The 56,104-nt window shown below is 67.7% G+C and carries 53 protein-coding genes and 2 pseudogenes (1 of these 55 cut by a window edge); 27 read left to right on the top strand and 28 right to left on the bottom strand.

Features of this window, described 5'->3' with window-relative positions; translation table 11 throughout:
* From HMH01_RS16805 to groL, 3 genes are all read right to left on the bottom strand, one after another.
* Positions 1–292 carry the 5' portion of a pseudouridine synthase gene (locus HMH01_RS16805; RefSeq protein ID WP_171326960.1) on the bottom strand. Its footprint begins 335 nt before the window's first position, so only the first 292 of its 627 coding nucleotides appear in the window; it begins with the start codon at positions 290–292; its stop codon lies off the left edge, out of view.
* Entirely contained in the window at positions 292–459 is a 168-nt protein-coding gene (locus tag HMH01_RS16800) for a hypothetical protein (RefSeq protein WP_171326959.1), read from the bottom strand. Before HMH01_RS16800 ends, HMH01_RS16805 begins: the two co-directional genes overlap by 1 nt.
* Before the next feature lie 69 nt (positions 460–528).
* Positions 529–2,136, bottom strand: a complete 1,608-nt coding sequence (gene groL, locus HMH01_RS16795; protein ID WP_171326958.1) for a chaperonin GroEL — start codon at positions 2,134–2,136, stop codon at positions 529–531.
* A 482-nt stretch (positions 2,137–2,618) separates the two neighbouring features.
* On the opposite strand from groL, the gene HMH01_RS16790 reads away from it, so the two are divergent.
* The 10 genes from HMH01_RS16790 to HMH01_RS16745 all read left to right on the top strand — a co-directional run bounded on the left by HMH01_RS16790 (position 2,619) and on the right by HMH01_RS16745 (position 12,834).
* Positions 2,619–3,860: a cysteine desulfurase-like protein gene (locus HMH01_RS16790; RefSeq protein WP_171326957.1), complete on the top strand. Its 1,242-nt coding sequence runs from the start codon at positions 2,619–2,621 to the stop codon at positions 3,858–3,860.
* Between the two features lie 35 nt (positions 3,861–3,895).
* The gene (locus HMH01_RS16785; protein WP_171326956.1) at positions 3,896–4,915 is read left to right on the top strand and encodes an amino acid ABC transporter substrate-binding protein; all 1,020 of its coding nucleotides are present in this window, start codon (positions 3,896–3,898) and stop codon (positions 4,913–4,915) included.
* A gap of 98 nt (positions 4,916–5,013) precedes the next feature.
* Positions 5,014–6,207: an amino acid ABC transporter permease gene (locus tag HMH01_RS16780; RefSeq protein WP_343035386.1), complete on the top strand. Its 1,194-nt coding sequence runs from the start codon at positions 5,014–5,016 to the stop codon at positions 6,205–6,207.
* A 7-nt stretch (positions 6,208–6,214) separates the two neighbouring features.
* A complete protein-coding gene (locus HMH01_RS16775; protein WP_171326955.1) occupies positions 6,215–7,318 on the top strand; it encodes an amino acid ABC transporter permease in 1,104 nt (367 codons plus the stop codon).
* A gap of 47 nt (positions 7,319–7,365) precedes the next feature.
* Positions 7,366–8,112, top strand: coding sequence for an amino acid ABC transporter ATP-binding protein (locus HMH01_RS16770; RefSeq protein ID WP_216366911.1), 747 nt, complete (start codon positions 7,366–7,368; stop codon positions 8,110–8,112).
* 49 nt (positions 8,113–8,161) lie between these two features.
* Positions 8,162–9,052 (top strand): MurR/RpiR family transcriptional regulator, encoded by an 891-nt coding sequence (locus HMH01_RS16765; RefSeq protein ID WP_171326953.1) that lies wholly within the window; start codon positions 8,162–8,164, stop codon positions 9,050–9,052.
* A 14-nt stretch (positions 9,053–9,066) separates the two neighbouring features.
* The gene (gene hydA, locus HMH01_RS16760) at positions 9,067–10,467 is read left to right on the top strand and encodes a dihydropyrimidinase (RefSeq protein WP_171326952.1); all 1,401 of its coding nucleotides are present in this window, start codon (positions 9,067–9,069) and stop codon (positions 10,465–10,467) included.
* A 304-nt stretch (positions 10,468–10,771) separates the two neighbouring features.
* Positions 10,772–11,056: a sll1863 family stress response protein gene (locus HMH01_RS16755; RefSeq protein WP_171326951.1), complete on the top strand. Its 285-nt coding sequence runs from the start codon at positions 10,772–10,774 to the stop codon at positions 11,054–11,056.
* 542 nt (positions 11,057–11,598) lie between these two features.
* Entirely contained in the window at positions 11,599–11,835 is a 237-nt protein-coding gene (locus tag HMH01_RS16750) for a hypothetical protein (RefSeq protein ID WP_171326950.1), read from the top strand.
* Between the two features lie 255 nt (positions 11,836–12,090).
* The gene (locus tag HMH01_RS16745; protein WP_171326949.1) at positions 12,091–12,834 is read left to right on the top strand and encodes a response regulator; all 744 of its coding nucleotides are present in this window, start codon (positions 12,091–12,093) and stop codon (positions 12,832–12,834) included.
* Here the strand turns inward: HMH01_RS16745 and HMH01_RS16740 are convergent.
* From HMH01_RS16740 to HMH01_RS16730, 3 genes are all read right to left on the bottom strand, one after another.
* Positions 12,807–13,412 carry a hypothetical protein gene (locus HMH01_RS16740; protein ID WP_171326948.1) on the bottom strand — a complete coding sequence of 202 codons (606 nt, stop codon included), beginning with the start codon at positions 13,410–13,412 and terminating at the stop codon, positions 12,807–12,809. The two genes, HMH01_RS16745 and HMH01_RS16740, sit on opposite strands and share 28 nt — an antisense overlap.
* A gap of 69 nt (positions 13,413–13,481) precedes the next feature.
* Positions 13,482–14,846: a TadE/TadG family type IV pilus assembly protein gene (locus HMH01_RS16735; protein ID WP_171326947.1), complete on the bottom strand. Its 1,365-nt coding sequence runs from the start codon at positions 14,844–14,846 to the stop codon at positions 13,482–13,484.
* A 1-nt stretch (position 14,847) separates the two neighbouring features.
* Positions 14,848–15,240: a TadE/TadG family type IV pilus assembly protein gene (locus HMH01_RS16730; RefSeq protein WP_171326946.1), complete on the bottom strand. Its 393-nt coding sequence runs from the start codon at positions 15,238–15,240 to the stop codon at positions 14,848–14,850.
* Positions 15,241–15,643: 403 nt separating this feature from the next.
* Here HMH01_RS16730 and HMH01_RS16725 point away from each other — a divergent pair, with 403 nt between their 5' ends.
* Together HMH01_RS16725 and HMH01_RS16720 are read left to right on the top strand one after the other, a co-directional pair.
* On the top strand, positions 15,644–16,642 hold the full coding sequence (locus HMH01_RS16725) for an ABC transporter substrate-binding protein (protein WP_171326945.1): 999 nt from the start codon (positions 15,644–15,646) through the stop codon (positions 16,640–16,642).
* Positions 16,639–19,989, top strand: coding sequence for a PAS domain S-box protein (locus tag HMH01_RS16720; protein ID WP_171326944.1), 3,351 nt, complete (start codon positions 16,639–16,641; stop codon positions 19,987–19,989). The genes HMH01_RS16725 and HMH01_RS16720 overlap by 4 nt, the downstream gene beginning before the upstream one ends.
* 73 nt (positions 19,990–20,062) lie before the next feature.
* Here the strand turns inward: HMH01_RS16720 and HMH01_RS16715 are convergent, their stop codons facing one another.
* From HMH01_RS16715 to HMH01_RS16705, 3 genes and pseudogenes are all read right to left on the bottom strand, one after another.
* Entirely contained in the window at positions 20,063–21,181 is a 1,119-nt protein-coding gene (locus HMH01_RS16715; RefSeq protein ID WP_171326943.1) for an acetate/propionate family kinase, read from the bottom strand.
* Entirely contained in the window at positions 21,181–22,167 is a 987-nt protein-coding gene (locus HMH01_RS16710) for a YeiH family protein (protein WP_171326942.1), read from the bottom strand. The genes HMH01_RS16715 and HMH01_RS16710 overlap by 1 nt, the downstream gene beginning before the upstream one ends.
* Before the next feature lie 48 nt (positions 22,168–22,215).
* Positions 22,216–23,202 (bottom strand): annotated as a pseudogene (locus HMH01_RS16705) (thiamine pyrophosphate-dependent enzyme); the annotation flags it as partial.
* Here HMH01_RS16705 and HMH01_RS16700 point away from each other — a divergent pair.
* From HMH01_RS16700 to HMH01_RS16690, 3 genes and pseudogenes are all read left to right on the top strand, one after another.
* Positions 23,122–23,427: pseudogene (locus HMH01_RS16700) on the top strand (TRAP transporter large permease subunit); the annotation flags it as partial. The pseudogenes HMH01_RS16705 and HMH01_RS16700 sit on opposite strands and share 81 nt — an antisense overlap.
* An 11-nt stretch (positions 23,428–23,438) precedes the next feature.
* The gene (locus HMH01_RS16695) at positions 23,439–24,224 is read left to right on the top strand and encodes an IclR family transcriptional regulator domain-containing protein (protein WP_171326941.1); all 786 of its coding nucleotides are present in this window, start codon (positions 23,439–23,441) and stop codon (positions 24,222–24,224) included.
* Between the two features lie 81 nt (positions 24,225–24,305).
* A complete protein-coding gene (locus HMH01_RS16690) occupies positions 24,306–25,013 on the top strand; it encodes a sulfite exporter TauE/SafE family protein (RefSeq protein ID WP_171326940.1) in 708 nt (235 codons plus the stop codon).
* 49 nt (positions 25,014–25,062) lie between these two features.
* On the opposite strand, the gene HMH01_RS16685 is transcribed toward HMH01_RS16690, so the two are convergent.
* A complete protein-coding gene (locus tag HMH01_RS16685) occupies positions 25,063–25,554 on the bottom strand; it encodes a pyridoxamine 5'-phosphate oxidase family protein (RefSeq protein ID WP_343035385.1) in 492 nt (163 codons plus the stop codon).
* A gap of 251 nt (positions 25,555–25,805) precedes the next feature.
* Between HMH01_RS16685 and HMH01_RS16680 the strand changes: the two genes are divergently transcribed.
* Positions 25,806–26,702, top strand: a complete 897-nt coding sequence (locus tag HMH01_RS16680; protein WP_425483631.1) for a methyltransferase family protein — start codon at positions 25,806–25,808, stop codon at positions 26,700–26,702.
* Entirely contained in the window at positions 26,699–27,088 is a 390-nt protein-coding gene (locus HMH01_RS16675; protein ID WP_171326939.1) for a DUF4149 domain-containing protein, read from the top strand. Before HMH01_RS16680 ends, HMH01_RS16675 begins: the two co-directional genes overlap by 4 nt.
* A gap of 100 nt (positions 27,089–27,188) precedes the next feature.
* On the opposite strand, the gene HMH01_RS16670 is transcribed toward HMH01_RS16675, so the two are convergent.
* From HMH01_RS16670 to HMH01_RS16660, 3 genes are read right to left on the bottom strand one after another with little or no spacing between them, the layout of a single operon-like run.
* Complete coding sequence (locus tag HMH01_RS16670) at positions 27,189–27,347, bottom strand: hypothetical protein (RefSeq protein WP_171326938.1); 159 nt, start codon at positions 27,345–27,347, stop codon at positions 27,189–27,191.
* A 25-nt stretch (positions 27,348–27,372) separates the two neighbouring features.
* Positions 27,373–28,695 (bottom strand): vWA domain-containing protein, encoded by a 1,323-nt coding sequence (locus HMH01_RS16665; protein ID WP_171326937.1) that lies wholly within the window; start codon positions 28,693–28,695, stop codon positions 27,373–27,375.
* Positions 28,682–29,479 (bottom strand): MerR family transcriptional regulator, encoded by a 798-nt coding sequence (locus HMH01_RS16660; protein WP_171326936.1) that lies wholly within the window; start codon positions 29,477–29,479, stop codon positions 28,682–28,684. Before HMH01_RS16660 ends, HMH01_RS16665 begins: the two co-directional genes overlap by 14 nt.
* Positions 29,480–29,704: 225 nt before the next feature.
* Between HMH01_RS16660 and HMH01_RS16655 the strand changes: the two genes are divergently transcribed.
* Positions 29,705–31,138 (top strand): mannose-1-phosphate guanylyltransferase/mannose-6-phosphate isomerase, encoded by a 1,434-nt coding sequence (locus HMH01_RS16655; protein ID WP_171326935.1) that lies wholly within the window; start codon positions 29,705–29,707, stop codon positions 31,136–31,138.
* 37 nt (positions 31,139–31,175) lie between these two features.
* Here HMH01_RS16655 and HMH01_RS16650 read toward each other — a convergent pair whose 3' ends face one another.
* The 15 genes from HMH01_RS16650 to HMH01_RS16580 all read right to left on the bottom strand — a co-directional run bounded on the left by HMH01_RS16650 (position 31,176) and on the right by HMH01_RS16580 (position 46,754).
* Positions 31,176–32,150 (bottom strand): quinone oxidoreductase family protein, encoded by a 975-nt coding sequence (locus HMH01_RS16650; RefSeq protein ID WP_171326934.1) that lies wholly within the window; start codon positions 32,148–32,150, stop codon positions 31,176–31,178.
* 23 nt (positions 32,151–32,173) lie between these two features.
* Positions 32,174–32,923 (bottom strand): DUF1028 domain-containing protein, encoded by a 750-nt coding sequence (locus tag HMH01_RS16645; protein WP_171326933.1) that lies wholly within the window; start codon positions 32,921–32,923, stop codon positions 32,174–32,176.
* Between the two features lie 9 nt (positions 32,924–32,932).
* A complete protein-coding gene (locus tag HMH01_RS16640; protein WP_171326932.1) occupies positions 32,933–34,726 on the bottom strand; it encodes a gamma-glutamyltransferase family protein in 1,794 nt (597 codons plus the stop codon).
* A gap of 63 nt (positions 34,727–34,789) precedes the next feature.
* Entirely contained in the window at positions 34,790–35,668 is an 879-nt protein-coding gene (locus tag HMH01_RS16635) for an ABC transporter permease (RefSeq protein WP_171326931.1), read from the bottom strand.
* Positions 35,665–36,609, bottom strand: a complete 945-nt coding sequence (locus HMH01_RS16630; protein ID WP_171326930.1) for an ABC transporter permease — start codon at positions 36,607–36,609, stop codon at positions 35,665–35,667. The genes HMH01_RS16635 and HMH01_RS16630 overlap by 4 nt, the downstream gene beginning before the upstream one ends.
* Before the next feature lie 60 nt (positions 36,610–36,669).
* Positions 36,670–38,181 carry an ABC transporter substrate-binding protein gene (locus HMH01_RS16625; RefSeq protein ID WP_171326929.1) on the bottom strand — a complete coding sequence of 504 codons (1,512 nt, stop codon included), beginning with the start codon at positions 38,179–38,181 and terminating at the stop codon, positions 36,670–36,672.
* Positions 38,181–39,281, bottom strand: a complete 1,101-nt coding sequence (locus HMH01_RS16620; protein WP_171326928.1) for an ABC transporter ATP-binding protein — start codon at positions 39,279–39,281, stop codon at positions 38,181–38,183. The genes HMH01_RS16625 and HMH01_RS16620 overlap by 1 nt, the downstream gene beginning before the upstream one ends.
* Positions 39,278–40,279 carry an ABC transporter ATP-binding protein gene (locus tag HMH01_RS16615; RefSeq protein ID WP_171326927.1) on the bottom strand — a complete coding sequence of 334 codons (1,002 nt, stop codon included), beginning with the start codon at positions 40,277–40,279 and terminating at the stop codon, positions 39,278–39,280. The genes HMH01_RS16620 and HMH01_RS16615 overlap by 4 nt, the downstream gene beginning before the upstream one ends.
* Entirely contained in the window at positions 40,276–40,992 is a 717-nt protein-coding gene (locus tag HMH01_RS16610; RefSeq protein WP_216366910.1) for a FadR/GntR family transcriptional regulator, read from the bottom strand. Before HMH01_RS16610 ends, HMH01_RS16615 begins: the two co-directional genes overlap by 4 nt.
* Positions 40,993–41,185: 193 nt before the next feature.
* Positions 41,186–41,719 (bottom strand): NADPH-dependent FMN reductase, encoded by a 534-nt coding sequence (locus HMH01_RS16605; protein WP_171326925.1) that lies wholly within the window; start codon positions 41,717–41,719, stop codon positions 41,186–41,188.
* A 27-nt stretch (positions 41,720–41,746) separates the two neighbouring features.
* Positions 41,747–43,060, bottom strand: coding sequence for a TRAP transporter large permease (locus tag HMH01_RS16600; RefSeq protein WP_171326924.1), 1,314 nt, complete (start codon positions 43,058–43,060; stop codon positions 41,747–41,749).
* Positions 43,057–43,623, bottom strand: a complete 567-nt coding sequence (locus HMH01_RS16595) for a TRAP transporter small permease subunit (RefSeq protein ID WP_171326923.1) — start codon at positions 43,621–43,623, stop codon at positions 43,057–43,059. The genes HMH01_RS16600 and HMH01_RS16595 overlap by 4 nt, the downstream gene beginning before the upstream one ends.
* A gap of 15 nt (positions 43,624–43,638) precedes the next feature.
* Entirely contained in the window at positions 43,639–44,718 is a 1,080-nt protein-coding gene (locus tag HMH01_RS16590) for a C4-dicarboxylate TRAP transporter substrate-binding protein (protein WP_171326922.1), read from the bottom strand.
* Between the two features lie 77 nt (positions 44,719–44,795).
* Positions 44,796–45,941: a CaiB/BaiF CoA transferase family protein gene (locus HMH01_RS16585; protein ID WP_171326921.1), complete on the bottom strand. Its 1,146-nt coding sequence runs from the start codon at positions 45,939–45,941 to the stop codon at positions 44,796–44,798.
* Between the two features lie 12 nt (positions 45,942–45,953).
* Positions 45,954–46,754: a citryl-CoA lyase gene (locus tag HMH01_RS16580; protein ID WP_171326920.1), complete on the bottom strand. Its 801-nt coding sequence runs from the start codon at positions 46,752–46,754 to the stop codon at positions 45,954–45,956.
* A gap of 146 nt (positions 46,755–46,900) precedes the next feature.
* Here HMH01_RS16580 and HMH01_RS16575 point away from each other — a divergent pair, with 146 nt between their 5' ends.
* From HMH01_RS16575 to HMH01_RS16535, 9 genes are all read left to right on the top strand, one after another.
* A complete protein-coding gene (locus HMH01_RS16575) occupies positions 46,901–47,764 on the top strand; it encodes a dioxygenase family protein (protein WP_171326919.1) in 864 nt (287 codons plus the stop codon).
* Positions 47,765–47,790: 26 nt separating this feature from the next.
* Positions 47,791–48,591, top strand: a complete 801-nt coding sequence (locus HMH01_RS16570) for an IclR family transcriptional regulator domain-containing protein (RefSeq protein ID WP_171326918.1) — start codon at positions 47,791–47,793, stop codon at positions 48,589–48,591.
* Positions 48,592–48,649: 58 nt separating this feature from the next.
* The gene (locus HMH01_RS16565; RefSeq protein ID WP_171326917.1) at positions 48,650–50,164 is read left to right on the top strand and encodes an amidohydrolase family protein; all 1,515 of its coding nucleotides are present in this window, start codon (positions 48,650–48,652) and stop codon (positions 50,162–50,164) included.
* A 614-nt stretch (positions 50,165–50,778) separates the two neighbouring features.
* Positions 50,779–51,150, top strand: coding sequence for an OsmC family protein (locus HMH01_RS16560; protein WP_171326916.1), 372 nt, complete (start codon positions 50,779–50,781; stop codon positions 51,148–51,150).
* 33 nt (positions 51,151–51,183) lie between these two features.
* Complete coding sequence (locus tag HMH01_RS16555; RefSeq protein WP_171326915.1) at positions 51,184–52,260, top strand: C4-dicarboxylate TRAP transporter substrate-binding protein; 1,077 nt, start codon at positions 51,184–51,186, stop codon at positions 52,258–52,260.
* 14 nt (positions 52,261–52,274) lie between these two features.
* Positions 52,275–52,868 (top strand): TRAP transporter small permease subunit, encoded by a 594-nt coding sequence (locus HMH01_RS16550; protein ID WP_171326914.1) that lies wholly within the window; start codon positions 52,275–52,277, stop codon positions 52,866–52,868.
* Positions 52,865–54,208: a TRAP transporter large permease gene (locus HMH01_RS16545; RefSeq protein ID WP_171326913.1), complete on the top strand. Its 1,344-nt coding sequence runs from the start codon at positions 52,865–52,867 to the stop codon at positions 54,206–54,208. Before HMH01_RS16550 ends, HMH01_RS16545 begins: the two co-directional genes overlap by 4 nt.
* A gap of 127 nt (positions 54,209–54,335) precedes the next feature.
* Entirely contained in the window at positions 54,336–55,205 is an 870-nt protein-coding gene (locus HMH01_RS16540) for an NAD(P)-dependent oxidoreductase (protein ID WP_171326912.1), read from the top strand.
* Complete coding sequence (locus HMH01_RS16535; protein ID WP_171326911.1) at positions 55,202–55,939, top strand: ThuA domain-containing protein; 738 nt, start codon at positions 55,202–55,204, stop codon at positions 55,937–55,939. The genes HMH01_RS16540 and HMH01_RS16535 overlap by 4 nt, the downstream gene beginning before the upstream one ends.
* The last annotated feature ends 165 nt before the right edge of the window (positions 55,940–56,104 follow it).

Below are 56,104 nucleotides of genomic sequence, written 5' to 3'. Positions count from 1 at the left end.
CGTCCTCGGATGGGTCGCCTTCGACCTGAACCAGGTAGGTCTTCGGAAGCTTGAAGCGCGGCTCGGCGATCCGCGCCTGTAGCGGGCCGTCGTCGGTCAGCAGAAGCAGCCCCTCGCTGTCCTTGTCGAGACGCCCCGCCGGATACACCCCGGGGCAGTCGATCCATCCGCCGAGAGTGTCCTTCCGATCCGGCGATGCGCCCGCGCTGAACTGCGACACCACGCCGAACGGCTTGTTGAAAAGGATCAGCCGCGAACCTCCGGGGCGCGCCCCGGATCGACTGCCCCGCATCAGGTTCTGCCCCCGGGCCGCTGGTTGCGGATCGGGGCGACAAGCTTCTCGATCTCTTCGTCGGTTTTCCCGCGCAGATCGGGCACCAGGTTGCGAAAGTCGGTGGGCGAGGCATCGGGGCGCGCGATCAGGACCCTTTCGATCAGGTTCTTCAATTGCTGTTTCACAGGTGGCCTCATCGGATCGTGGGATGCGGGGATGGCGGATGCGGGCGGAGGCAACGGCATTCCGTCGCCTCACGCCGCTTGATCGGTCTCGCCTTCCGGCGCTGCATCGGCGATCGCGACCTGCGCCGTGATCATCGCACCCGCCACCGAGCAGGCATTCTCCAGCGCGGTCCGCACGACCTTGACCGGGTCGATGATGCCACGCTCGAGCAGATCGTCGTAATCGCCCCGCGCGGCGTCGAACCCCCAGGCTTCCGTATCGGCATCGCGCACCTTCCCGATCACGAAGGTCCCGTCGAACCCCGCATTGTCCGCGATCCGGATCAGCGGCGCGTTCAACGCCCTGCGAACAAGCGCGACGCCCGCCTTCTCGTCCGCGTTCTCGCCGCCTGGATCGTCCAGAACCCGGCCAGCGCGCACCAGGGCGACCCCGCCGCCGACGGTGATCCCCTCCTCAACGGCAGCGCGGGTGGCGTTCAGGGCATCTTCGACACGATCCCGCCGCTCGCGCAGCTCGGATTCCGTGGTGCCGCCCACGCGAAGGATCGCGACACCGCCGGCCAGCTTGGCCAGACGCTCGCGAAGCGCCTCGCGCGCGCGCCCGGACGCGGCGACGTCCGCCTCTCGCCGCAACCGGGCGATGCGCGCCCGGATATCGTCCGCATCGCCGGCACCGCCGACCAGCGTGGTGCGCTCGCGCGTGATCTCGACACGGGCGGCGCGGCCCAGCGTCTCAATCCCGGCCGCATCCAGCGTCATCCCCAGATCGCGGCTCACGACGCGCCCGCCCGTGACGATGGCGATATCCTCCAGCATGGCCTTGCGGCGGTCGCCGAAACCGGGCGCCTTGACCGCCGCAACCTTCAGCCCGCCCCGCAGCCTGTTCACGACCAGCGTGGACAGCGCCTCGCCCTCCACATCGTCGGCGACGATAAGCAGCGGGCGCGCGGACCGGTTCACCGCCTCGAGGATGGGAACGAGCGGCTGGAGCGACGACAGCTTGCCGTCGTGAAGCAGGATGAATGCATCCTCGAATGTGACCGTCGACCGCTCGGGGTCGGTCACGAAATGCGGGCTGAGATAACCGTTGTCGAAACGCAGGCCCTCGACCAGCTCGGTGACGGTGGCAAGCCCGGGGTTTTCCTGCACCGTGATGACGCCGTCGCGTCCGACCCGTTCCATCGCTTCGGCGATCTGCGTGCCGATCCCGGCCTCGCCATTCGCGGACACGGTGCCGACATGCGCGATGTCCTCCTGCCCGGTCACCGGACGCGCAGCCCCCCGAAGCGCCGCCACGACCGCGGCGGCGGCCCGGTCGATGCCGCGCTTGACGTCCATCGGGTTCGCGCCGCCGGCGACCAGCTTCACGCCTTCATGGGCGATGGCCTGCGCCAGTACGGTTGCGGTGCTGGTGCCGTCGCCGGCCTCGCTGTTGGTGCGGGCGGCGACTTCCCTGACCATCTGCGCGCCCATGTTCTCGAAGCGGTCTTCAATCTCGAAGCTGCGTGCGACCGTGTCACCGTCCTTGGTGATGTGCGGCGTCGCGGAGCCGTTCTCGAGGGCGACGTTCCGTCCCCTGGGGCCAAGCGTCACGCCGACGGCCCGGGCCAACAGATCGACACCGGCCAGCATGCGGTTGCGCGCCTCGATGTCGAATGAAAATTCCTTCGCTGTCATGCCGAACTCCTTTCCGTGTTTCGGATAGGCGGCAAGCAGAACCTGGCAATACTCGATCGGGTGTCTGGACCCCTCCAGTGTCGACTTGCAGCAATCGTGCGACGGCCAGACGCGGGCAAGCTGTAGACGCAACGTTTCCCGCGCGGGCCGTTCGATGGTGCGGACCTGCTCCGTCCGTCAGGTCCATCATGGTCTTGCCGGGGCTAACTAGTCGGCCCGCTCGCACAGGTCAACCGCCGGGCACATGCGCCGGGATCAGCGCGCCCTCGTCCACTTCCGGACAGGCAACGCGAATCAACCCTGTCCCCGGCACGGGCCATCTGACGCGTGCCGCCCCGCGCCGGCGCCGTTCGCCCCCCTGCCCTGCCCAAGACACGGACGCGGCGGGTATGCCCGAATTTCGTGCAAAAATAAAAAATCTATTACATCTTTACAGGAATGAAAAATCTGTTTCAATGTCGCCAGGAAAACCCGGAGGCCAGATGACCCAGATCGACATCACGCATGTTCGCAACCAGTTTCCCGCGCTGCGCGACAGCGAAGCGCTGCTCGACAATGCTGGTGGCTCGCAGGTGGCAAAGCCGGTTGCCGACCGGATCAACGAGTTCCTGTTCTCGACCAATGTCCAGCTCGGCGCGACCTATGCAGCCTCTGCCGCGGCTTCGGCCAAGGTCGCCGAGGGGCGCGCCGCTCTTGCCACCCTGATGAACGCGGACCGCCCCGAAGAGATCGTGATGGGCGCCACCGCCACCCAGCTTTTCGATCAGCTGGCCCGCGCGCTGGTCCAGAAATGGCAGCCCGGGGACGAGGTCGTCGTCACCAATTTCGACCACGAGGCGAATATCGGCCCGTGGCGCCGGCTCGCCGATCAGGGGATCGTCGTGAAGACCTGGGAACTGCCCGAGGGCAGCCACCGGCCCGGCCCCGAAAGCCTTGCGCCGCTGCTGGGGCCCAGGACCCGGCTGGTCGCCATGACGCATTGTTCCAACATCTTCGGCAGCATCAACGACGTGCGGGCGGTCGCCGATCTCGTGCACGAAAAGGGCGCGATGCTCTGCGTGGACGGCGTGGCCTACGCGCCGCACCGGGCCATCGACGTAAAGGCGCTGGACGCGGATTTCTACGGGTTCTCGGTCTACAAGACCTACGGGCCGCACCATGCCGCGCTGTATGGCAAGTACGACCTGCTGCTGAACCACGCGGGAAACATCAACCACTACTTCTACGGCGAGGACAAGGTTCCCAACAAGCTTGAGCCGGGCAACCCCAACTACGAACTCGCCTATTCCTGCTGCGGCGTGATCGACTACCTGGAGGGCCTGGCGGCGGCGCATGGCGTGAACGCCAAGGGCCGCGCCGCGGTCGAGGCGGCATACGACATCATTGCCGATCACGAGGCGGTCCTGGCCGAACGCCTGTTGTCCTATCTGCGCGGGCGTGACGACGTGACCATCGTCGGCGATCCGTCATCCGATCGTGACGCGCGCGTGCCGACGGTCTCTTTCGTCATCGCGGGGCGCAATTCCCGCGATGTGGTCGAAGCGGTCGATCCCTCGGGCATCGGCATCCGCTTCGGCGACTTCCATTCCAGGCGCCTCGTCGAAGCGCTGGATCTGGGCGACCCCGACGGGGTCATCCGTGTCTCTGCCGTGCACTACAACACGCTGGACGAAATCGACCGTCTCATCGAGCGGCTCGAAAGCCTGCGCAGACAGGCAGCCTGACTGAAACGACCCCACAACCAACAAGGGAACATCCGATGAAACATACTTCTCTTCTGAGCACGGTCGCCGTGATGACCGTCATCGCATGCGGCGCGGTTTCCGCGCAGACGATCGATGAGGTGCGTCAGCGCGGCCATCTGAACTGCGGTGTGTCGCCCGGCGTGAGCGGCTTCTCGAACCCGGACGACAACGGCAACTGGGCCGGCTTCGACGTCGAGGTGTGCCGCGCCGTTGCCGCCGCCGTGCTCGAGGATGCGGACGCCGTGCGCTACACGCCGCTGTCGAACACCGAACGCTTCACCGCGCTTCAGTCGGGCGAGATCGACATGCTTTCGCGCACCACGACCCGGACGCTGAACCGCGACACCGCGCTGGGTCTGAATTTCGCCCCGGTTATGTTCTACGACGGCCAGGGCTTCATGGTGCGCGAAGCCATGGGCGTCTCCAGCGTGATGGAACTCGACGGCGCGACGGTCTGCGTTTCGGCCGGATCCACCACCGAACTGAACCTTGCCGACTATTTCGAGGCCAACGGCCTGAGCTACCAGCCCGTGCGCTTCGATCGTGCCGACGAGGTTCTGGCGGCCTATGATGCGGGGCGTTGCGACGTCTACACCTCCGACCGTTCGGGGCTTGCCGCGCGGCGGCTGGTCATGAACGACCCGTCCGAGCACGTCATGCTGCCCGAAACCATCTCGAAGGAGCCGCTGGCCCCGGCCGTGCGCCACGGCGACGACCAGTGGTTCGATATCGTGACCTGGACCGTTTACGCCCTGATCCAGGCCGAAGAGTTCGGCATCACGCAGGCGAATGTCGACGAGATGGCCGCGTCCGAGGATCCCAACATCTCGCGCATGCTGGGCGGCGAGGGTTCTCCCGTCGGCGAATGGGTCGGCCTGGACAACAACTGGGTCTACCGCGCCATCGCGGCGGTCGGCAATTACGGCGAGATCTTCGATCGCCATGTCGGCCCCGAGACACCGCTGCAGATCGAGCGTGGCATGAACGCCCTCTACGCGGATGGCGGGCTGCACTACGCGATGCCGTTCAAGTGACCTGAGCTCTCTCCCCCCGCGGCGCCAGGCGCCGCGGGGGGAACCCCCAACGCCTTTCCGAATGCCCGTCCGGAGCCTTCCGACAGAGGAGTCCTCCCGTGCCAGTTTCGCGCGATCCCGACCCCATGCAGCCCCCCCGCCAGCCTTTCTGGACCCGCTCCCGCATCCGTTCGGCGATCATCCAGGTGGGCTTCGTGGCGCTTCTGGCCTTTTTCGTGCATTTCCTGCTGTCGAACACGATGACGAACCTTGCCCGGCAGGGCATCGCGTCCGGCTTCGGCTTTCTCGAGAACCGGGCCGGCTTCGACATCGCGATCAGCTTTCTCGATTTCGGCCGCAACGACACCTACATGCGCGCCTTCTGGACGGCGGTCGTGAACACGCTGGTGCTGTCGGTGCTTGGCATCGCGCTCGCCACGGTGATCGGCTTCATGATCGGGCTGGCGCGCGTGTCGCCCAACTGGCTGATATCGCGCCTGGCGGCGGTCTACATCGAGACGTTCCGCAACATTCCGCTGCTGTTGCAGCTGTTCTTCTGGTATTTCGCCATCCTGCGGCCGCTGCCGGGGCCGCGTGACAGCCTCGATCTTGCGGGCATCGTGTTCCTGAGCAACCGGGGCTTGTACCTGCCCAAGCCATTGCTCGACGCCGGCGCGCAGCTGGGCCTCGCGGCCCTCGGCCTCGGGCTTGTCATCGCGCTGGTGATGGCCAGGCGCGCGCGGCGGTACCGGGCGGCCACGGGCCAGCCCCGGCGCGTGGCGCACTGGTGGTTCCTGGGCCTCGTGGTGCTTCCCTCGTCGGTCTGGCTGGCCACCGGCGCCCGGCTGGACATGTCGATGCCCGAATTGCAGGGCTTCAACTTCCGCGGCGGCATGGTGGTCCTGCCCGAGATGCTGGCAGCCATTCTCGGCCTGTCGATCTATATCGCCGCCGCCGTGGGAGAGATCGTGCGCGCGGGCATCCAGGGCATCGACCACGGCCAGACCGAGGCGGCGCAGGCGATGGGTCATACGCGGGGACAGATCATGCGCTATGTCGTGATCCCGCAGGCCATGCGGATCATCATCCCGCCGCTGACCACGCAATACCAGTCGCTGGCCAAGAACACCTCTCTGGCGTCGGCCATCGCCTTTCCGGAAATCATCTCGATCATCGCCGGCACCACGATGACCCAGACGGGACAGGCCGTGGAAACCATCGCACTGGCCATGCTTTTCTACCTGACCGTGAGCCTTTTCATCGCGGCGGTGATGAACTTCTTCAACTGGCGCGTCACGCGGCTCTCGTTCTGAGGATCCAATGGCCGAAGCAACACGACCCATCCCGACCAACGCCCCCCGCGCCGTTGCCGGCCCGCTTGACTGGGTCCGGCGCAACCTGTTCCCCGACTGGCGGCAGGGGCTGCTGACCATCGTGGTGTCATGGCTCCTGCTGCGCGCTGTGCCGCCGCTTTTCGACTGGCTGATCCTCGAAGCGGCATGGACCGGAACGCGCGAGGATTGCGTCGCGGCGGGCGGTGCCTGCTGGGCCTTCGTCGGGGCGCGCTGGGGCCAGTTCATCTACGGTTTCTATCCGCCCGAACACCGCTGGCGCGTGGACCTCACCATGCTTGCGCTCGTGGCGTCGATCGCCGTCCTGTTCCTGCCACGGGTGGCCCACAAGGGATGGATCATCACCGGCGCCTTCCTGGTCCTGCCCGTGGTCGCCTATGTGCTGCTGCATGGCGGGCTGCTCGGCCTCGAGGTGGTGCCGACGGACCGCTGGGGCGGCTTCATGCTGACGCTCGTGGTTGCGGTCGCGGGCATGATGGGGGCGCTGCCGCTGGGCATACTGCTGGCCCTGGGCCGGCGATCGAAGATGCCCGCGATCCGCATATTCTGCGTCTCCTTCATCGAGATCTTTCGCGCGGTCCCGCTGATCACCGTGCTTTTCATGGCCTCGGTCATGCTGCCGCTGTTCCTGCCGCAGGGGTTCGCGATGGACAAGCTGCTGCGCGCCCTGCTCGGGGTGGCCCTGTTCAACGCCGCGCTGATGGCCGAGGTGGTCCGCGGCGGGCTTCAGGCCATCCCGCGCGGCCAGTTCGAAGCCGCCACGGCCGCGGGAATGGGCTACTGGAAGATGATGGTCTTCATCATCCTGCCGCAGGCGCTGCGCACGGTCATTCCCGGGCTGGTGAACACCTATGTCGCGATCATCAAGGACACCACGCTGGTTCTGATCATCGGGCTGTTCGACCTGCTGGGTATCGTGCAGGCGGGCATATCGTCCAGCGCCTGGCTTGCGCCTTCGGTCACGACCACGGGCTATGTTTTCGCGGGGCTTGGCTTCTGGCTGCTCTGTTTCGGCCTGTCGCGCTATTCCATGCATCTCGAACGCAAGCTGAACACCGGGCGCCGAAGATGAACGCACGGCCTCACCTTCCCCAACTCCAGCCGAATGGGCATGAAACCATGAGCCAAGCCGAGGACATCATCCGGATCGACCAACTCAACAAGTGGTATGGCGACTTCCATGCGCTGCGAAACATCAATCTCAGCGTGAAGCCCGGTGAAAAGATCGTCATCTGCGGCCCGTCGGGATCGGGCAAGTCCACGCTGATCCGCTGCATCAACCAGCTTGAGACCCACCAGATGGGCCGCATCGAGATCGAGGGACAGGAAATCCACGCCGAGATGAAGAACATCGAGGCCCTTCGCGCGCGGATCGGGATGGTGTTCCAGAGCTTCAACCTCTACCCGCACCTGTCGGTGCTCGACAATCTGACGCTTGCCCAGATCTGGGTGCACCGTGTCCCCCGCAAGGAAGCAGAGGAACGCGCGCACCACTATCTGGCGCGGGTCCACATTCCGGATCAGGCGCAGAAGTTCCCCGGCCAGCTTTCGGGCGGCCAGCAGCAACGTGTCGCCATCGCCCGGGCGCTGTGCACGAAACCGCAGATCATGCTGTTCGACGAACCGACATCGGCGCTCGATCCCGAGATGATCAAGGAGGTGCTGGACGTGATGATCGAACTCGCCCATGAAGGCATGACGATGGTCTGCGTCACCCACGAGATGGGCTTCGCGCGCAAGGTCGGGAACCGCATCATCTTCATGGATGCCGGCGCGATCGTCGAAGAGGCCACCCCCGAGGAGTTTTTCCGCAATCCCCAGACCGAGCGCGGTAGAACCTTCCTGTCCCAGGTACTGGAGCATTGATGCAGCAGGGTTCACGCCGCGCCGGCAGCGCCCGTCCGGAGCAATCGGAATGACTGTCAGCCCGCACAACACCGGGTCCATGAAGAAGCCTCGCACGACCGAGGAATTCAGGGACCGCCTTGTCGGTGAGCGTCATCTCTTCACCAACAGGATGCTCGAGGCCGGCGCCTGGGTGCTGGACAACCAGAGGGTCGTGGCGCTGGAAACGCTTGCGGTGATGGCCAAGACCTCGCAGCTCAACCCGTCGATCTTCGTCCGGCTGGCAAAGGCGATGGGGTTCGACGGCTTTTCCGACATGCAGCGGCTGTTCCGGGAACCGCTTCACAACGCCTACCCCGCCTCGCTGTCGGAACGCATCTCGCACAGCCAGGGGAACGAGCTGGTCGCCGACCCGTCCGACATCACCGCCATGGGACAGTCCTTCTGCCGCGCCAACAGCGCGTCGCTGGCGCATCTGGGCAGCCGGCTTGCGGAATTGCCACTCGACGAGGCGATGGAGATCATTCTCGCCGCGCGCACCGTGCATGTGATCGGCCTGGACCGCTCGTTTCCCGTGGCGTCCTATCTTTCCTACGCCCTGCGGCGCGCGCGCTGCCAGGCAATCCAGATCAGCGGCACCGGCAGCACGCCCGGCGACCAGATCGACGTGATGCAGCCTGGCGACCTGCTGATTTCCATAAGTTTCCCGCCCTATGCGCTTGCGACCATAGAGGCGACGGCCCAAGCCCGCGCGGCGAACATCCCGGTGCTTGCGATCACCGACACGCCGGTCAGCCCGATTACCGAAGCGGCCGCGCTGGTCCTGTCCGTGGACGATGCGGAACTGCACGGCTTCCGGTCCCTGACCGCCGTGATGAGCCTCGTGCAGACGCTGGCCATCGGGCTGGCCTACCGGCGCAGCGGCGCCGGGGAACTCGATCTCGATCTCATCAACGCCTAAGGAACACTCTGCCCATGTCCCATGATCTTGTCATCGCGAACGGAACCGTCGCCACGGCCTCTGACACGTTCCGGGCCGATATCGGTATCCGCGACGGCAGGATCGCGCAGATCGGTGGCGACATGGGACAGGCAGGACGCGTGATCGACGCGACCGGCCGCTACGTCCTGCCGGGCGGGATCGACAGCCATGTCCATATCGCGCAGCCTTCGGGTCCCGGGATCGAGATGGCCGATGATTTCGACAGCGCCACCCGCTCGGCCGCCTTCGGGGGCAACACCATGGTTATGCCCTTCTGCCTGCAGGAACGCGGGCAGTCGCTGACGGCGGCGTTCCGCGACTATCTCGCCCTGTGCGAGAACAGCGCCCATGTCGACCTTGGCTTTCACCTGATCGTAACCGATCCGACGCCGGTCGTGCTTGGCCAGGAACTTCCCTCGCTGATCGAACAGGGGCATACATCGGTCAAGGTATTCATGACCTACGAGGCGTTGCGGATGGACGACGCCGGCATCCTGTCCACCATGGACGTCGCCCGGCGTCACGGCGCCAAGGTGCTGGTCCATTGCGAGAACGAGGATGTGATCGCCTTCCTCGCCCGCCGCGCGGACGAGGCCGGCAATCGCGACCCGCGGGCCCATGCCACGACCCGACCCGTCGCCGCCGAGCGCGAGGCGACGCACCGCGCGCTGACGCTTGCGGAAGTGGTGGATGTCCCGATTGTCATCGTGCACGTCTCAAACGGGGCGGCCATGGAAGAGATCGCCCGGGCCAGGATGCGCGGTGTCAACATCACCGCCGAGACTTGTCCGCAGTACCTGATGCTCGAAGCGCAGGATCTGTCGCGGGAAAACTGGGAAGGCGCCAAATACGTCTGCTCTCCGCCGCCGCGCGATCGAACCGAGCAGGAAAACTGCTGGCGGGGCCTGGAAAACGGGTTGTTCGACCTGTTCTCGTCGGATCACTGCCCGTTCCGCTATGCCAGCGACAGGGGCAAGCGCAATCCGGACGGCCTGCGCAGCTTCCGTCACATCCCGAACGGCATTCCGGGGGTAGAGACGCGGCTGCCGATCCTGTTCTCGGAAGGCGTGATGAAAGGACGGATCGACCTTCAGCGTTTCGTCGCGCTGACGGCCACGAACCATGCCCGGGCCTATGGTCTCTATCCGCGCAAGGGGACGATCGCGATCGGATCCGACGCCGACATAGCGATCTGGAACCCGGAAACGCGCCGCACGATACGCCACGCGGATCTGCACGACGGCGCCGACTATACGCCCTACGAAGGGATGGAGGTGCAGGGCTGGCCCGAAACCCTGATCCTGCGGGGGCGGCCGGTGATCGAGTCCGGTCGGATGACGGCCAAGGCGCAGGGCACGGTGATCCACAGGCGTCCCGGCGGCGCCGGGCTCTGACACCCGGCAAGGCCGGTCATCGTGCGACACGCCGCCTGCTGAACTTCACTAAGATGGGGCCAGCCATGCGCCCGGGGTGTTTCGGTCATTGCAGGATCAGCGGCACCGTATCGCGGCTGTCCCGGTGCCTCGGGGAGTCGATTGCCCCCTCTCGCGCGGGGAACGGCGCCACGTCGTCAGGGACGGCGTCAGGATCCTCGATGGTGTCCTTCCCCTCGTCACGCCTTGACCCGCCTCCCGTGCGGATTTCAGTTCCGGGCCTGTTTGTGACACACTGGCCCTGCAAACAGGAGGAGGGAAAACAATGGACCGCGACGCATATGTCGAGAAGATGAAGGCCAGGCTGGAAGAGTGGAACGCCGAGATCGACAAGCTCCAGGCGCAGGCCAGGGCTGCCGAGGCCGAGACCAAGGCCAATTTCGAAAAGCAGCTCGTGGAAATGCGCAAGCAGCGCGACGAGGCCCAGGCCAAGATGAAGGAAGCGCAGGCCGCCAGCGATGCCGCCTGGGACGACATGCGCAAGGGCATGGAAAGCGCCTGGGAAAACATCTCGAACTCGTTCCAGAAAGCCTGGAAACGGTTCCGCTAGCCGCGTCCCGCATGACGTGAGCCCACTCCGGACGCAGGCCGGGCGCCCGGAAAGGCGGATGATGGCCATCGGCGGCCCTGGCGCCGGCGATGAAGGCGCATCCGTCGAACCCCTGCACCGCGCGGGTTTCGTTCGGCGCCCGATCGCCGGATCCCGACCCGCTGATCTTTCGACCCGCTCATCTTTCTAGGGCCGATCATCACGGGGTCGTTCAGGGTGCGCCCGGCATCCCGCATCATCCCTGCCAGAACTGGTGTCCGGCGCGACCGCCGGACCCGGGCATCCGGAAGCCCGGCCCATGACTATCCGCAGCGGTCATCGGGGGCGCCAGCCACGGGGTCGGGCCCGCGCGGCGATTCCCGATCCGGCAGATGCGTGCACGAAATCTGCACGCTCTGTCACGAATACTGCAAAATTCGGCACCGTTCGCTGAAACGCGCTCGAAACGCGGGCGCGACAGTTCCCTTGCGAAACGGACATCGATCTGCCGAACGGGCGGTGGCGCCACTCCGGCAGGAGGTCCCCAACGGGAGGGTTTTCGGATGGCCTACATCCACTCTGACGAAGTTCACGCGGCTGCTCTGGCCAGTCGGTCGGCAGCTTCCTTGCGGGCGCGCCTTGCCACAGCGACAGCGGCCCTTTCCCGGCGTGTCCGCACGATCGATCGTCGCGATGCGGTGCGGCTCGCGATCGGGACCGCGATCCACTACGCGCTCGGCATCGGCTTCGCGATCTGGGTCATCCAGTTTGTCAATGGAAACATGAACATCATGAACTGAGCGGCCCTGCTGGCCCCTTGCATGAGCGGGCCGCGTCCTTTTGCGGATGCGGCCCGCCCGGTCACCGCCAACCCGCTGCGGCGGTGCTTTCGACCCGGCAGTATTGCGCCAATTCGACGGCCACTTGCAACGAAGTGTTGACAGTCGACGATCTTCCTGAAACCGTGGCGAGTGGTATTAGGGGGTAGCTCAGTCATTGGCGGCCAAGGCACATCCGGTGCCCGGCGCTTCGTATTCCGTCAAGAGTGGATTGCCGTGTCTGACAGGCCCAGGATACTTGCCTTCGACGACGAAGTGCAGATTACGACGCTGCTGAGGGATACCCTCAGCCTGGACGGCGCAGAGGTGCTCGTGGCCAACACCGCCGCGGAGTTTCACCGCCTCCACGGCTCGAGCCCGGTCGACATCTACATCCTCGACCTGATCACGCCGGACGGGAACGGGCTGAACCTGGTGCGCGAGCTGCGCACCCGCGAGGACGCCGGCATCATCATCCTGACCGGCCAGAGCAGCGAGGTGGATGTCGTGCTCGGGCTGGAGCTTGGCGCCGACGACTACATCCCCAAGCCGTTTCGCCCCCGCGAACTGCGCGCGCGTGTCGCGAGCGTCTATCGCCGTGTCGCCGGCAAGCGCGCGGAACAGTCCGCGCCACAGGCGACAGAACCGGCTCTTCCCGACGCGCCCGGCGACAGCATCAACCTGGGCGACTGGTCGATCGATGTCGCCGCGCGCAAGGTCCGCCACGCGGCTGGCGAAAGGCTGGAGCTGACCACGTCGGAATTCGACGTGCTCGTCTATCTCGCCCGCAACGCCGGGCGGGTCGTGACCCGCAACCAGATCATCGACGCCATCCGCAGCGAGAACTGGGCCGCCTATGACCGGCTGATCGACGGGTTCGTGTCGCGGATCCGGCGCAAGATGCTGGTCATCGATCCGGACCGTCCGCTGATCCGGACGATCCGGGGCGTGGGTTACTGCCTGTCGCTGGACCCTGACTGACCGGCCGCCTGCGGCCAGATCGCCAGCGCCTCGACCAGCGGCTCTATCGCGGCGATGTCCCCGGTTCCGCGGACCTGCACCTGCACGCCGCTCCGCATCTGAAGCGACAGCGCAACGTCGCCGGGACCGCTGCGATCCTCGAAGATGCGTCCCGACACGATCCGTACCGGCCCCGACGGCGGGGCCCAGGCGGCATCCCGCGGCAGGCGCGACAGCGCGATGAGAAAGCGGCCGCGCGGTCCCTCGTACAATGCTGCCGCGGCATCGACGGGCGCCGGGGCGCCGGCGTCCGCAAGCGAGGGGAACCCGTTCGCCACCGCCGAGACCGCCTCCAGGCCGACATAATCCGTGCGCCGCCACTGGCCGAAGGCGCTGGGCATCGCAAAGATCATCTGCTCTCCGGTGGTGTAGGCGGACAGGTGGTCCTGGCGGACGCCTGCCGATGCGCTTCCCGTGTCGGTCTGCCTGAGGATGCCGAGCAGCGTTCCACCCAGCACGACCAGGCCCAGGCTCAGCAGAAGCACCGGCACCTGCCGCGCGCCGGGGTCTGCGCGCCGTGTCATCGTGTTGCTCGCCATCGGTGTCTCTCCCTCTGCTGGTCTCGGTCCGGGACCGGACGGGTTGCGCGCCGCCGGGGCGCGGGCGTTTCAGTTCACGATGCGGAAATAGTCGGCCATGTAGGGCGGGTCGTCGGGATGCGGGCACAGCGCGAAGCCGCCGCTGGCGGTCATCTTGGCCTTGCCCAGCGCCTGGATGGCGATGCCGGTGATGCCTTCGGGTGCGGCCGCGATCTGCACCTCTCCGCGCGCGACGATCTGCGCCTCGTGGAAATAGGCGGTCGAGGGGAAGCTCACGCTGCCCATGCTCATCAGCACCACGCCGCCCCCCGGGGCACAGCCGTCCGGCCGCCCGATGGTGGCCCCGGAATTCCCGCTGATGCTGGAGGAACCGGAGTTCGAGGTGATGATGATGGAATCGGCGATCAGCGCGCCGGACGAGATCTGCACCGCGCAATTGGTCACGATCACCGTGTACTCGACCACGTCGCCGGACTCGATCTTGATCATCTTGTTCGACGAAGAGTCCGCAAGGCTGTCGCCTATCTTGCCGCAGGCGACGATATGGACGTTGTTCGTTCCCAGATAGGTCGCGTCGAAATTCCGCTGCTCGACGTTCTTCACAAGTCCGAAGCCGTTCGCGATGTAGTCGGGCTGGTCGGGCGAGCGGATGTCCTGCAGCGACGTGAACAGCCGTTCCACCTGGTTGACCATGCGCGGAAACATCGTCGTCGTGGAAAGCGCCTCGCTCAGGCCGACATTCGACGTCCACCCCCCCATGGGCAGGCTGAGCATCGAGAAGTCCGGCATCGAGACGCTGACACCTTCCTCAAAGGTGTTCCCGCTGCTCATGGCGACACCCATTTCCCCATGCAGGCAGAAAGGCGGCCGCAGCAGGTTGTTCGACGTGATCTCGGCCGTCTCTGCGCTGATGATCCCGTCGCGGGTGCAGCGCGGCAGGAACTTCTGGGAAATCGCGCTGGCCCCCACATCCCACTGGTCCAGCACCCCGAGCTTCAGCAGAAGCGTGGGGACGGCGTTCGACCCGGCGCCGGTCCGCAGCGCCCTGACCCGCACCGCGTCCGGAAACTCTGTATCCGGCGTGAAGCTGCGTGACGCATGGTCCCAGGTTCCGATATCCACATTCTCCGCGGTGACCACATCGCCATAGACCGCGGGATCCAGGTGCAGCTCTGCGATGCGCACCGCCTCGGCGACCATTTCCGCCCTGCGCTCGGTCGTCAGCGGGCGGGCCGGCGGCGGCAGCTTCAGCGCGGCCGCATGCGCCGCCGCATCGGCCACGGCCTGAAGCATGGCGCGATTGCGCCAGGCGTTCGTCGTGTCGACGGCAAGCCCCCCGATCACCAGCAGCAGCACCGCCCAGATCAGCCCCAGCGGCGTCGAGAACCCGCCAGTGTCGCGTGCAAACCTGCGAAGCCCGCTTCCCATGCGCATATCAGGCCGGCTCCTGCATCATGATCGCGCGCGCGGTCAGCCGGCTGCTGCCGGCCAGGCCCAGCATGTTGAACAGCGTCACATCCGCCATCGGCAGCTCGATCTGGACCCAGACCTGCGGGCCGACATCATGCGCGGACACCGTCGGATCGGCGCCCATGATCCGGGCCGAACTTTCTGCGTAGGTGACGGCCTCGGCGGCGTTCAGGCTGCGCAACGAGATCTGGCGCACGGTGTCGCGCGCCACGTCCCACATGCGCGAATGCGCAAGCATGCTGAGCGAGACATCGAGCACGAAGGCCAGGATCAGCATGAAGGCCGGCAGCCAGATCACGAACTCGATCGCTGCCGCGCCGTTCTCGTCACGCACAAATCGCCGGGAACGCAGTTTCATTTCCGCACCTCGAAACAGCATTGGAGCCTGGCCGCGTCACATTCCTGAGGCTGGCCGTGGCGCGGCAGATGCACATTGCGCCGCCCCTTCGCCCGGCGTTTGCCTGCTTTGTGCAGCAAGTTGCAGATCGCGTGACAAGTTGCGCGGCGAAGGCCGCCATATCGCTGACATCGAAGCGCCGGCATCACCACGAGAAGATCACTTTTCGCCCCGCGCGGGTCGCAGTTCTGCCGCATCTGTATCGTTGTGTCGCAGAAATGCGGGCCGGCACGATGTGTGATGTTTTTCGGACCGGTCTCGCGAACGGGGGATGCAGATGGTGGTCTGGCACAGACCGGCGCCGCGTTTTGGCAGCGCTCGGCCGGGGGCTTGGATTTGCGGGCGTACCCTGCGGGGTGCGCTCATGATCGCGGCGATCGCCTGCGGGAGCACCGCTTCGGCGGCCCCCCTGCGCATCCTCGGCGCCATGCATTGCGCGGATGCGCCCACGACCGTGGCCTGGGAAACAGGGCTTCTTCAGGCGACCGGGCTCGATATCCGCCTGTCGCGCAACGCCACCGGCCGCGAGAACCTGGAAGCCCTGCGCGAAGGCCGGGCCGAATTCGCCCTGATGCCGATGACGCCCTTCGTGATCGACCTTCTGTCGGACACCACGCCCGGGGGCGCGGAGGATCCCGTCATCCTGGCCAACATCGCCCACGCGACCGACATCGAGGCGCTGGTCACGCTTCGGCCGCGCCACGACCGGCCGGGCGCGTTTCCCGAAGGGGGCAAGATCGGCTTTCCCGGCGGGACCATGGCCGAGTTCATCTGGTCGCTATGGTCCGAAGGATTGCGCGCGTCCGGCGCGGGCCCGACGCCCGAGAACGTGGCGCCGCCCGATATAGGCGACGCGCTCGAAGCCGGGCGGATCGATGCCGCGATCGTCTGGGAGCCCTGGCTCGAGGGGCTCAGGCATAGGTTCGGGGACCGGCTGGTCATTCTGGATCCCCCGACAAGGGGCCATGCCACGCGGTGGCTTCTGGTGACGCGCCGCGATATCGCGCAGACCCGCGCGAAGGATGCCGCAGCGGTTCTCGACGCCTATCGGGCGGCGGTTCGCCTGATGGACAGCGACCGGCCCGCGGCCGAGGCGGCGATGTCCAGATGGATGCCGTTCTCCGACAGCCATATCGAGAAGCTCCGCAACAACACCATCTATGACGTGACGCTGGACTGGGCGACCTATTCGGATTTCCGCGAACAGGTGCGCTGGGCCATGTCGGCCGGCCACGCGGGCGCCGGCGCGGTGCCCGACTTCCTGTCCGTCGTCGCGGCCGCGCCACTTCTGTCGGTGTCGCCGCACGAGGTGTTCTTTCCCGTAGCCGCGCCGGCGTTCGACGCCGCGCCGATCCTGCCATGAGCCTCGTCCGGCTCGCACGACTGGCGCTTGCCGCAAGCGTCGTCGGCTGGCTGGTCATCGCAGTCGTCGCCTCGGACGCGGTGCGCCGGATCGATCAGCGGATCGAGACGAACGCGATCTTCAGCCAGCTCGAGCGGGACATCGACCGCTTCCAGCTGTCGCTCGACAGCCTTGCGATGGACGGCGCGGACAGCAAGGTCATCGCCGCGGTCCAGCGCAACGGCACGTCGATCAGGGACCAGCTCACCGAACTCGGCACGGCCTATCCCGAGGCGCTGAACGGCGCGCGCGCCATCAACATGATCCTCGATGTCCTCGACCGCTGGGCCGCGAGCGATGCCGCGTCGACCTCGGCCGCCACGGACATGAGCCGCCTCACCTATCTCCGGCGGCACGATATCGTGCTGAGCCATGCAAAGATGCAGATCGGCCTGGCGATGGAGGCCGAAAGCGCCGCGCAAGCCAAGGCCATCGTCGCCAGCCTGTCGTTCTCGGGCCTTCTGTTCATCGGCACCGGCTTCATCCTGACATGGCTGCTGTTCCGCCAGATCGACGGGCCGGTAAAGGCGCTGACCGATGCGATGCGGCGGATGCGGGTGACGAATACGCCGGTCCGGGCGCCGGAACACCTGCGCAATGAATTCGGCGCGATCGGGCGTGCCCTGAACGAGTTGACCGATCACAGGCGCTCGGCGGAACTGAAGCTGCGCCAGTCGCAGGATCTGCTGCGGATCGCCGGCGACATGGCGCATCTCGGCGGCTGGCGCCACGATCCGGTGACGAACCTGGTCTTCCTCAGCGACGGGGCCGCCAACATCCTGGGCCGGCACACCAGCGGCTCCCTTCCGCTGGCGCGGCTGCTGGAGCATTGCGCCGCCGAGGATCGCATGGCGCTCCGCAAGCTGATCGAGCGGTGCATCGGGACCGGGCAGCCCTTCAGCGAGGTGATCCGCATCGAGACGGCCCATGGCCGCGAAAGATGGGTGCGCGCCGTGGGCGAGCCGGCCCGCGGCCCGGACGGCAACGTGACCGGCCTTCAGGGCGCGCTTCAGGACATCACCGACGAGGTGCTGGTCCGCACCCGCGCCGAACGCCGCAACGCCGAACTGAAGAACGTCATCGCCTCCATCGGCGACGGCTTCTTCGTGCTCAACCGCGACTGGGAAATCAGCTTCATCAACGCGCGCGCCCGCGAGTTGCTGCGCTTCGACGACAACGACGAAGTGGGCGCCGTGTTCTGGTCCCGCTTTCCCGTGTCCGAGATCCCTGCCCTCGCCTGGGCGTTCCACGAGGCGATGCGCACCGGCAAGGGCGCCAGCCTGATCGAGCATGTCGCCCCGCTCGGGGTCTGGTTCGAGATCCACATCCATCCGACCGCCAGCGGGCTCGCGGTATATTTCCACGACTACACCGAACGCAGGGCCGAGCGCGAGCAGCTGAAACTGCTGGAGACGGCAAGCCAGCGCTCGAACGATGTCATCATCATCACCGAGGTCGGCGACCCCGCCGATCTCGAACAGTTCCACATCATCTATGTCAACGAGCGCTTCGAGCAGATAACGGGCTACAGCCGCGAGGAAGCGATCGGTCGCACGCCGCTCATGCTGCAAGGCCCGAAATCGCAACCCGAGGAAATCGCAAGGATCCGCGCCGCCATTGCCCGCAAGGAACCGGTGCGCGTCGAGATGATCAACTACACCCGGGACGGGCGCGAGATCTGGGTCGAGAAGGACATCGTCCCCCTGACCGACGATGACGGCACCGTGACCCATGTGGTCGCGGTCCAGCGCGACATCACCGAGCGGCGGCGGATCGAGGAAGAACTGCGCCTGAACGAACAGCGTTTCCGGCTCGCGACGCAGGCGACCAACGACATCATCTGGGACTGGGACATCGCCGGGGGCAGCATGTGGGTCAGCGAGAACCACGGCCACATCCTGGGATGGGACGAGGTCGAGCACCCGGAGATGCTGACCTCGCCGCTATGGGCCATCCATTCCGACGATCGCACCCGCGTCGAGGCCGAGTTGCACACCGCGCTCAACGGCACCGGCGACAGCTGGTCGAGCGAGTTCCGCCTCCGGCGCCGGGATGGCGGGCACGCGATCATGAAGGTGAAGGCCTTCATCCTTCGCGACGCCGACGGCCAGGCGGTGCGGATGCTTGGCGGCATGGACGACATGACCGAGATCCGCGCCCTCGATGCGCAGCTTTTCGAGGCGCAGAAGCTGGACGCGCTGGGCCAGCTGACCGGCGGGGTGGCGCATGACTTCAACAACCTGCTCACCATCATCATCGGCAACGCGGCCCTTCTGCAGGACATGATGGACGGCCGGCCCGAAAGGCGCCTCGCGGATTCGATGCTGGAGGCGGGCGAGCGTGCCGCCGGCCTGACCGCCAGCCTGCTGGCCTTTTCGCGCCAGCAGCCGCTCGAGACACGGCCGACCGACGTGAACGCCCTGATCCGGCGGTCCGCCGACCTGCTGTACCAGGCCGTGTCGGAAAACGTCGACCTGCGGTTCGATCTTGCCGCGGGAGAGACGACGGCCCAGGTCGATCCGACCAAGCTGCAATCGGCCATCCTGAACCTGGTCATCAACAGCCAGCACGCCATCGAGGGCGAGGGCATCATCACCATCGTGACCGGCGACATCCATCTTGCCCCGGGTTCCGTCAGGGGCCTTGCCCCGGGGGAGTATGTCCTTCTCTCCGTGTCCGATACCGGCTGCGGCATGCCCCCCGACGTGGCCGAACGCGCCTTCGAGCCGTTCTTCACCACCAAGGGGCCGGGGGTGGGCACGGGTCTCGGGCTCAGCACGGTCTACGGTTTTGCCCAGCAGTCCGGAGGCACGGCGCTGATCGAGTCCCGGCCGGGGGCCGGCACCACCATCCGGATCTATCTTCCCCGCGCCGAACAGCACGCGCAGGCCGAAGAGGCGCCCCGCCCCGATCCATCGCCCCGGGGGCGTGGCGAGCATATCCTCGTCGTCGAGGATGACAGCCAGCTCCGGCAGCATGTCGCCGACGCGATACGCAAGATGGGCTACCGCGTCAGCACCGCCGAACGCGCCGACCGCGCCCTCGGCATCCTCGAGGGCAACGACCCGGTGGACGCGATCTTCAGCGACATCGCCCTGCCCGGTGGCATGAACGGCTGCAACCTGGCCCGGCGCGTGCGGGAGTCGCATCCGGGGACCAAGATCCTGCTGACGACCGGCTACAGCGAAAGCTCGGACCTGAAGGATCTCGAGGATCTGGAGGATGTCGGCGTCCTTCAGAAGCCCTACCGCAGCGAGGCGCTTTCCCGGGCCTTGTCCAGACTGCTTCTGGTCGCGGAAGACGCCTGATCCCGGCGCGTCTTGCGCCGCGGTTGTCCGCGCATGCGCCCGCCCGCGGCACGCGCCGGTCCGCCGGGGCGTGTCACGGCAGGAAGTCCCGCGCCGCCGCGAGCAGCCTTTCCTCCTCGTTGGCGGCGACGACCATCACCGTCGGCCCCCGCCCCCCCTCGCCCGGCAGGAAGGCGAGCCCATCGGCAACCGCCTGCCGGATATCGGCCGCGTTTTCCCCGATCCCGCCGCTGAACACGATGGCGTCGAGCCCGCCCATGACCCCGGCCATGCGGCAGACCTCCTCGATCACGCGGGTCACGAAATACGCCACCGCCCGCCGCGCCGCCGGGGTTCCGGCGGCCGCAAGATCGCGCATGTCGCCCGAGATCCCCGAAAGCCCCAGCAGGCCCGATTCGTGGTAGAGAAGCCGTTCGAGCGCGTCCGCGTCATGGCCCTCGCGCATCAGGTGCAGCAGCACGCCCGGGTCGATCCGTCCGCAGCGCGTGCCCATCGCCAGACCGTCGAGCGCGGTAAAGCCCATGCTGGTGCCGACCGACCGGCCAGCGCGCACCGCGCTGACCGAACAGCCGTTGCCCAGATGGGCGATGGCGATCGCCTTTTCCGCGACCGGGTAGCCGCGCGACTCCAGCGCCCGGCAGACCGACTCGCAGGCAAGGCCGTGGAAGCCGTAGCGCCGGATCCCCGCATCGTAATACCGGGCAGGCAGGGCATAGGCGTCCTGCACCCATGGCTTGCCGGCATGGAAGGCCGTGTCGAAGCAGGCCACGTGCACCGCCTCGGGAAAGAGCGTCCGGCCGCTTTCGATGCCCTGCAAGCCGTGCGGCTGGTGCAGCGGCGCCAGCGGAACCAGCGCGGCAAGCGCGGCCACCACGTCCGGCGTGACGCGGACCGGGGCCGAGAACCGCGCGCCGCCATGCACGATGCGGTGTCCGACCCCGCGGATGTTCAGCCCCGGTCGCAGGCCGGGGATCGCCGCGCAGAGTTCCCGCAGCGCGCGAACGTGATCGGCCGGCCCGATCCGGCGCGTCCGCGGCGCTTGCTCCGGCGCGCGCAGGGTCAGGACGGCGTCGCCGCGGCCCACCCGCTCCACCCCGCCCCAGACAAGAAAGCGCCCGGGCCGCGCCACCTCGGCCAGCGCGAATTTCAACGAGGAACTCCCCGCGTTCAGGGCAAGCAGCGCGTCCGTCATCACACCCGGCCCAGCACCCAGAGCCCCGCCAGCACCAGGCAGGCCAGGAACAGGGTCTGCGCGACGATCAGGGTTATCGCCCCGCCACCGACCTGAAGGATGTTGCGCAGATCGGTCTTCATCCCGACCGCGGCGATGGCCGTCAGCAGCGCCCAGGACGACAGCGCCGAAAGCAGCGCGCCAAGCTGCGGCGGGACAAGCCCCAACGAATTGATCGCGACCAGCGCGAGGAACCCGGCAATGAAGGCGGGCATGATCGGCGGGCGCTTGCCCCCCTCGGGCGGGCGCGCCCGGTTCATCCAGACGATCACCATGACCACGGGCGCGAGAAAGGCGACGCGGATCAGCTTGACCAGCGTGGATGTCTCGCCCGCCGTCTCGGAGATGGTGAAGCCCGCCCCCACAACCTGCGCCACGTCGTGCACGGTCGCCCCGATGAAAAGCCCCGCCGTCACATCATCGAAGCCCAGCGCGCGGGTAAGGATCGGATAGACGATCATCGCGATGGTGGACAGGACCGTGACCCCCAGCACGGTGAACAGCAGGTTCCGCTCGGACCGCTCGTCCTTCGGCAGGACCGCCGCGATCGCCATGGCGGCAGAGGCGCCGCAGATCGCCACCGCCCCCGCCGTCAGCAGCGAAAAGCGGGGCCCCTGCCCGATCAGCCGGCCGAGAAGGACGCCAAACAGGATCGTCGCCACGACGCCGGCCGCAAGCAGCAGGATCAGCTCCCACCCCATTTCGGCCACCATGTCGAAGCTGATGCGCGCCCCCAGCAGCGCCACCCCGCACCGCAGGATCACCCGCGCCGAAAAGCCGATGCCCGGCGCGCCCTTGCCCTGCTCGCCCAGAAAGTTCAGCGCGATGCCGAACAGCAGCGCCATCAGCATGGCCGGTGCGCCGTGATGCTCGGCCACGAACTGCGCGGCAAGCGCCACCAGCACCGACACGGTGATGCCGGGAAACAGCTCCGCCCCCCTGGCCATCAGGTGGCGACCGCGCGTCCGGAGGGGCAGCAAACGCCGGCTCACGCGTCAGGCGCCGGCCTGCGGGCGCATGTCCGCACGCTCGATCCCGGCGACCGCGGCGGGCTTCTTCATGGCGTCGCGGCGGAACGGCTCGCCCAGTTCCTGGTTGATCATCGCCTCGATCAGGGTGGTGACGCCGTTTTCCATCTGGTCCTTGATCGCCTGATCCAGCGCGGCGGTCAACTCTTCCATGGTGCGCGCGACCACGCCCTTCAGCCCGCAGGCCCGGGCGATGCCGGCATAGCTCACCTCCTCGTCCAGCTCGGTTCCGACGAAATTGTCGTCGAACCAGAGGGTCGAGTTCCGCTTCTCCGCGCCCCACTGGTAGTTGCGGAACACGATCTGCGTGACCGCGGGCCATTCCTTCCGGCCGATCGCGGTCAACTCGTTCACCGCGATGCCGAAGGCCCCGTCCCCCGCGAAGCCCACCACCGGGACATCCGGGCAGCCGATCTTGGCCCCGACGATCGCCGGCAGGCCGTAGCCACAGGGCCCGAACAGCCCCGGCGCAAGGTATTTGCGCCCCTCGTCGAAGGACGGATAGGCATTGCCGATCGCGCAGTTGTTGCCGATATCGCTCGAGATGATCGCGTTGCGCGGCAGCGCCGACTGGATCGCGCGCCAGGCCATGCGGGGGCTCATCCAGTCGGGCTTCGCCGCCCGCGCGCGTTCGTTCCAGCTGGTGCCGGGGTCGTCCTCCTCGTGATCCATCGAGGACAGCTGCTGGGCCCACCGGGACTTGGTTTCCGCGATCCGCACCTTGCGCGCCTCGCGTCCCTCGTCGCCCGCGGTTTCCGACAGCAGGCGCAGGATGCCCTGCGCGACCTTGGCCGCATCGCCGACGATCCCCACCGCGATCTTCTTGGTCAGGCCGATCCGGTCGGGATTGATGTCGACCTGGATCACCTTCGCATCCTTCGGCCAGTATTCCATCCCGTAGCCCGGCAGGGTCGAGAAGGGGTTGAGACGGGTGCCCAGCGCCAGCACCACGTCGGGGTTGAGCCGGTGCAGTTCGCGGTCATCTTCCTTGTCGGTGCCTCGATCGGGTTCATCACGCCGCCCTACGGGCTGAACCTGTATGTCGCCTCGGGCGTGACCGGGGTTCCCTACTTCAGACTGCTGCGCTACACGGTGGCCTATCTCGCGGCGCTGATCGCCGTCTGGGTGCTGGTGGCCCTGGTGCCCGCACTCTCGACGGCGCTGCTGCCACAGCGGTGAGGGAGGATCCCGTGGACGGAGACGAGCAACGCTCGGGCGTGATCCCGACGAACCTGCGCCTGCTCATGGTGATCGAGGAGATCGCCCGGGCCGGCGTCCCGGTCACGCCGACCGAGGTGAACGCCGCCATCGGCCTGCCGAAACCCACCATCCACCGCCTGTTCGCCACGCTGGAGGCCGAGGGCTTCCTTCAGATCGACCTGGACGGGCGCACCTATTCGCCCGGGCCGCGGCTGCGCAAGCTGGCCGGCGGCATCCTGTCCTCGCGCCGGATCCGCAGCGCGCGGCAGGCCATCCTGAAGAAACTCAGCCAGAAGATCGGCGAGACCTGCAACATCGCCCTGCCCGACCGCGACGCGATGACCTATCTCGAACGCGTGGAGACCGAATGGCCGCTGCGGATCCAGCTGCCCATCGGTACGCGGGTGCCGTTCTACTGCACCGCAAGCGGCAAGATGTATCTCAGCTCGCTCGCGCTCAATCACCTCAAGGCCTACCTCGCTTCCACCGATCTGGAACGGCGGACCCCGAAGACCATCACCGACCCCGAGGCCATCCTCGAAGAGATAGCGACGGTGCGAAAGCTGGGCTACGCGCTCGACCGCGAGGAGTTCATGGAAGAGATGATCGCCCTTGCCGTCCCGGTGCTCGATGGCAACGGCCGCCTGATGGCGACGCTGTCCTTCCACGCGCCGACCGGGCGTTTCGATGTCGACAAGGCGCTGTCCTGTCTCGAGCCGCTGAAATCCGCCGCGGCGGCGCTGTCGAAACTGGTGTCCGAAGATTCCGCGTCGTGATCCGGATGCCCCGACCGTTGGCCCCGCGGGAAAGAGGCGGCCCCGGCAGGGGACGGCCGGCCTGAACAGGGGCCCGGGCGCATGGAGTTTCTTGCCGCAAACCTGATCGTCTTTCTCGCCGCCGCCATCCAGGCCTGCACCGGCTTCGGCTTTTCGGTCCTGGCGACGCCGCTTCTGCTGCTGATCTTCGCGCCGGCGGCGGCCATCCAGATCAACCTGGCGCTGTCGATCCTGATCTCGGCGGTGCTGTTGCCGAAACTCTGGGCGGACCTGGACCGGGTGCTGCTGCGCCGGCTCATCCTCGGCAGTCTTGCCGGTGCGCCGCTCGGCATCGCGATCCATGCCGTCGCCGATGCAACACATCTGCGCAAGGCCATCGGCGTGCTGCTGATCCTGTTCACCGTCGCCCTTGTGCGCAACATCCGCCTCGCGCGCAGCCGGCGGCGCGACTACCTGACGGGCGGGTGCGCCGGCGCGCTTTCCAGCAGCCTGGGAATGCCGGGGCCGCCGCTGATGATCTATTTCGCCGGCGGCTCGATGGACCCCGCGCTGTTGCGCAGCACCACGCTGGTCTGCTTCCTGATCGTCTATTCGGTCAGCCTGATGCTGCAACTGGGCATCAGCCCCGCACCGCGCGACAGCCTCGGATCCGCGCTGGAACTCGTGCCGGCGACGCTGGCCGGCGTCTTCCTCGGACAGATGGCTTTCCGTCACATCGGCACCCGGACCTTCGTCCGGGCGCTGCGGATCCTGCTTGCCGTCACCGGGGCGTATCTGGTCCTTTCCTGACGGGCTGCGCCGGGGCCGGTCGCGGCCCGCGCATGTCCCGTTGCCAGGTCTACGGCGCGCACCACTGCCCCGCCCAACCCGCCGTGCGCGTGTATGTCGCCCGGCGGTGGCGCGGGCCCAGGTGAAGAATGTCCATCGCCTGAAGGTCCAGTTGCAGCACGGCAAAGGCGGCCGGGTCCGGCGTCTTCTCATAGGCCAGCGCATCGGCCAGCGCCTGCCCCGGGGCGGGCGTGCCCCCGTAGGACAGCCGCGCCGCTTCGGGGATCCGCGCCCACAGATCCGCCACGGCATCGCCCGTCAGGATCGAGACGCTGGCGGTCAGGCGGATCTGAAGATGCGCCGCGCTGTCCCAGACATGCAGCGCCGCAAGCGGTCGCGCGCGCAGATCCCGCATCTTGGCCGAGCGCAGGTCGGTGTGGATGCGCAGGCGGGCGGCGGCCCTGTCCGCCCCCCGCAACACGACCGTGCGCGCCTGCGGCACCCCGTCTGCCGACACCGTGGCAAGCGTGGGGTGACGCGCCGGCGCGCGCCGGTCGTGCACGCCGCGCGAAAGGCGGGTCTAGACCTCGTCCCGCAGCGATGCAAGCGTGGCGGCCCAGGGGTGGGGGTCATGTGTCATGCGGATTTCCGGGGGCGTCCCTGGGGGTTCTGTCGTCGCTGCGGCGAACTGTTGCAGGACAGGGCGAAGTCAATTGACCCGCCCGCCGGCCGGGATAGCTGGGCCCGCGGACAGCCCGGAAAAGACAGATGCAAGGCCAGCGCGACATTCCCCCTGCCGATGAAGAAGCGCCGATGGCCTATGGCGGCGGTCCCGCATGGGCCCGGACGCTGCCGTCCGATCCGCGCATCGACGGCCTTCTGCGGCTGATCCTCGCGGCCCTGCGCCCGCCTGCCGGGGCCGGGCGCATCGCGCTTGCCCTTGGGCTGGGCTTCGCGACGCATCTCGCCTTCGCCGCCGGGGTGCTGGCCATGGTCGCGGCGATGTTCTTCGGCATGAGCGAAAGCCTCGGGCGCGTGCCCGCGCCCTGGTCCTGGCTGGCCAATGCCGCGCTGATCGTGCAATTTCCGCTGGCACATTCGCTGTTGCTGACACGGGGCGGCGGGCGCGTTCTTGCAAGGCTGGTGCCCGGCCCGCACGGGGCGACGCTGGCCACGACCAGCTATGCGCTGATCGCCTCGCTGCAACTGCTGGCGCTGTTCGCGCTATGGACACCGTCGGGGGTGGTCTGGTGGCGCGCCGAAGGGGCGGCTCTGGTGGCAAGCTGCATCGCCTATGGCGCGGCCTGGCTTCTGCTGATGAAGGCCAGCTTCGATGCCGGGGTCGAGGTCCAGTCCGGCGCGCTTGGCTGGATGTCGCTCATGGCGCGGGTCGCACCGCGCTTTCCCGACATGCCGACGCTGGGCCTGTTCCGCGTGATCCGCCAGCCGATCTATGTGGCCTTCGCGCTGACGCTCTGGACGGTGCCGGTCTGGACCCCCGATCAGCTGATGCTGGCGCTGTGCTTCACCGCCTACTGCCTGCTCGCGCCACGCCTGAAGGAACGCCGCTTCGCCGCGCGCCACGGCGCCCGCTTCGCCCGCTACCGCGCCGAGGTGCCCTATGCCCTGCCCCGACTGACCCGGAGACGCCCCATGCACAATGAACCCACCCCCGGCGATACGGCCCGGAATGCCGGGGGGCCGCGATGACGGCGGCGGCCCTTCTGGCCACGGCGCTGCTGTTCGGCGGCATGGTGCTCTATTCCTTCGGCTTCGCGGCCTTCCTGTTCACGGCCCTGCCGGCCGGGACTGCCGGGCCGACGATCCGCCGGGCATTCCCGCATTTCTACCTGTTCGTCATGGCGACTTCCGCCCTTGCGGCGCTGCTGCGCCTGCCGGGCGACGGGGTGGGCGCGCTCCTGCTGGCGGTGATCGCGGCGACCACCCTGCCCACGCGCCAGCTGCTGATGCCCGCCATCAACGCTGCGACGGACCGCGGCGCGAAGACCCGGTTCAAGTGGCTGCATGGCCTGTCGGTCGCGATCACGCTTGGCCATATCGGGCTTGCAGGCGTGGTGCTGATCCGGTTTCTCTGAAAGACGGGCGGCCGCAGCCTCGGCCCGTGACAAGGCGCTGCGGCGGCGGGAATGGAACGCAGAGCGGCGCGGGCCCGGCGCTGACCGGGCGCCGGCGCCCTCAACCGCGCCCGGCCGCGCCGCCCTTTACCTCCAGCCGCTTGCCATCCCGCATCGCCCAGGTCTTTACCTCCATGCCGTCATGATCGGCCTGCCAGCGGCTCAAGGCCCCGCCCCGCCATGGGCGCGGCCGCTTCTGCTGAAGGTGGCGCCTTGCCATCTGCCGCCCCCCGTCAAGAGCCGGCTCAGCGCGGACGCGACGCCATGTGCGCCGACCAGGCCGCCTTGGCCGGCCCCCGGTGATCGACGCTGCCCTCGCGCAGCTTGGCCGCGTGCAGCGCCATTTCCTTGCGGACCCGCGGGCTCCATTCCTCGTGGACCTCGCGCTGCATCAGTTCCAGTTCGCGCAGCAGCCGCTCGGTCCCCTCCAGGCCCCTCACATACGAAGCGAACCGGCGGATCTCGTCGCGCAGATAGGCCTCGGCCTCGCGGTGGGCACGCTCGCGGTTCAGCGCCGCCATGCGCCGCAGGACATGGCCCTGCCAGGCCCGCGCAACGGCGACCGCCACCTCGGTGTCATGGCCCCGCATCTCGGCCGCGAGGGGATCCACCACACGCAGCCGCAAGGCGACCGAAGCCGCCTCGAGTGTCTGGCCCGTGCGCGCATCGCGGCCAGTCGCACCAAGCGTCAGGTCGAGCCGCGCCCCCTCCTCGCCCGGGGGGCAATGCAGCCGGATCGCCAGCACCCGCGTGCCGCCGGCGACGATCGCGCCCAGCGGCACCGTCAGGCGGTTCCCGCGCTGGCGGAAGTTCTGGCTGCCGAAGGGCTCCGCCCGGACGCAGGCCGGCAGGTCCAGCGCCAGGGTCGCATCCTCGACCAGCGTCGCGGCCGCCTCGCCCAGCTCTCCCAGCAGGACGGTCTCGATCTCGGCGTCCAGCTCCGCGTCATGCATCCGCCCGCCGCCATTCTCGGCCAGCGCCGCGAGCAGTTCCTCGTCATAGCCGTCGCCGATGCCCAGGGCCGACGTGATGACCCCGCGGGCGCGCAGCTCGGCCGCATGTTCGGCCAGATCGCCCCGCCCGGTGATCCCCTCGTTGGCATGGCCGTCGCTCAGGATGATGACGCGCGGCATCAGGCCTGGCGCAGCGTCCTGCACCCGGGCGGCGCATTCGGCGCCGGTGAACCAGCCCTCGGACAGGTTGGTCATGCCCCGCGTGTCCAGCCGCCCGATTTCCCGCCGGGCAAGCTGGCGCGCCCCTGCATCGATCGCGACACCGTCCAGATGCACCTCCACGTCGGAGGCGAAGGAGACGACGCTCAGCCGGTCCCCGGGGCCCAGCCGGTCGAGCACGCCCAGTGCCGCCCGCTTCGCCGCCTCTAGCCGGCCACCCGCCATCGAGCCGCTGGCATCGATCACCAGCGCCAGGTTCAGCGGCTTGCGCCTGTCCCTTTCCGCCTCTGCCCCCACCGCGGAGAGCCGGCACAGCAGGTGGCGGACGCTGCCCCCGCAGGAAGGAACGAGACCAAGATCGAAGGCGGCGGAAAGGCGCAGTTCAGTGGTCGTCATCTTGAAGTCCTCCTGACAGGATCATGCGGATCAGGTCCGCGACACGCTCCAGCATCGCCCGCTCGCGGGGGGACAAGTCGCCCCGCACGGACAGGTGAAGATCGGGGGTGACGGGAATGACGAACCACTCCGTCCCCCGCGCCCGGCGCGAGGGCGCGCCATTTCCCGCCGATCCCAGCACCGCAAGCAGCGCCTCGATCCCGGCGAGGTCTGAAATGACGGGTCCGCGCGCGCCATTCGCTACGTCGACCCTGGCGAATTTCGGCGGGTATCTGTCCTCCCGGCCGGTTTCCGCAAGGCGCTCGTAGAGGCTGCGAAGCTCCCTTTCGGCCCGTGCCTCTTCCCCGACGGCCTTCGAGGCGGGAATGCCGGCCGAACGGCGCGGCGGCGCACCCTCGTCAAGGTCGTCTCGCTCGAACGACATCGGGGCCGACATGCTGGCCGGAGGGGGCGGCGGCGCGCCTTTTTCCCGCACCCGGCGCAGGTAGTCGCCGACCGGCGACAGTTTCGGCGAAACCGACTGCGCCTCTGCCGCCCAGCGCCGGATCTCATCCTCCCCCGCCAGCATCAGCCGCTTGCGGATCTCGGCGAAGGACTGCCCGTGGATCTCCTTCAGGGCGCGCACGGCAAGCGCGCGCTCGACATTGCCCTCGGGATATGTCGCGCCGCGCCCGGGCTTGAACGGCCCCGCCAGCAACCCCTCGGCCACCCAGGACCGCAGGGTCCGCCGCTCTACCCCGGTGCGTTCGCTGATCTCTTCGAGTGTGAGGCGCTGTTCCATCATGTGGACGGTGTAATTGCGCCATGTCGTTATGTCAAGTTCCTGCCGATCCGCGACGTGGCGATCACCCCCGGCCCCGCGGCGTTCACGCTTTCTAAACCACGCCGCGCATCAATCGAGGCGGACGCGTGCCGGGTGGACAAGCGCCGCCGCGCCCGCTCAAATGCTTGGAACGGCCGCCAGACCCGCTATCTCTGGCCAATGACCCGAAGCCGCGAAGGAGCAGTGATGGCCGAGCAAGACGCAATCCACCCGGTGATCCTGTGCGGCGGATCGGGGACGCGGCTCTGGCCACTTTCGCGCAAGAGCTATCCCAAGCAGTTCGCGCGGCTCACCGGGCCGGACACGCTGTTCCAGCAGACCGCGAAACGCCTGTCGGGGCCGGGCCTGGCCGCACCCACGGTGCTGACCCATTCCGATTTCCGCTTCATCGTGACCGAGCAGTTGGCCGCCGCCGGCGTCGATCCAGGCGCCATCCTGATAGAACCCGACGGGCGCAACACCGCCCCCGCGATCCTGGCCGCGGCGCTTCACCTGGAACGGACCGCCCCCGATGCGCTGATGCTGGTCGCGCCCTCGGACCATGTGCTGCGCGACGCCGACGCGTTTCGCGCGGCGCTTGAAGCCGGGGCCGAAGCGGCGCGCGCGGGGCGGATCGTCACCTTCGGCGTGGTGCCCGACCGGCCCGAGACCGGCTACGGCTATCTGCGGCTGGGCGCGCGCGGCGCCATCGCCCCGGGCGTGCAGCCGCTGGCGGGCTTCGTGGAAAAGCCCGACCGCGCCACCGCCGAGGCGATGCTGGCCGAAGGCGGCTACCTGTGGAACGCGGGCATTTTCCTGTTCTCCGTGCGCAACATCCTGGCCGCCTTTGCGGCGCATGCCCCCGACCTGATCGACCCGGTGCGCCACGCGGTGGATGGGGCCCGGCCCGATCTGGGCTTCCTGCGGCTGGACCCCGAGGGCTGGGCCGGGGCGCGCGACATCTCGATCGACTTCGCGGTGATGGAACGGGCGGACAACCTGAGCGTGGTTCCGCTTTCGGGCGGCTGGTCGGACCTGGGCGACTGGCAGGCGATCTGGCGCGAGGGCGCGCAGGATGCCGCCGGGGTCGTCACTTCGGGCGACGTGACCGCGATGGATTGCCGCGACAGCCTGCTCAGGGCCGAGTCCGGCGCGCAGACGCTGGTGGGCATCGGGGTCGAGAACCTGATCGCCATCGCCATGCCCGACGCCGTGCTGGTGGCCGACATTTCCCGCGCGCAGGAGGCGAAGGAGGCGGTCGCCGCGCTGAAGGCCCGCGGCGCGCGGCAGGCGACGCAGCTGCCCGTCGATCACCGCCCCTGGGGCTGGTTCGAGAGCCTGGCGCTCGGCCCCCGCTTCCAGGTCAAGCGCATCTTCGTGCATCCCGGCGCGGCGCTCAGCCTGCAAAGCCACATGCACCGGTCCGAACACTGGATCGTGGTGCGTGGCACCGCCAAGGTCACCATCGGCGCGACCACGCGCCTGGTGGCCGAGGGGGAGTCGGTCCATATCCCGCTGGGCGAGAAGCACCGGCTGGAAAACCCCGGCAAGCTGGACCTGGAACTGATCGAGGTGCAGACCGGCGCCTACCTGGGCGAGGACGACATCACCCGATACGAGGATGTCTACGCGCGGGGATAGGGCGGATGCCCCCGGCAGGGCGCCGGGGGCAGGATCGTCACGGCAGCAGGATCGTGGAACCGGAAGTCTCGCGCCCCTCCAGCGCGCGGTGCGCCTGGGCCGCATCTTCCAGCGCGAAACGCTGGCCGATCTGGGCCTTGACCGCGCCCGAGGCCATCTTCTCGAACAGGTGCCGCGCCATCGCCTGGCAGGTCTCGTGCCGGCCGATATGGGTGAACACGGTCGTGCGGGTCAGCTGAAGCGAGCCCTTGGCCGCCAGGTCCAGCAGGTTGACGGGCGGCACCGGGCCCGAGGCGTTGCCGAAGGAAATCATCATCCCCACCGGGCGCAGACAGTCGAGCGAGGCGCCGAACGTGTCCTTGCCGACCCCGTCCATCACCACGTCCACCCCGCGCCCGCCGGTCAGTTCGCGCACCCTGGCCACGAAATCGCCGTCGCGGTAGTTGATGCAGTGCGTCGCGCCATGTTCCAGGGCCAGCTTGCACTTCTCGTCGGACCCTGCGGTGCCGATCAGCGTGATCCCTTCCGAGCGCGCCCACTGGCAGGCGATCAGGCCCACGCCGCCCGCGGCCGCGTGGAACAGGACGGTGTCGCCCTTTTTCAGGGGCACGGTGCGGTGGAACAGGTATTCGACCGTCAGCCCCTTCAGCATCATCGCGGCCGCATCCTCGAAGGACACGGCATCGGGCAGCGGGCAGACCTGGGCCGCGGGCATGACGCGCGCCTCGCAATAGGCGCCGGGCGGCTGCGAGGCATAGGCGGCGCGGTCGCCGGGCTTCAGGTGCGTGACGCCCTCGCCCACCGCTTCCACGATGCCCGCGCCTTCCATGCCCAGCCCGTGCGGAAGCTTGGCCGGGTAAAGCCCGGTGCGGAAATAGACGTCGATGTAGTTCAGCCCGCAGGCCTTGTGGCGGATGCGGATTTCGCCCGGGCCGGGTTCGCCCACGGGCAGGTCCACCAGTTTCAGCTTTTCCGGTCCGCCGGATTCGTCGATCACGATGCTGCGTGCCATCGGCATTCTCCCCAGGTCAGTCTTCAAAGCGGCGTGGCGAAGGACCGGCTGGTCCGGCCTTCGGCCTTGCGCCGCGCCTCCTCGGCCGCGATCGCCGCGTCGATGGGTCCGCGGTCGGTCGTGCCCGAGAAGTTGTCCTTCGTCGGCATCGCGTCCGCAACCCACAGATAGCGTTCCTGCGCCACGTCATGCAGGCGGCGCAACTCGGCCAGCGGGTCGGGATGGTCGTCCGCGCGCAGGTCGAGCCAGGGGTAATCCTCGGTCCGGTGGATGCGCAGCGCCGCCGACTGGCGGCCGCGCTTGTCGCCGCCCGCGGCCTCCCCCGCCTCCATCGCGGTCATCAGCCGCTCGGCGAAGGGCAGGTGCAGATGCGCGAGATAGGCGGCCAGCGTCTGCTCGATCACCGCGGCGCCGGCCAGCATGTTGCCCGCCACCGACACGCCGTCGGCCGCGACATGGCCGCACCAGTCCACGCAGTCCGTACCCGTATGGGCGGCCACCACGCCGTGGGCGTCGATCATGTGGATCTGCCGGATCGCCTGGCCGCCATCGCGGGCGACAAGGTCGGCCAGCACCATGGGCGCATTCTTGCCCGCGCCCAGGCGATCGGCGGCCTCGATGCCCCAGATGGGGCTGACGAAGGCCTGCGTCGCCACCGCGCAGCGCCCGCCCCGCACATGCGGGACAAGCGCGCCGGTGGCGAAGAAGCGGCTGGCGACGGCAACGCCGTACTGCCCGGTTTCCGCGTCGCGGGCGACGATGGAATAGGTCATGGCTTCCCCTCAGCGTCCGATCGCATAGGCCTGCATCAGCCGCGGCGTCGCCGCCGCGCGCAGCAGCCCGTTCGCCTCGCGCTTGGCGGCGGTCAGGCGGCCCACGGTCCAGGGCTCGGCCACCTCGACCGCATGGCCGCGGCCGCGCAGGTCGTCGATCACCCCCTCGCCGAAGGACGGCTCGATCATCAGGTGGCCGGGCTTCGTGCCGCGCGGATAGAACGAGGCCTGGAAATGCGCGGTGTGGAACAAGGGCGCGTCGATTGCTTCCTGCAGGTTCATCTGGCTGTGCGCGAGCCGCAGGAACAGCATCAGCTGCCACTGGTCCTGCTGGTCGCCGCCCGGCGTGCCGAAGGCCATGGTCGGCACCCCCTGCCAGGACGCCATCGAGGGCGTGAGAGTGGTGCGCGGCCGCCGGCCCGGCGCCAGCGAGGTGGGCAGCCCTTCGTCCAGCCAGAACATCTGCGCCCGGCTGTTGAGCGGCATGCCGAGCCCCGGAATGACCGGCGAGGATTGCAGCCACCCGCCCGAGGGCGTGCAGGAGACCATGTTGCCCCAGCGGTCGATCACGTCGATATGCACCGTGTCGCCCCGGCGTTCGGTCAGGTGGGCCATGGTCGGCTCTCCTGCCCCGGCGCCCGGCCCGGCCTCCAGCTTGCGGGCCGCGCGGGCGACGGCGGCATCGGCCTGCGCCTCGAACCCGGCGATGCGCCCCGGCCGCTGTTCCAGCGAGGCGGTGTCACCCAGAAGCGCGCGGCGGGTCGCGGCGTATTCGCGCGAGAGCAGCGTTTCGACCGGGATCTCGGCGAAGTCGGGGTCGCCGTAATAGGCCTCGCGGTCGGCCATGGAAAGCTTGATCGTCTCGGTCACGCGGTGCACGAACTCGGCGCTGCGGCTGTCGATGTCGACGATGTCGGTCCCCTCGAGGATGCGCAGCGCCTGCAGAAGCGCCGGCCCTTGGGTCCAGACCCCGCATTTCCAGACCGTCCAGCCGTGGTAGTCGACCGAGAGCGGCTGCTCGTAGGTGGCTTCCCATTCGGCCATGTCCTGCCCGCTCAGCACGCCCTTGCGACGGCCGCCGGCGGCATCCATCACGCAGGCATCCTTGAGGTAGTCGTCGATCGCCTCGGCGATGAAGCCCTGCGAGAAGGCGCGCCGCGCGGCCTGGATCTGCACCTCGCGGGCATCGCCCGCGGCCTCGGCCTCGGACAGAAGCCGTTCCCAGGTGTCGGCCAGCGCGGGGTTCTTGAACAGGCTCTGCGCGGCCGGGGCGTTGCCGCCCGGCAGCCAGGTCTCGGCCGAGGTGGGCCACTCTTCCTTGAAGAAATCGGCGATGCCGGCGATGGTGTTGGCGACCCGCGGCAGCATCGGGTGGCCGTGGCGCGCGTAGTAGATCGCGGGCTCCAGCACGTCGCGCAGCTTCAGCCGGCCGTGATCGCGGATCGACAGCATCCAGGCGTCGAAGGCGCCGGGCGTCACGGTGGCCAGCAGGCCAGAGCCGGGGATCAGGTCCAGCCCCTCGGCGCGGTAATGGGCGATGGTCGCGCCCTTCGGCGCCACGCCCTGCCCGCAGATCACGCGCGGCGTTTCCTCGCCCGCCAGCTGGATCAGCATGGGCATGTCGCCCAGCGGGCCGTTCAGGTGCGGCTCTACGATATGCAGCACGAAGCCCATGGCGGCGGCGGCGTCGAAGGCGTTGCCGCCCTTTTCCAGGATGCTCATGCCGACGGCCGATGCGATCCAGTGGGTCGAGGCGACGACACCGAAGGTGCCCTGGATCTCGGGTCTGGTGGTAAAGCTCATGCGGGCGTTTCCTTTGTCGTTATTGCCTGTCCTTGGCACAGGTCGGATCCGTGGTTGAAGGCGTCAGGTGTCGCGCGGGTCAAGCGCGTCGCGCAGCCCGTCCCCCAGCAGGTTGAACCCCAGCACCACCAGAAAGATCGCGATGCCGGGATAAAGCGCCATCCAGGGCGCCTGTTCGAGGAAGTTCTTGGCCGTGTTCAGCATAGAGCCCCAGCTTGGCGCGGGCGGCTGCTGGCCGAGGCCCAGAAAGCTGAGCGAGGCTTCCGCGATGATCGCGGTGGCGATGGTCAGCGTGGCCTGCACCATGATCGGCGGAAAGATGTTGGGCAGGACGTAGCGCCACACGAGCGGCAGGTGCCCCAGCCCGATGGCGCGGGCGCTTTCGACGTAATCCTCGGTCAGCACGCTCATGGTCTGGGCACGCGCCAGCCGGATGAAGATGGGCATGGCCGACAGGCCGATGGCGATCATGGCATTGCTCAGCGACGGGCCGAGAAAGGCCGCCAGCGCGATGGCCAGGATCAGGAAGGGGGCGGCCAGCAGCGCCTCGGTCACGCGGCTGATCGCGGCATCGGTCCAGCCCCGGCGATAGCCCGCCAGAACGCCCAGCGGCACGCCGATCGCGACCGCGATGGCGACCGACACGACGCCCGCCAGCAGCGAGGCCTGCGCCCCCCAGATCATGCGCGAAAGCACGTCGCGCCCGATCTCGTCGGTGCCGAAGGGATGCGCGGCCGTCGGCGCCTTGCGCACCGCCGCCCAGTCGGTCGCGGCCGGATCGGGGATCGGCAGCAGCGGCGCCAGCAGCGCCACCGTCACGAAGAACAGGACAAGGACCCCGCCGAACAGCGCCGAAGGGCTGGATTTCAGCTTGCGCCAGGCGCGGCTGCCGGATTTCGGCGGAACGGCGTCGGCGCGGGTGTCGATCTCGGCGATGCTCATTGGTCCCTCATCCGCGGGTTGAGGACACGGTAGGCCGCGTCGGCGAAGATGTTCATGAAGATGAAGGCGATCCCGGTGCAAAGGACGATCCCCTGCACCACGGCATAGTCGCGGTTGAACACCGCATCCACCACCAGCTTGCCGAAGCCGGGGATGGTGAAGATCTGCTCGGTCAGCACCGCGCCGGCCAGCAACTCGCCGAACAGCAGCGAGATGATCGTCACGATCGGCACCAGCGCGTTCCTGAGCGCGTGCTTGACCAGCACCGTGCGTTCCGCCAGCCCCTTGGCGCGGGCGGTGCGGACATAGTCGGATCGCAGCACGCCCAGCATGGCGGACCGGGTATGCCGCATCAGCGTGCCCGCAAGCCCGGTGCCCAGCACGAAGGCGGGCATCAGCATGTTGCGGATCGAGGTTAAGGGGTCGTCCATGAAGGGGCTGTAGCCCGAGGCGGGAAGCCAGCCGAGTTTGACCGACACCAGCAGGATCAGCATGATGCCCAGCCAGAAGTTCGGCACGGAAAGCCCTGAAAGTGCGGTGACATTCGCCACCCAGTCGATCCAGGTGCCCTTCTTGTAGGCCGAGATCACGCCGGCGGGAATTCCGATCAGCATGGCCATCAGCAGCGCCATCACGGCCAGCTGGATCGTGACGGGCAGCTTTTCCCCGATCAGTTCCAGCACCGGCTGGCGCGTCCTGAGAGAGGTGCCCAGGTCGCCCTGCATCGCGTTGCCGATCCAGGTCGCGTACTGCACCGGGATCGGGTCGTTCAGGCGGTATTTCTCGCGCAGCGCCTCAAGCACGGCGGGGTCGCGTTCCTCCCCGGCCATGGCCAGCACCGGATCGCCGGGCAGCAGGTGTTGCAGCCCGAAGACGAAGATCGAGATCAGGATGATCGTGGGTATCGCGATCAGGACCCGGCGGCCCAGAAAGGCAAGCATGGCAAGGCTCCTTCAGGGAAAGGCCCGGGTCCGGCGCAGGGCCGGGCCCGGGCTTGGCTCTTACTCGGTCATCGAAACGCCTTGCAGGCGGATCATGCCGTCGGGATAGGGCACGAACCCCTCGACCGAGGCGTCGAGCGCCCAGATCCAGGCCGGGTGGTAGAGATAGACCAGCGGCAGATCCGTCATCAGGATCTCGGTCGCGGCTTCATAGGCCTGCTTGCGCACCGCGGTGTCGTTCGACGCGCGGGCCTCGTTCAGCAGCCGGTCCACTTCCGGGTTCGAGTACTTGGCATCGTTCAGGCCGCCGCCGGTGGTGACGAACTGGTGGATGTTGCCGTCCGGATCGACACGGCCTGACCAGCCGACCTGGGTCGAGGTGTAGTTGCCGGCGGTCTGCTCGGACAGCATGGTCGCGAATTCCTTCGCGGCGATCTCGATGGTGATGCCCGCCTCGGCGGCCATGGCCTGGATCACCTGCACGACCTGGGTCTGCACCGGGTTGTTCGCGGTCTGCATCTCGATGGTGACGCCGTCGGCATAGCCGGCCTCGGCCAGCAGCGCCTTTGCCGCCTCGATGTCGCGCGCCTCGACCGGGAAGCGGTCGTCATACCAGGGCGAGTTCGGCGGGACATGCTGGTTGCCCGGCGTGAAGGCGCCCTCGAAGACGACCTGGTTCAGCGCCTCGCGGTCGATCGACAGCGACAGCGCCTTGCGCACGCGGCTGTCCAGCCCCAGCGGGTTGTTCGCCCGCTCGCCATTGCCGACGTTGATCGTGATGCCCTGGTAGCCGATCGAGGTGGCGCTTTCGAGCTTGAGGCCGCTGTCGCCCCGCACCGAGGCCACGTCGGTCGCGGCCAGCCGCTCGAGCATGTCGATATCGCCCGAGCGCAGGTTCGCAAGCCGCACGGTGGTGTCGGGGATCGGCAGGAAGGTCACCGTGTCGAAGTTGATCGCGTCGGCATTGTAGTACTCGGCGAACTTCTCGAGCACGATGCGGTCCTGCTGGATCCGCTCGACGAACTTGAACGGGCCCGAGCAGACCGGGTTCAGGCCCAGATCGGCGCCGGCCTCTTCGGCGGCCTTGGGCGAAAGCATCATGCCCGCGCGGTCGGCAAGCTGGGCGATCAGCGTGGCGTCCGGCGCGCCGACGGTGATCTTCACGGTCATGTCGTCCAGCGCCTCGACCCCGGTGATCGAGGCGATCTCGGACTTGCGGCGGCTTTCCTCGAGGGTCTGGCTGCGGTTGATGTTGTAGACGACGGCTTCGGCGTTGAACGGCTCGCCGTCATGGAAGGTGACGCCCTCGCGCAGCGACATGGTCAGTTCGGTGCCGTCGTCCGACCAGCTCCACTCGGTCGCCAGCATCGGGATGATCTCCAGGTCGGGCGAGATGTCGAACAGCTTGTCGCAGAGCGAGGCATAGACGATCCGGCCGACGAAGGTCCGCGACTGGTCGGGATCGAGGACGTCGGGGTCCTCCTGCAGGCCGATCCGCAGATCGGCGGCCTGCACCATGCCCGCGGTCGCGGTCAGGGCGAAGGCGAGGGCGAGTTTTGCCTTGGCAGACATCAGTCTTCTCCTCTGTTGGGGTGGTTCGTGGTCTTTTCTTCCGCCGCGCGCGCGGCGCGGTAGAGCTCGAAACGCCGCTCGGTGGCGGCGGTGCGTCCGCCCTCGGCGTCGCCGAGGCCCGCAAGCTGCAATTCCTCGGCCCGGTGGCAGGCCACCTCGCGCCCCTCGCCCGCGGGGTGCAGCCCGGGACGCTCGGTCCGGCAGCGGTCCACGGCATAGGCGCAACGCGGATGAAACCGGCAGCCGGGCGGGGGTGCTATGGGATTGGGCGGATCGCCCGCGACACGGGCCCCGGCGCGCCGCGCGCCCACCTTGGGCAGCGGGATCGCCGCGACCAGCGCCTCGGTATAGGGGTGGCGCGGGGTGTCGAACAGCTCGGCGGCGGGGGCCACCTCGACCACCTCGCCCAGATACATCACCGCGACCCGGTCGGACATGTGCCGGATCACCGCCAGATCATGGGCGATCACGACAAGGGTCAGGCCGAATTCGTCCTTCAGATCCTGGAGGATGTTGACCACCTGCGCCTGGATCGACACGTCGAGCGCGCTGACCGGCTCGTCCCCGATCACCAGCTTCGGGCCCGTGGCCAGCGCGCGCGCGATGCCGATGCGCTGGCGCTGCCCGCCGGAAAACTCGTGCGGATAGCGGTCGGCATGTTCGGGGCGCAGCCCCACGCGCGACAGAAGCTCTGCCACCCGCGCGCGGCGTTCCCCGGGCGTGCCGATGCCATGCGCCTTGAGCGGCTCGCCGATCAGCGCCCCCACCGTCATGCGCGGATTGAGCGAGGAAAACGGATCCTGGAAGATGAATTGCAGGTCGCGCCGCAGGCTGCGCATCTCGGCATCGGCAAGCGCCGCGATGTCGCGTCCCTCGTAGATCACCGCGCCCTCGTCGGGGTCGATCAGCCGGACCAGCACCCGCGCCAGCGTGGACTTGCCGCAACCGGACTCGCCCACGATGGCAAAGGTCTCGCCCCGGCGGATCCGCAGGCTGACGCCATCGACCGCGCGCACCACGGTGGGTTCGCCGAAAAGCGGCTTCTTCGTCACGAAATGCCGCTTGAGGTCGACCGCCTCGAGGATGATGTCCTCGCTCATGCCACCACCTCCTCGAGCGTGATGTTTTCTAGAGGCGCGCGAACGCAGGCGGCGGCGTGGCCGGGCCCTATGCCGCGCATCGGCGGGCGGCTGGCGCAGGCCCCGATGCGGAACGGGCAGCGCGCGGCGAAGCGGCAGCCCTCGGGCATGGCGGTGGGCGACGGGACCAGCCCGGGGATCGTGACCAGCCGCTCGCCCAGCGCGCCGAGCGAGGGCATCGAACTCATCAGCCCGATCGTGTAGGGGTGCTGGGGGTCGTCGAACACGGCCGCCACGGGACCGCTTTCCACCACGCGGCCGGCATACATCACCGCCACCCGGTCGGCCATTTCCGCCACCACGCCCAGGTCATGGGTGATCAGGATCATCGCCGCCCCGGTTTCCGACTGGAGACTGCGCATCAGTTCCAGGATCTGCGCCTGGATCGTCACGTCGAGCGCGGTCGTCGGCTCGTCCGCGATCAGCAGCGCCGGGTCATTGGCCAGCGCCATCGCGATCATGGCGCGCTGGCGCATGCCGCCCGACAGCTGGTGTGGGAATTCCGAAAAGCGCTTCGCGGCGGCGGGGATGCGCACCAGGTCCAGCATCTCGATCGCGCGGGCCTTCGCGGCCTCGTGGCTGACGCCGCGGTGCCGGCGCACCGACTCGGCGATCTGCTCGCCGATGGTGAGCGCGGGGTTGAGCGAGCTCATCGGCTCCTGGAAGATCATCGCCATCCGGTCGCCACGGATGCCGCGCAATTCGGGCGCCGGCATCGACAGAAGGTCACGGCCCTGGAACAGCGCCCTGCCCCCGGTCAGCCGCAGCGGCGGATCGGGCAGAAGCCCCATCAGCGCCAGCGCGGTCAGGCTCTTGCCGCAGCCCGACTCCCCCACGATGCACAGGGTCTGGCCGGCGCCGATCTCGAAGGAGACGTCGTCCACCAGGTTGGTGCGCGCCTCGCGGTGGCGGATCGACAGTCCCTCGACCCGCAACAGCGCCTGATCGTTGCCGCTCATGGCTGCCCCCCTTCCAGACTTTGGCGCAAGCGTTCGGACAGGATGCGCAGATGCTCGGCCATCGCGTCCCGGGCGCGCTGGCCGTCCCGCGCCTCGATCGCGTCGATGATCGCCACATGCTGGCGGTCGTAGAAGGCGATGGTCTCGGGCGTGCGGGCCCGGTGGCGCTGGCGCTGCCATTCCTCGCCCATGCGCACCTCGTCCAGCATGGAGAACGCGGTCAGCAGCAGCCGGTTACCGGCGGTGCGCGCGATCAGCCGGTGCAGCGCGCCGTCCCACAATTCGGCCGAGTCCGAATCGTCGGCCTGCGCGGTGCGCACGGCCAGGTGGCGCATCTTGGCCACGTCGTCGGCGGTGGCCCTGCGCGCGCAAAGCTCTGCCAGCGAGGGTTCGATGCAGAGCCGCGCCTCCATCACCGACAGCGGGTCGGCATCCATCGCGATCTCGGCGGCCAGGGTGCCGGTCGGATCGGGGGGCTGGCCCGCGAAGGTGCCCTTGCCCTGACGGCGCCAGATCAGGCCCTCTGCCTCCAGCGCCTCGAGCGCGCGGCGCACGGCGCGGCGGCCCACCCCAAGGCTCGCGCTCAACTCGCGTTCGGTCGGCAGGCGGCCATCGCCATCGATCTGGCCGGTCTCGATCAGACGCCGGATCTCTCCCAGCGCGCGGCTGGCATTGCCTTCCGGCCCGTCCGTGACTGCGATCTCGTCTTTCACGCCCGATCCAATCCGCAAATGGTTCCGCTCCAATCCACGATTGGTCCGCGTCACAAAAAGGTCAAGCATTAATCGCTACCATGAGCGCACAGGCCGGGAACTGATCCAAGTCTGTGCAGATTGCACAGGATACAGACAGGAACGCCCCCGGCCCGGGCGGCCGAGGGCATCGTCGGTGCACGGTTTCGGTCGCTCAGAGGGACCCGATCTCGGCCAGGAACGCGGTCAGGCCCTTGTCCGCGAAATCGAGGATCGCCTCGTCCGCCAGCAGCCCGTCCTTCAGCTTGGCGGGCGCCTGCGGCACGATCACCTCCTGCCACGGGAACACCCGCGCCAGCATCGCGCCCAGCACGATCTTCAGGGCCGATTGCGCGCGCACGCCGCCCAGCGCCCCGCCCGAGACGGTGATGACGAAACAGGGCCTGTCCTTGAAGACCGAGGCGTAGCCGGGGCGCGAGGCCCAGTCGATCGCGTTCTTCAGCACGCCCGGAATGCTGTAGTTGTATTCGGGCGTGACGAAGACGACGCCGTCCGCCCCGGCCACCTGAGCCATGAAGGCGGCGACATCCGCGTTGTCGGTGATGTCGGCGTTGTAATGTGGCAGGCGGCCGATATCGGTCGTCGCGCAGGTGGCGCGCGCACCCAGCCGCGCGATCAGCGCGTCCTGCGTGCCACGGGCCGAGGACTGCGCCCGCAGGCTGCCGCATACGAATAGAAGCTTGGTCAAGTCAGTCTCCCGTCAGTTCGGATTGGGTCAGAGCCGCGCCAGCCAGGTCGCGATCTGCGGAAACACCATGAGGATGCCAAGGCTCGCGATCATGGTCAGGACGAAAGGCGCTGCCCCGCGGAATATCTCGGCCAGTTTCAGGTCGGGATCGTCCATGGCGGAGCGGATGGTATAGACCGACAGCCCGAAGGGCGGCGTCAGCAGCCCGATCTCGACCGCGATCACGGTCATCACGCCGAACCAGATCATGTCGAAGCCGGCGGCCGAGGCAACGGGAAGTGCTATCGGCAGCAGGATCAGCATGATCGAGATGGAATCGATCAGGCAGCCCAGCACGATCACCAGCACCAGGTACAGAAGCAGGAAGCCCCAGGGCCCGATGGGGCCGCTCAGCAGCGCATCGGCCAGTGCGCCGGGCAGGCCCGAAAGCGCGAGCATCCGGCTGAAGAAGGTGGCCGCCATGATCAGGAACAGCACCGACACGGTAATCTGCCCGGTTTCCACCAGCAGCCGCCAGAAGGTCGCCCGGTCGAGCGTGCGGCGCAGGATGGCCACCACCAGCGCGCCGAAGGCACCGACGGCGCCCGCCTCGGTGGGGTTCAGGAAGCCGCCGTAAAGCCCGCCCAGCACCAGAAGCATCAGGCTCAGGATCGGCAGCGCCTTGGCGGCAAGCTGGCCGAGGGCAAGGCCGGGGCCGTCGTCGTGGGTTTCTTCCGCGTCGAAGACGAAGGCGGGGTTGAACCGCGCCAGCATCCAGATCGCCACCGAGAACATGACCGCCAGCAGCAGGCCGGGGCCGACGCCCGCGAGGAACATCCGGCCCACGGATTGCTCGGCCAGCACCGCGTAGACGATCATCAGCAGCGACGGCGGGATCAGCATGCCCAGAACGGAACTGCCCGCCACCACCCCGGTCGAGAAGCGGCGCGAATAGCCGTGGCGCGTCATCTCGGGCACCGCCACGCGGCTGAAGACGGACGCCGAGGCGATGGAGATGCCGGTGATCGAGGCAAAGACCGCGTTCGAGAACACGGTCGCGACGCCCAGTCCCGCGCGCAGCCGCTTGAGCGCCCGCTCGAACACGTCGAAGGTGTCCTTGCCGACCCCCGAGACGGTCACCAGCAGCCCCATCAGCACGAACAGCGGCACCACCGCGAACAGGTATTCGCGCAGCGAGTCGTTGGCGACCGCGCCCAGCATCCGGGTCGCCACCGCGTCGTTGCGGATCGAGGCGACGCCAAGGAAGGATACCGCCAGCATGGAAAGCCCGATGGGCAGGCCGATCCAGATCAGTACGATCAGGCCCAGGACCCCGGCGATCCCCACCTCCATCGGGGTCATCGCGCCCCCTCCCTGCCGATGGCGATGCCAAGACCCGCGACGGCGCGGCGGGCGAACTCTATCGCCGCGACCGCGACGCCCAGCAGGATCAGCGCCCGGAAGGGCCAGGACGGCAGGGTCGCGACGCCGGTCACGCCGATATACTCGCCCGCCGCCATGTCCTTGCCCAGGATCCCCAGTGTCGCCCAGGCGATGCCGCCGATGGCCACCGCGCCCACCAGGTCGAAGACCGCCGCAAGTGCCGCGCCCGCGCGCGGGAAGCGGCGGCGAAAGCCGGGCAGGAACATGTCGGTGCGCGCCAGCCGGTCGGCGCGCACGGTCGCGGCCAGTTGCAGGTAGACGATCATCACCAGCATCAGCGCCCCCAGTTCCGAGACCAGCGGCAGCGAGCCGCCCATCACGTTGCGCGCCACCACATCGGCGCAGATCACCAGCATCAGCAGCCCGATCATCACCGTGCCGAGGGCCGCAAGCCCGTCCACCGCCAGCGCCCAGAGCCGGGCGATCGGGTGGGTGCTGCGCCCCGGATCCGGGGCGCGGCCATTGTCATGGGTGTTTTGCATGGGCGCGCCCAAGGCTCAGAGTTCCGCGTCCCAGTCGCGGACCGGGGCCTCGCCACGGGCGCGCAGCCCTTCCATGTAGGCGCGCAGGAAATCGCGGGCGGGCGTGCCGCGCTCTTCCAGCGTGTCGGCCCACTCCTTTGCGATATTGGGCATCGCGTTCACCCAGGCGGCGCGGTCCTCTTCGGCCATGGGGGTGATGGTCACGGGCGGGTTCTGCGTGGCACCCAGCTCGACCATGCGGGCCAGCGCCGTCTCGGGGCGGTCCAGCAGGTCCTGGCCATGCGCATCGGTGTAGTACTTGCCCGCCTGGACCATGGCGTCCTGCACTTCCTCGGGCAGGGCGTCCCAGCTGTCGCGGTTGATCGCGATTGCGCCCGAAAAGGCGACGCCCATGCGCACCTTGGTGATGTAGGGCGCGACCTCGTAGATCTTGGCGGGCAGAACGCCCAGTGCAAGGCTCAGCACCCCGTCGGACACCCCGGTCTGGATATCGGTGTAGAAGGTGGTCAGCGCGCCATCGACGGCGTTGGCGCCGGTGCCGCGCAGCCAGTTGCCCAGCACGCCGGGGGCGGACAGCTTCATCCCGTCCAGGTCGGCAAAGCCGCCGATCGGCTGCTTGGTGTAGACGTCGTAGCTGTCGGTCCCGGTGAAGCCCAGCACCTTCAGGTTGTACTGCTCCCATTCGTTGCGGAAGGCGTCGTTCGTCTCGAACAGCTCGGCCATGACGGCCAGCTGCGCGGGCGGGTTGTTGGTGGCGAAGGGCGCATAGCTGGAGGCCTGGCTCAGCGGCAGCTTGGCCGCCTCGAGGAACGAGAACACCCAGCCGATATCGGTGATGCCTTCTTCCACCGAGGACAGCGTCGCGTTGGCCTTGTAGAGCGTGCCGCCGAAGGCCTCGTTCCACTCGATCCGGTAGTTGCCGCTCTGGGCGAGGATCTCGTCGGTGCGGGCCATGAAATGGGTCTGCATCATGCCGACCCACGGGATCACCGTGGGATGGCTGGAAGCGATGGTCAGGCTGATCGTCTCCTGCGCGGCCAGGGGCAGCGGCAGCGCAAGGACGCAGGCGGTCAGTAGTCCGCGGATCGGTTTCATGTTGGTCCTCCCGGGGGGGTTGCACTTGTCTTGGTCTTGCGCCGGGGCGCATCCGCCCCGGCGGGTATCAGGCGGGCTCAGCCGGCCTTGCGGCGGGCGATCTCGGCCCGGATCTCGGCGCCATGCTCGTCGAGCGTGGGCGGCGGGGCGACGTCGCGGTCGATCTCTCCGTCGAAGCCGTAGGGCGCGCGCACCGTGGTGAAGGTGCCCATCTGCGGATGCTCGGCCGACACTGCCAGATGCAGGTGCCTTGCCTGCGGATCCTCCAGCGCCTCGTTAGAGTCGTAGGCCGGCGAATGCGGCACTTCCGCCGCCAGCAGCTTCGCGCACCAGTTGTCGCGGGTATCCTTCCGGAAGACCGGCGTGAAATGCGCGATCAGCTCGTCCTGGTGCTGGATGCGCTGCATCCGCTCGTTGAAGCGGGGATCCTGGTTCAGCGCCTGCTGGCCGGTCGCCTCCAGGAGCCCCTCCCAGAACTTGGTGGGCGAGGACATGTGGATCGCCACCCATTTCCCGTCGGAACACTCGAAGGTGTAGGACTGCGACACGACCGGGCGCGACAGCGGGCCCATCACCTCGCCCACCGAGAAGTAGTGGGTGAAGCTGTCCAGGTTGAAATGCGTCATCGCCTCGAGCATGGAAATGTCGAGCCGGTGGCCCTTGCCCGACTGCCCCCGCTCGACCAGCGCCGCCATGATGCCCAGCGCCGCGTATTGGCCCGTAATGGCGTCGGCCAGCGCCGGGCCGATCACGCGGGGGTTCGTGGGCGGCGTGACCAGCCGCAGGAAGCCGCTCGCAGCCTGCGCCACGGTGTCATAGGCCGGGCGGTCGCGCGACGGGCCGGTCTGCCCGAAGCCCGAGATCGCGCAATAGATCAGCCGCGGATTGATCCGCGCCAGATCGTCGAAGCCCACGCCCAGCTTTTCCGCGACACCGGGGCGGAAGTTCTGGATGAACACGTCGGCCGAGGCGATCAGGTCGTGCAGGACGGCCAGATCCTCGGGATCCCGGGTGTCCAGCGCGATGGAACGCTTGTTGCGGTTGTAGGTCTGGTAATGCGGGCTGTAGAGACCGCCCTTGAAGGCGCGGAACGGATCGCCGCTGCCCGGGCGCTCGACCTTGATCACGTCGGCGCCCAGATCGGCCAGGTGCATCGCGGCGGCGGGCCCGGTGATGTAGGTGCCCAGCTCGATCACGCGGATATTCTTCAGAAGCTTGACCATGGGATCCTCTCCTTACCCGTGCCGCTTCGACGGCTTGCCGTCATAGGCGATCGCCAGGTCCGCCTTGTGGGACATGATGAACCCGATGGAGCGCTGGGACTCCTCGAACAGATGCGCCGCCAGCCCCGCGGTTCGCGCCAGAAGCGGCACCGCCTTGATCGCCTCGAGCGGCCAGCCCGCATCGAGGATCGTGGCGGGGATCGCCCCCGAGACGTTGATCGGCAGCGGGCGGTCCATGATGCCGGGCGCATGCTGGCCGAGCAGGCGCAGCGTGCGCACATGATCGCCGGAAACCCCCAGCGCATCGGCGATGGCCAGCAGCCGGTCGGCGCGCGGGTCGCCCGCGCTGTGCTGCGGATGGCCCAGGCCCGGCACCTTTTTCCGCGCGGCCTTGAGCCCGTTCAGGCTGTCGATGGCAGCCTTCTCCAGATCCGTGCCGTCGGCCCGTGCCTTGGCGATCACCTCGGCCAGGTAGCGGCCGGACACTTCCGAGCTGCCCGCGACCACGCTGCCCATGCCCAGCAGCCCCGCCGACATCGCGCCCTGCCATGCCTCGGGCGCGGCGGCCAGCGTCATGCGCGCGGCCTGGACGCTGGGCACGAGCCCATGCTCGGCAATGGCGACAAGGCAGGCGTTCATCATCTTGCGCTGCGCCTCGGACGGCTTCTCGCCGGTGACCAGCAGCCAGAAGTAGTCGGTGAAGTCGATCCCGCCGATCAGCTCGTCCACCAGGTCGTGGCCGCGGACGGTCACGCTTTCGGCGTCCGAGGTCGCGATGGCGGTATACGCCTGATCCTGCTTTCCGATGCGCATTGCCGCTCCTTTTTTCGGTATGCGAAAACATTTTCTCTTGCCGAATGTTATGGCCTGATCTAGCTTCGCGTCAAGAAAGAATGTTTCGCACGGATGGGTGGCCGCGACCGCTTCTGCCGCCCGTCCCGCACCAGCCGGAGGAACCCATGGCCAACGTCAACCAGTTCAGCCTTACCCAAGCCGTGCAGGAGTCGTTCCGCACCGAGGAGGGCAGCCGCTTCCAGCTGCTGCTCAACAAGGCGATCGAGCACCTGCACGACTACACCCGCGAGGTGAACCTGACGCACGAGGAATGGATGCGGGTGCTGACCTTCCTCTACGACTGCGGAAAGATCTCGACGCCGGAACGCCAGGAATTCATCCTGCTCTCGGACGTGCTGGGCTTTTCGGCGCTGGTGGACATGATCAACACCCGCGGCGGTGCGACCGAAGGGTCCAACCTGGGCCCGTTCTACCTGGACGACGCGCCGGAAAAGGCGCTGGGCGACCACCTGGCCGACGGGCGCGACGGGGTCACGATCCTGGCCTATGGCAAGGTGACCGACACGCTGCACAACCCCCTGCCCCATGCCATCGTGGACACCTGGCAGGCCGACGGCTCGGGCACCTACCCGATCCAGGAACAGGAACAGGGCCAGGACAAGTACGACCTGCGGGGCAAGTTCACCACCAACGACAAGGGCGAGTACTACTACACCACCGTGCTGCCCAAGCCCTACACCGTGCCCTATGACGGTCCGGTGGGCGAGTTGCTGCGCGCGGGCAACCGCCATGCCTGGCGGGCGGCGCACCTGCATTACATCATCCGCGCGCAAGGCATGAGCGCGATCACCACGGAAGTGTTCTTCGAGAACACCGAGTACATCGACAACGACGCCGTCTTCGGCGTGCGCAAGTCGCTGATCGCCCGGCTCGAGCCGGTGAAGGCGTCGGACCAGATCGACTTCGACCTCAAGGTGAAGCCCGACGCCAAGTTCCGCTTCGACTTCGTGCTGGCGCCACAGGGCTGAGCGGGGCCAGGAGGGGGGCAGACGCCATGTCCGCAGATGACCGGCCGGCCGAATTCGTCGAGGCGCTCGCCAAGGGGCTTGCCATCATCGAATGCTTCGATGCGGCCCATCCCGAGATGACGCTGTCGGAAATCTCGCGCCGCGCCGGGATCACCCCGGCGGCCGCGCGCCGCAGCCTCATCACGCTGGAAACGCTGGGCTATGTCGGCAGCGCGAACAAGCGCTTCCACCTGCGCCCGCGGGTCATGGGGCTTGGCTCTGCCTTCTATTTCTCGGCCCGGATCGACGAGCTGATGCTGCCCGAGCTGCGCCATGTGGTGGAACTGTTCGGCGATGCGTCGTCGGTGGCGACGCTGGATGGGAAGGACGTGATCTATGTCGCGCACTACTCGGTCCAGCGCGCGCGCCGCGCGACGGCCGTGGTGGGCGCGCGCTATCCCGCGCATGCCACCTCGCTGGGCCGGGTGCTGCTGGCGGGGATGGAGGATGCCGCCCTCGACGCATGGTTCGCGGATCTGGAGCCGCAGGCGCTGACCGCGCGCACCCTGACCGAGCCGGGCGCGATCCGGGCCGAGGTCATGGCCACGCGCGAGCGCAACTACGCCACCACCGTGGACCAGCTCGACTACGGCATCACCGCGCTTGCGGTGCCGATCCGCAATGCCGCCGGCCAGACCGTCGCCGCCCTGAACACCTCGGGCTATACCGGGCTCGTCACGCCGGAGCTGCTGATCGCCGAGCGGCTTCAGGAATTGCAGGCGGCGGCGGCGCGCATCGGCCATGCCATCGACCGCTATCCGATGGCCGCCTCCATCATCGGCAATTGAACCCCCCGGGCGCGGCCCGCGCGGCCCGTGCCCCCCAACCTTTTCCGGGAGAACATCCATGTGCAGACTTTGCCAGCCGGGACAGGCCGCCCCCTGCCCCACCAATGTCGACTACCGCGCCGACGCGGCCCAGGTGGACGCCGCCGCGCGCGCGGCCCTTCTTGACGGCGCCCATTCGCGCAAGGCGCAGGCGCTCGCCGCCTCGACCCTGCCCGAGGGCGTGGGCACGCCGGGCCGCCGCGTGCTGATCAAGGGCGGCATCGTCATCAGCATGGACGACGCCATCGGCAACCACGCCGCGGCCGACGTGCTGATCGAGGGGGCGAAGATCGTCGAGGTGGCCCCGAGCATCGACGCCCCCGACGCCGCCGTGATCGACGCCGCGGGCAAGATCGTGATGCCGGGCTTCGTCGACACCCATCACCACCAGTTCGAGACGGCGCTGCGCAGCTTCCTGCCCGACGCGATCCTCGTGAATGACGGCCGCCCCGAAAGCGCCTTCAACTACTACGAGTCTATGCTGCAGAAGATGTCGCTTCTGTACCGGCCCGAGGATGTCTACATCAACGAGGTGTTCGGCTCGATCGCCCAGCTCGACGCGGGCGTGACCACGGTGATGGATGTGAGCCAGATCCACCACTCGCCGGAACATTCCGACGCCACCATCGAAGGCCTGCGCGATGCGGGCCGCCGGTCGGTCTTCGGCTATTTCGAGGGCTGGGGCGAGCGCGCGCAGTATCCGCAGGACGCGAAACGCATCCGGGCGCAGCATTTCGCCAGCGATGAGGGGCTGCTGTCCATGGTCATGGGCGGAGAGATCTACCTGCCCGGCTACGAGACCGCCTGGGCCATCGGGCGCGAGCTGGGCCTGCCCGTCGCGCTGCATGTGGTGGGCACCTTCGGCATGCAGCCCACCTTCGACGAGCTGGGCGCGGCGGGCATGTTCGGCCCCGACAACATCTTCATCCACATGACCGGGATGAGCGAGGCGGGCTGGAAATACGCCGCCGACGCGGGGGCGCATGTCTCCCTGTCGGTGCCGATCGAGATGCAGATGCGCCACGGCATGCCGCCGATCCAGAAGGCGCTGGACCTGGGCCTGTCCACCTCGCTGTCCACGGATGTGGAATGCACCATGACGGCGGATTTCTTCACCCAGATGCGCGGCATGATCACGCTTCAGCGCATGTTCGCCAATGAAAGGGCGCTGGCCGGCGAGGAGTATCCGAAGCTGATGTCGAGCCTCGACACCCTGCGCTGCGCCACCATCGAGGGCGCGCGCGGCCTGCGGCTCGATCACAGGACGGGATCGCTGACCCCCGGCAAGGAGGCCGACATCATCCTGCTCGACGCCGAGGCGATCAACGTGGCGCCCCTGAACCACGCGCCGGGCGCAGTGGTCACGCTGATGGAGCGGACCAACGTCGACTCGGTGATGGTCGCGGGCCAGGTGAAGAAGTGGCGCGGCACGCTGCTGGGCTTCGACATCCCGCATCTGCGCCGCGCGCTGGAGGACAGCCGCGACCACCTGTTCCGCGCGGCCGACCTGCCGCTGGATCCGTTCCGCGCCTGAGAACCGCGCCGGGGGCCGCACAGCGCGCCCCCGGATACGCCGCTCCGGCCAGCCGAACCGACACCCGCCTTCGGCAGGAAGCCGCGACCACCCGGGCGCCGGCCGCGCGCGTCGTGGCTGGCCGTGGGCAAGGCCAGGACGATAGCCGCGCCGCCTTGGCGTTCCACGACCTGACATTCGCGGATCTCGGGCGCGGCGGCCTTTTCGTCAAGACGCATCCCATCCCTTGCCCGCTGCCCCCGCCCTGGCCGCGCAGGCGGCGAGCGTTTCGTCTGCCCGGGACGGCAACAGGCAGTCGCCCCCCGACGCGGTGCGATCCCCATCAGCGCGCCTGCGCGTGTCACGCTGCATCCGGGAAGCGCGACGGGTCGCTGGTTTCCCGGCGTTCACGAAGGATCCGGCCGCCGCGCGGAGAGCCCCCGGCCGCCTGCAAGCCGTTGGCTGTTGACAGAACCGATCCACATCGATTATGCAATCGATTGCAAGATATGGGGTGACGTAGCATGGCGCAAGAAAAGCTCTTCGATGTGAAATTTTCCGCAACAGGACTCTGTGTCGGAAAGCTGCGCAACGAAGTTACGGTCGAGGCGCATGCGCCCTTCAGGAGCGTCAACATGCTCGCGACCGACGAGGGGAATTTCCAGGGCGGCGAGGGAACGGCCCCGACGCCGCTGGAGTATTTCCTGACCGGCCTGGTCGGGTGCCTGATGACCCAGCTGCGGGTGTTCAGCAAGAAGATGAAGGTTCCGTTCGACAGCCTCGAGGTGCGGTGCGAGGCCGCCTGGGAAGGCATGAAATCCGAAGCTGGTCCCTATGCGGGGGTCCCTTCCGGGTTTCGCATCGACATCGACATCCAGTCCAGCGCACCGAGCGAGCAGATCGAGGGCCTGGTCAGGGCAGCCCGGCTTGGCTGCTTCGTCGAGCAGACGCTCTGCCGAAAGAACGATCTTGAATACAGCCTGCAGATAAATGGAGCGGCAGAATAAATCGCAAGATATCCAAACAGGGAGGAAAAGGATATGAAGACCAGGAATGCATGCAAGGCGCTTTCGGGCGTATCGCTTCTGGCAATGCTGGCGGCCGGACCGTCCTTCGCGCAGGAGGAAATCAGCATCCGGATCGCCTCGGGCTTTGCGCCCAACGTGGCTGCGGTCAAGATCCTTCAGGAAACCTTCATGCCGCGCGTCGACGAGCGGCTGGCCGAAACCGGAAACTACAGCATCGAGTGGCGCGAGGCGTTTTCCGGCACGCTCGCCCAGCCCGGGGGCGAACTGGAAGCGATCCAGCTCGGCCTGACGGATATCGGCGTGATCCCCACCGCCTTTCACGCGGATCGCTTGCCGCTGTATCAGATCGGGTCGGTGACGCCATTCACGTCCAGCGACCTGGTGCTGATCTTTGGCGTGATGGATGACCTGGTCGAGCAGTATCAGGAATTCTCCGAGACCTGGGATCCGCTCAACCAGGTGTCGCTCGCGGTCAGCGGGATCCCGGACAACTATGTCCTGTGCTCGCGCGTGCCGATCAGCACCAAGGAAGATGTCGACGGCTTGCGCGTGGCCGGGGCGGGCCTGAACCTGAGATGGGTCGAGCCGGCCGGCGCCGTCGGCGTCACCGGCACGCTGGCCAACTTCTACCAGCTGGTGGAAACCGGCGTTGCCGACGCGATGATGGTCTGGGGAGAGGCGATCGTCTCGCTCAAGTACCACGAGGTGTGCCCGCATTACTTCGATGCCGGAATGGGCGGACTGAATTCCTATGTGATCAACGTCAACAAGCAGGCGTGGGATCGCTATCCCGAAGAAGTCCGGACCGCCCTGCGCGAGGCTGCGGTCGAGTATGGTGTGGCGATCGGGAACTTCTCGGCCGAGGTCGGGGCGCAGGCGCGCGACACGATGCTGGAGAGCGGCGGCACCGTGACGGAACTCAGCCAGGAAGATCGCCTTGCATGGGTGAACTCGCTGCCGCCGCTGGCGATCGAATGGGCCGATGCACTCGAGGGTGAGGGCGTTCGGGCGCGCGAGATCCTTGCGGCCTACATGGAGGCGATGCGCGAGGCAGACCAGCCAGTCCTGCGCGACTGGGACGTCGAATAAAGATCGCCGTTCCGATGACGCGAACGCACGATAGCGGTCAGCAACCCAAGGCAACGGTCGAGCAGGGAAACCTGCTCGACAACCAGATGCCCGAATTTCCGATCCTGACGCCACTCGCGCGCCTTTACGGTTTCGCGGGCGCCGCGGTCGTCCTCGGGCTTCTCATAATCGTCAATGTCGACGTGTTCGGCCGGTTCCTGTTCAACCGTCCTTTGGCAGGCACGCTCGAGCTGTCCGAAATGGGCATCGTCGCCATCGTGTTCCTGCAGCTTGCCGGCACCATCGGCGCGCGCCGTCTGACCCGCTCGGACGGTTTCCTGGGCTTTGTCGAACGGCGCCGATCCGTCCTCGCGCTCTACATGCGCGCGATCTTCAATATCCTCGGCGCGGTCACGCTGCTTGTTGTCGCCTATGGGCAATTCCCCCGGCTGATCACCTCTTATGTGCGGGGGTATTACAAGGGCAATGTCGGGATCTTCACCGCGCCGACCTGGCCGCTCGACGCCATCGTCCTGACGGGCGTTGTCCTTGGTGCCGTCATGTTCGTCGCCCTTGCCGGCGTGAACGTGAAGAAAATCATCAATGAAAAACGAAGGATCGCGGAATGACCGGTCTGGAAATTGGCATCATCTCGGTCGGTGCGATCATTGTTCTCGTCTATAGCGGCCTGCACATCGCAATCGCGCTCAGCCTCGTGTCGTTTCTCTCGGTCCTGTACCAGTCCGGAAGCACGAGCCTTGCGATCAACCTGCTGACACTCGCGGCAACGGACGGGATCGCAAATCAGACCTTTGCGGTCATTCCCCTGTTCGTTATGATGGGTCTGCTCATGAACGCCACCGGCGTCGGGCGCGACGCCTTCGATGTGGGCGACTTCGTGCTTCATCGCCTGAGGGGCGGGCTGGGGCTTGCGACAGTCGCCTCCAACGCGGTGTTCGCGGCGGTCACCGGGGTCTCGATCGCATCGGCCGCCGTCTTCACCCGGGTCGCGGTGCCGGAAATGCTGCGGCTCGGATATTCCCCGCGCTTCGCTGTCGGCACCGTGGCGGGCAGCTCGGTCCTGGGAATGCTCATCCCGCCAAGCGTTCTGCTCATCGTCTACGCCATCATTACCGACCAATCCATCGGTCGGATGTTCTTCGCGGGCATCGGACCGGGGATCATCCTGTCCACCGTCTACTGCCTGGGCATCCTGGCGATGGCCTACTTCATTCCAAGCATGGTGTTCGACCCGACGCGGAAGTTTGCCGATGAAGCCGCGATGGGCGCCGACCGTTTCGAAGGCGTCACCTGGGGCCAGATCGCGTTGAAGCTGCTGCCGATCGGGTTTCTCATCTTCGTCGTGCTTGGCGGCATCTACGGCGGCGTCTTCACCCCCACCGAGGCCGGGGCGGTCGGCGCATTGTTCGCAACGCTCTACGCGGTTCTGCGCGGCAAGCTGACCCTGGCGCTTTTTGTCCAGACGCTTCGGGAAACGGGCTACATCACCGCCGCGGTCTGCTTCCTGATCATTGCCGCGACGATGTACAGCCGCTCCCTCGCCTTTGCCGGTGTTCCCTCCGAAATCGGCCGGTTCGCGCAGACGCTGACCCAGAACTATCTGGTCATTCTCTTCATATTCGTGCTGATCGTTCTCGTGCTCGGGACCATCATCGATGCAATCTCGATCATGCTGATCGTGGTGCCTCTTTTCCTTCCGATCATGCTCCAGTTTGGCGTGGACCCCATCTGGTTCGGCATCATCACCACGATCGCGGTCGAGGTGGGCCTGCTGACGCCCCCCCTGGGGATGGCCTGTTTCGTGATCAAGAGTTCGCTCACGAACAAGGAAATCACGCTCGAGGATGTATTCATCGGCGCGCTTCCATTCGCGGCGATGATGCTTTTCGTGATCGGTCTTCTCGTGAGGTGGCCACACCTGATCTACATCGACCAGTGGTTCGGCTAGGGCCGCTGTATTGCCGACAGTATTCGAAGGCGGACCCGCACAGGGTCGAATACCGGAATTGAGCAAAAGGAGAGGCCGATATGCATGACTGTCTTTTTCGGCTCGGGCGCGTCTGCGGGGCCCAGCGATGAAGATCGGCTTCATCGGCCTGGGGCGCATGGGCGCAGAGATGGCGCTCAATCTTTCGCGCGCCGGGCATGACCTGACCGTCTGGAACCGGACCAGCGAGACATCGCGCAACTTCGCTGCCGAAAGCGGCGCGGCGATTGCGGCGTCCCCGGCAGAGCTTTGTGCGCAGAGCGAGCTTGTCATCACGATGCTGTCCAACGATGCCGCGTCCGAGGAAGTCCACTTCGCGCGCGACGGGCTCTTCTCGGTCTCGGGGCCGAAGACGGTGATCGAGATGGGCACGATGACGCCCGGCCACATCCGAAGGCTGATCGGGCATGCCCCCGCGGGGTTCCGCGTCATCGATGCGCCGGTCTCGGGGTCGGTCCAGGCGGCAAGGGACGGCGCGCTTCTGATCATGGTCGGCTGCACGCCGGAGGAACTCACCGAGCTTGCGCCGGTTTTCGGCTGCATGGGCAAGCAATCGATTGCATTGGGTGCTCCGGGACAGGCCGCCATCATGAAGCTTGCCGTGAACGGGTTGATCCATGGCCTGAACCAGGCCGTGGCAGAGGCGATCGTTCTCGTGGAACGGGCCGGCATCGATCCCGCGCTTGCATTCGACATCATCGAGTCGAGCGCTGCGGCGGCACCGATGCTGTCCTATCGGCGCCCCCTCTACCTGGCGGAAGCGGACCACGCGGTGACGTTCACGGTCTCGCTGGCGCGCAAGGACATGGAGGCCATGGCCCGGCTGGCAGAGGACGTGAACGTCGCGATCCCGCAGGCCCGCGTCACCTTGCAGAAGCTTCACGAAGCCGAAGGACAGGGCTTCGGAGACCGGGACATGGCCTCGATCCTGGCATTCATGCGGAAGGAAAGAACATGAAAGCAGCACTATTCGTCGGCGGATGGGAAGGGCACGCGCCTCTCGACTTCAGCGCCTGGTATGCGGATCTGCTCGGGAAGAACGGGTTCGAGGTGGTGATCCACGACACCCTGGAGCCGCTGGAACATCCGGAGACGCTGTCCGATATCGACGTGATCACGCCCATCTGGTCCTCGGCGCGGTCCGGCCACCGGCAGGAATTCGGCAACATGACCAAGCCGCAAGAGGATGGCCTGCTCAAGCTGATCTCCAGCGGGTGCGGCATCGCGGGCTGGCACGGACACATGGGCGACGCGTTCCGCGACCGGCCGACCTATCACTTCCTGATCGGTGGGCAGTTCGTCGCCCACCCCCCCGGCTGGCCGGACAATCTCCAGCCGCGAGAGGACTACATCGATTACGACGTGACCATCTGTCGGCCGGCGGACCCGATCGTGCGCGGCATATCCAGTTTCAGGCTCAGGTCGGAACAGTATTACATGCTGGTGGACCCGTCGAACGAGGTTCTCGCCACGACCACCTTTTCCGGGGAACATCTGTGGTGGATCGAGGGCACCACGATGCCCGTCGTCTGGAAGCGCCGCTGGGACAAGGGCCGCGTCTTCTACTGCTCGATCGGCCATGAGCTGGACGATCTCAGGAACCCCAAGGTGACCGAGATCATTCGCCGCGGCGTGATCTGGGCGGCCGAGGGCCGGCGCGTTGCGGCGGGCGATGCCGGTGCACCGGCCTAGACCAGCGCCGCGGCGCGCAAGCGTGGGCCCGGGGGCCGTCGCCACCAGCATGGAACGCGCGGCGGCTACCGCCCCCGGGGCCTGCCCGGCCGCGGCCACCTCGTACCGGTCTGCCCCATGACCTGCGGGCGGACCATCGTCATCGTCTGAACAAGAAATGGAAAC

The sequence above is a fragment of the Halovulum dunhuangense genome, assembly GCF_013093415.1.
GTDB lineage: Bacteria > Pseudomonadota > Alphaproteobacteria > Rhodobacterales > Rhodobacteraceae > Halovulum > Halovulum dunhuangense.
Note: the sequence above shows the minus strand (reverse complement) of the source record. Positions and strands in the feature narration are given on the sequence as shown.

Excerpts from the sequence above, each read along its gene's own strand:
- HMH01_RS16735 (WP_171326947.1), bottom strand. The coding sequence starts at position 14,846 with ATGCGCATGGGAAGCGGGCTTCGCAGGTTTGCACGCGACACTGGCGGG.
- HMH01_RS16770 (WP_216366911.1), top strand. The coding sequence starts at position 7,366 with ATGAGCCAAGCCGAGGACATCATCCGGATCGACCAACTCAACAAGTGG.
- HMH01_RS16720 (WP_171326944.1), top strand. The coding sequence starts at position 16,639 with ATGAGCCTCGTCCGGCTCGCACGACTGGCGCTTGCCGCAAGCGTCGTC.
- HMH01_RS16665 (WP_171326937.1), bottom strand. The coding sequence starts at position 28,695 with ATGACGACCACTGAACTGCGCCTTTCCGCCGCCTTCGATCTTGGTCTC.
- HMH01_RS16630 (WP_171326930.1), bottom strand. The coding sequence starts at position 36,609 with ATGCTTGCCTTTCTGGGCCGCCGGGTCCTGATCGCGATACCCACGATC.
- HMH01_RS16710 (WP_171326942.1), bottom strand. The coding sequence starts at position 22,167 with ATGGCCAGGGGGGCGGAGCTGTTTCCCGGCATCACCGTGTCGGTGCTG.
- HMH01_RS16645 (WP_171326933.1), bottom strand. The coding sequence starts at position 32,923 with ATGACCTATTCCATCGTCGCCCGCGACGCGGAAACCGGGCAGTACGGC.
- HMH01_RS16750 (WP_171326950.1), top strand. The coding sequence starts at position 11,599 with ATGGCCTACATCCACTCTGACGAAGTTCACGCGGCTGCTCTGGCCAGT.
- HMH01_RS16625 (WP_171326929.1), bottom strand. The coding sequence starts at position 38,181 with ATGTCTGCCAAGGCAAAACTCGCCCTCGCCTTCGCCCTGACCGCGACC.
- HMH01_RS16635 (WP_171326931.1), bottom strand. The coding sequence starts at position 35,668 with ATGAGCATCGCCGAGATCGACACCCGCGCCGACGCCGTTCCGCCGAAA.
- HMH01_RS16650 (WP_171326934.1), bottom strand. The coding sequence starts at position 32,150 with ATGGCACGCAGCATCGTGATCGACGAATCCGGCGGACCGGAAAAGCTG.
- HMH01_RS16765 (WP_171326953.1), top strand. The coding sequence starts at position 8,162 with ATGACTGTCAGCCCGCACAACACCGGGTCCATGAAGAAGCCTCGCACG.
- HMH01_RS16715 (WP_171326943.1), bottom strand. The coding sequence starts at position 21,181 with ATGACGGACGCGCTGCTTGCCCTGAACGCGGGGAGTTCCTCGTTGAAA.
- HMH01_RS16590 (WP_171326922.1), bottom strand. The coding sequence starts at position 44,718 with ATGAAACCGATCCGCGGACTACTGACCGCCTGCGTCCTTGCGCTGCCG.
- HMH01_RS16575 (WP_171326919.1), top strand. The coding sequence starts at position 46,901 with ATGGCCAACGTCAACCAGTTCAGCCTTACCCAAGCCGTGCAGGAGTCG.
- groL (WP_171326958.1), bottom strand. The coding sequence starts at position 2,136 with ATGACAGCGAAGGAATTTTCATTCGACATCGAGGCGCGCAACCGCATG.
- HMH01_RS16730 (WP_171326946.1), bottom strand. The coding sequence starts at position 15,240 with ATGAAACTGCGTTCCCGGCGATTTGTGCGTGACGAGAACGGCGCGGCA.
- HMH01_RS16690 (WP_171326940.1), top strand. The coding sequence starts at position 24,306 with ATGGAGTTTCTTGCCGCAAACCTGATCGTCTTTCTCGCCGCCGCCATC.
- HMH01_RS16660 (WP_171326936.1), bottom strand. The coding sequence starts at position 29,479 with ATGATGGAACAGCGCCTCACACTCGAAGAGATCAGCGAACGCACCGGG.
- HMH01_RS16615 (WP_171326927.1), bottom strand. The coding sequence starts at position 40,279 with ATGAGCGGCAACGATCAGGCGCTGTTGCGGGTCGAGGGACTGTCGATC.
- HMH01_RS16535 (WP_171326911.1), top strand. The coding sequence starts at position 55,202 with ATGAAAGCAGCACTATTCGTCGGCGGATGGGAAGGGCACGCGCCTCTC.
- HMH01_RS16640 (WP_171326932.1), bottom strand. The coding sequence starts at position 34,726 with ATGAGCTTTACCACCAGACCCGAGATCCAGGGCACCTTCGGTGTCGTC.
- HMH01_RS16680 (WP_425483631.1), top strand. The coding sequence starts at position 25,806 with ATGGCCTATGGCGGCGGTCCCGCATGGGCCCGGACGCTGCCGTCCGAT.
- HMH01_RS16600 (WP_171326924.1), bottom strand. The coding sequence starts at position 43,060 with ATGACCCCGATGGAGGTGGGGATCGCCGGGGTCCTGGGCCTGATCGTA.
- HMH01_RS16585 (WP_171326921.1), bottom strand. The coding sequence starts at position 45,941 with ATGGTCAAGCTTCTGAAGAATATCCGCGTGATCGAGCTGGGCACCTAC.
- HMH01_RS16595 (WP_171326923.1), bottom strand. The coding sequence starts at position 43,623 with ATGCAAAACACCCATGACAATGGCCGCGCCCCGGATCCGGGGCGCAGC.
- HMH01_RS16560 (WP_171326916.1), top strand. The coding sequence starts at position 50,779 with ATGCTCGCGACCGACGAGGGGAATTTCCAGGGCGGCGAGGGAACGGCC.
- HMH01_RS16555 (WP_171326915.1), top strand. The coding sequence starts at position 51,184 with ATGAAGACCAGGAATGCATGCAAGGCGCTTTCGGGCGTATCGCTTCTG.
- HMH01_RS16790 (WP_171326957.1), top strand. The coding sequence starts at position 2,619 with ATGACCCAGATCGACATCACGCATGTTCGCAACCAGTTTCCCGCGCTG.
- HMH01_RS16785 (WP_171326956.1), top strand. The coding sequence starts at position 3,896 with ATGAAACATACTTCTCTTCTGAGCACGGTCGCCGTGATGACCGTCATC.
- HMH01_RS16675 (WP_171326939.1), top strand. The coding sequence starts at position 26,699 with ATGACGGCGGCGGCCCTTCTGGCCACGGCGCTGCTGTTCGGCGGCATG.
- HMH01_RS16565 (WP_171326917.1), top strand. The coding sequence starts at position 48,650 with ATGTGCAGACTTTGCCAGCCGGGACAGGCCGCCCCCTGCCCCACCAAT.
- HMH01_RS16655 (WP_171326935.1), top strand. The coding sequence starts at position 29,705 with ATGGCCGAGCAAGACGCAATCCACCCGGTGATCCTGTGCGGCGGATCG.
- HMH01_RS16740 (WP_171326948.1), bottom strand. The coding sequence starts at position 13,412 with ATGGCGAGCAACACGATGACACGGCGCGCAGACCCCGGCGCGCGGCAG.
- HMH01_RS16580 (WP_171326920.1), bottom strand. The coding sequence starts at position 46,754 with ATGCGCATCGGAAAGCAGGATCAGGCGTATACCGCCATCGCGACCTCG.
- HMH01_RS16670 (WP_171326938.1), bottom strand. The coding sequence starts at position 27,347 with ATGGCAAGGCGCCACCTTCAGCAGAAGCGGCCGCGCCCATGGCGGGGC.
- HMH01_RS16775 (WP_171326955.1), top strand. The coding sequence starts at position 6,215 with ATGGCCGAAGCAACACGACCCATCCCGACCAACGCCCCCCGCGCCGTT.
- HMH01_RS16540 (WP_171326912.1), top strand. The coding sequence starts at position 54,336 with ATGAAGATCGGCTTCATCGGCCTGGGGCGCATGGGCGCAGAGATGGCG.
- HMH01_RS16570 (WP_171326918.1), top strand. The coding sequence starts at position 47,791 with ATGTCCGCAGATGACCGGCCGGCCGAATTCGTCGAGGCGCTCGCCAAG.
- HMH01_RS16755 (WP_171326951.1), top strand. The coding sequence starts at position 10,772 with ATGGACCGCGACGCATATGTCGAGAAGATGAAGGCCAGGCTGGAAGAG.
- HMH01_RS16550 (WP_171326914.1), top strand. The coding sequence starts at position 52,275 with ATGACGCGAACGCACGATAGCGGTCAGCAACCCAAGGCAACGGTCGAG.
- HMH01_RS16545 (WP_171326913.1), top strand. The coding sequence starts at position 52,865 with ATGACCGGTCTGGAAATTGGCATCATCTCGGTCGGTGCGATCATTGTT.
- hydA (WP_171326952.1), top strand. The coding sequence starts at position 9,067 with ATGTCCCATGATCTTGTCATCGCGAACGGAACCGTCGCCACGGCCTCT.
- HMH01_RS16620 (WP_171326928.1), bottom strand. The coding sequence starts at position 39,281 with ATGAGCGAGGACATCATCCTCGAGGCGGTCGACCTCAAGCGGCATTTC.
- HMH01_RS16725 (WP_171326945.1), top strand. The coding sequence starts at position 15,644 with ATGATCGCGGCGATCGCCTGCGGGAGCACCGCTTCGGCGGCCCCCCTG.